Origin of the sequence: Micromonospora sp. NPDC050495, assembly GCF_040655175.1 — a bacterium.
Taxonomy (GTDB): Bacteria; Actinomycetota; Actinomycetes; order Mycobacteriales; family Micromonosporaceae; genus Micromonospora.
In genome coordinates this window covers 1-57,671 of the sequence record NZ_JBFAJK010000038.1, presented here as the reverse complement: position 1 = coordinate 57,671, position 57,671 = coordinate 1, and the positions used below count along the sequence as shown (strand labels likewise).

At 72.7% G+C, this 57,671-nt stretch carries 45 protein-coding genes (1 of these 45 running past the window's edge); 14 read left to right on the top strand and 31 right to left on the bottom strand.

Features of this window, described 5'->3' with window-relative positions:
- The 8 genes from AB0I11_RS26995 to ftsY form a co-directional block, all read right to left on the bottom strand.
- Positions 1 to 454: the 5' end (the start) of a sensor histidine kinase gene (locus AB0I11_RS26995; protein ID WP_357326310.1), read on the bottom strand. Its footprint begins 674 nt before the window's first position; 454 of the gene's 1,128 nt are visible here — the first part of the coding sequence; it begins with the start codon at positions 452 to 454; its stop codon lies off the left edge, out of view.
- Between the two features lie 20 nt (positions 455 to 474).
- Positions 475 to 1,296: an ABC transporter permease subunit gene (locus tag AB0I11_RS26990; RefSeq protein ID WP_357326307.1), complete on the bottom strand. Its 822-nt coding sequence runs from the start codon at positions 1,294 to 1,296 to the stop codon at positions 475 to 477.
- Entirely contained in the window at positions 1,286 to 2,188 is a 903-nt protein-coding gene (locus AB0I11_RS26985) for an ABC transporter ATP-binding protein (protein WP_357326304.1), read from the bottom strand. The genes AB0I11_RS26990 and AB0I11_RS26985 overlap by 11 nt, the downstream gene beginning before the upstream one ends.
- A 146-nt stretch (positions 2,189 to 2,334) precedes the next feature.
- A complete protein-coding gene (locus AB0I11_RS26980) occupies positions 2,335 to 4,650 on the bottom strand; it encodes a [protein-PII] uridylyltransferase (protein WP_357326301.1) in 2,316 nt (771 codons plus the stop codon).
- A 17-nt stretch (positions 4,651 to 4,667) separates the two neighbouring features.
- Positions 4,668 to 5,006: a P-II family nitrogen regulator gene (locus AB0I11_RS26975; RefSeq protein WP_013284578.1), complete on the bottom strand. Its 339-nt coding sequence runs from the start codon at positions 5,004 to 5,006 to the stop codon at positions 4,668 to 4,670.
- A 25-nt stretch (positions 5,007 to 5,031) separates the two neighbouring features.
- On the bottom strand, positions 5,032 to 6,393 hold the full coding sequence (locus tag AB0I11_RS26970; protein WP_357326298.1) for an ammonium transporter: 1,362 nt from the start codon (positions 6,391 to 6,393) through the stop codon (positions 5,032 to 5,034).
- Between the two features lie 233 nt (positions 6,394 to 6,626).
- Positions 6,627 to 7,490 carry an aminoglycoside phosphotransferase family protein gene (locus AB0I11_RS26965; RefSeq protein ID WP_302767745.1) on the bottom strand — a complete coding sequence of 288 codons (864 nt, stop codon included), beginning with the start codon at positions 7,488 to 7,490 and terminating at the stop codon, positions 6,627 to 6,629.
- Positions 7,491 to 7,497: 7 nt separating this feature from the next.
- Complete coding sequence (gene ftsY, locus AB0I11_RS26960) at positions 7,498 to 8,688, bottom strand: signal recognition particle-docking protein FtsY (RefSeq protein ID WP_357326295.1); 1,191 nt, start codon at positions 8,686 to 8,688, stop codon at positions 7,498 to 7,500.
- Positions 8,689 to 8,835: 147 nt separating this feature from the next.
- On the opposite strand from ftsY, the gene AB0I11_RS26955 reads away from it, so the two are divergent.
- The 5 genes from AB0I11_RS26955 to AB0I11_RS26935 all read left to right on the top strand — a co-directional run bounded on the left by AB0I11_RS26955 (position 8,836) and on the right by AB0I11_RS26935 (position 13,842).
- Positions 8,836 to 10,545 (top strand): alkaline phosphatase D family protein, encoded by a 1,710-nt coding sequence (locus tag AB0I11_RS26955; RefSeq protein WP_357326292.1) that lies wholly within the window; start codon positions 8,836 to 8,838, stop codon positions 10,543 to 10,545.
- 14 nt (positions 10,546 to 10,559) lie between these two features.
- The gene (locus AB0I11_RS26950) at positions 10,560 to 10,997 is read left to right on the top strand and encodes a MarR family transcriptional regulator (protein ID WP_357326290.1); all 438 of its coding nucleotides are present in this window, start codon (positions 10,560 to 10,562) and stop codon (positions 10,995 to 10,997) included.
- Between the two features lie 115 nt (positions 10,998 to 11,112).
- Positions 11,113 to 12,717 (top strand): MDR family MFS transporter, encoded by a 1,605-nt coding sequence (locus tag AB0I11_RS26945; RefSeq protein ID WP_357326288.1) that lies wholly within the window; start codon positions 11,113 to 11,115, stop codon positions 12,715 to 12,717.
- Between the two features lie 4 nt (positions 12,718 to 12,721).
- A complete protein-coding gene (locus AB0I11_RS26940) occupies positions 12,722 to 13,210 on the top strand; it encodes a universal stress protein (RefSeq protein ID WP_046569562.1) in 489 nt (162 codons plus the stop codon).
- Between the two features lie 101 nt (positions 13,211 to 13,311).
- A complete protein-coding gene (locus tag AB0I11_RS26935; RefSeq protein ID WP_357326286.1) occupies positions 13,312 to 13,842 on the top strand; it encodes a DinB family protein in 531 nt (176 codons plus the stop codon).
- 85 nt (positions 13,843 to 13,927) lie between these two features.
- On the opposite strand, the gene AB0I11_RS26930 is transcribed toward AB0I11_RS26935, so the two are convergent.
- From AB0I11_RS26930 to AB0I11_RS26920, 3 genes are all read right to left on the bottom strand, one after another.
- Positions 13,928 to 14,551, bottom strand: a complete 624-nt coding sequence (locus AB0I11_RS26930; RefSeq protein WP_357326284.1) for an HAD-IA family hydrolase — start codon at positions 14,549 to 14,551, stop codon at positions 13,928 to 13,930.
- Positions 14,548 to 18,147, bottom strand: a complete 3,600-nt coding sequence (gene smc / locus AB0I11_RS26925) for a chromosome segregation protein SMC (protein ID WP_357326282.1) — start codon at positions 18,145 to 18,147, stop codon at positions 14,548 to 14,550. The genes AB0I11_RS26930 and smc overlap by 4 nt, the downstream gene beginning before the upstream one ends.
- 316 nt (positions 18,148 to 18,463) lie before the next feature.
- The gene (locus tag AB0I11_RS26920; protein ID WP_007456482.1) at positions 18,464 to 18,658 is read right to left on the bottom strand and encodes a hypothetical protein; all 195 of its coding nucleotides are present in this window, start codon (positions 18,656 to 18,658) and stop codon (positions 18,464 to 18,466) included.
- 372 nt (positions 18,659 to 19,030) lie between these two features.
- On the opposite strand from AB0I11_RS26920, the gene AB0I11_RS26915 reads away from it, so the two are divergent.
- The gene (locus AB0I11_RS26915; protein ID WP_357326280.1) at positions 19,031 to 20,323 is read left to right on the top strand and encodes a CAP domain-containing protein; all 1,293 of its coding nucleotides are present in this window, start codon (positions 19,031 to 19,033) and stop codon (positions 20,321 to 20,323) included.
- Between the two features lie 118 nt (positions 20,324 to 20,441).
- Positions 20,442 to 21,329 (top strand): endo alpha-1,4 polygalactosaminidase, encoded by an 888-nt coding sequence (locus AB0I11_RS26910; protein ID WP_357326278.1) that lies wholly within the window; start codon positions 20,442 to 20,444, stop codon positions 21,327 to 21,329.
- A gap of 80 nt (positions 21,330 to 21,409) precedes the next feature.
- Here the strand turns inward: AB0I11_RS26910 and AB0I11_RS26905 are convergent, their stop codons facing one another.
- The 10 genes from AB0I11_RS26905 to rsmD form a co-directional block, all read right to left on the bottom strand.
- Positions 21,410 to 22,918: an MFS transporter gene (locus AB0I11_RS26905; protein WP_357326275.1), complete on the bottom strand. Its 1,509-nt coding sequence runs from the start codon at positions 22,916 to 22,918 to the stop codon at positions 21,410 to 21,412.
- 262 nt (positions 22,919 to 23,180) lie between these two features.
- Positions 23,181 to 25,403: an MMPL family transporter gene (locus AB0I11_RS26900; RefSeq protein ID WP_357326272.1), complete on the bottom strand. Its 2,223-nt coding sequence runs from the start codon at positions 25,401 to 25,403 to the stop codon at positions 23,181 to 23,183.
- Positions 25,404 to 25,640: 237 nt separating this feature from the next.
- The gene (gene mutM, locus AB0I11_RS26895) at positions 25,641 to 26,498 is read right to left on the bottom strand and encodes a bifunctional DNA-formamidopyrimidine glycosylase/DNA-(apurinic or apyrimidinic site) lyase (RefSeq protein WP_357326269.1); all 858 of its coding nucleotides are present in this window, start codon (positions 26,496 to 26,498) and stop codon (positions 25,641 to 25,643) included.
- Entirely contained in the window at positions 26,491 to 27,273 is a 783-nt protein-coding gene (rnc, locus tag AB0I11_RS26890; protein WP_357326266.1) for a ribonuclease III, read from the bottom strand. The genes mutM and rnc overlap by 8 nt, the downstream gene beginning before the upstream one ends.
- On the bottom strand, positions 27,270 to 28,250 hold the full coding sequence (locus AB0I11_RS26885; protein WP_357326263.1) for a phosphate acyltransferase PlsX: 981 nt from the start codon (positions 28,248 to 28,250) through the stop codon (positions 27,270 to 27,272). Before AB0I11_RS26885 ends, rnc begins: the two co-directional genes overlap by 4 nt.
- A gap of 105 nt (positions 28,251 to 28,355) precedes the next feature.
- Positions 28,356 to 28,529, bottom strand: a complete 174-nt coding sequence (gene rpmF, locus AB0I11_RS26880; protein WP_046569543.1) for a 50S ribosomal protein L32 — start codon at positions 28,527 to 28,529, stop codon at positions 28,356 to 28,358.
- A 5-nt stretch (positions 28,530 to 28,534) separates the two neighbouring features.
- Entirely contained in the window at positions 28,535 to 29,098 is a 564-nt protein-coding gene (locus AB0I11_RS26875) for a YceD family protein (RefSeq protein WP_357326260.1), read from the bottom strand.
- A 163-nt stretch (positions 29,099 to 29,261) separates the two neighbouring features.
- Positions 29,262 to 29,759 carry a hypothetical protein gene (locus AB0I11_RS26870; RefSeq protein ID WP_091312510.1) on the bottom strand — a complete coding sequence of 166 codons (498 nt, stop codon included), beginning with the start codon at positions 29,757 to 29,759 and terminating at the stop codon, positions 29,262 to 29,264.
- A gap of 157 nt (positions 29,760 to 29,916) precedes the next feature.
- Positions 29,917 to 30,393 (bottom strand): pantetheine-phosphate adenylyltransferase, encoded by a 477-nt coding sequence (gene coaD, locus AB0I11_RS26865; protein ID WP_357326256.1) that lies wholly within the window; start codon positions 30,391 to 30,393, stop codon positions 29,917 to 29,919.
- Positions 30,390 to 30,953 carry a 16S rRNA (guanine(966)-N(2))-methyltransferase RsmD gene (rsmD, locus tag AB0I11_RS26860; RefSeq protein WP_357326253.1) on the bottom strand — a complete coding sequence of 188 codons (564 nt, stop codon included), beginning with the start codon at positions 30,951 to 30,953 and terminating at the stop codon, positions 30,390 to 30,392. The genes coaD and rsmD overlap by 4 nt, the downstream gene beginning before the upstream one ends.
- Positions 30,954 to 31,207: 254 nt before the next feature.
- On the opposite strand from rsmD, the gene AB0I11_RS26855 reads away from it, so the two are divergent.
- Positions 31,208 to 32,143, top strand: a complete 936-nt coding sequence (locus AB0I11_RS26855) for a cell wall anchor protein (protein WP_357326251.1) — start codon at positions 31,208 to 31,210, stop codon at positions 32,141 to 32,143.
- 70 nt (positions 32,144 to 32,213) lie between these two features.
- On the opposite strand, the gene AB0I11_RS26850 is transcribed toward AB0I11_RS26855, so the two are convergent.
- On the bottom strand, positions 32,214 to 33,146 hold the full coding sequence (locus AB0I11_RS26850; RefSeq protein WP_357326248.1) for a serine hydrolase domain-containing protein: 933 nt from the start codon (positions 33,144 to 33,146) through the stop codon (positions 32,214 to 32,216).
- Positions 33,147 to 33,321: 175 nt separating this feature from the next.
- On the opposite strand from AB0I11_RS26850, the gene AB0I11_RS26845 reads away from it, so the two are divergent.
- Positions 33,322 to 33,540, top strand: a complete 219-nt coding sequence (locus tag AB0I11_RS26845) for a hypothetical protein (RefSeq protein WP_357326245.1) — start codon at positions 33,322 to 33,324, stop codon at positions 33,538 to 33,540.
- Positions 33,541 to 33,544: 4 nt separating this feature from the next.
- On the opposite strand, the gene AB0I11_RS26840 is transcribed toward AB0I11_RS26845, so the two are convergent.
- The 4 genes from AB0I11_RS26840 to AB0I11_RS26825 form a co-directional block, all read right to left on the bottom strand.
- Positions 33,545 to 33,907 carry a hypothetical protein gene (locus tag AB0I11_RS26840; protein ID WP_357326242.1) on the bottom strand — a complete coding sequence of 121 codons (363 nt, stop codon included), beginning with the start codon at positions 33,905 to 33,907 and terminating at the stop codon, positions 33,545 to 33,547.
- A gap of 111 nt (positions 33,908 to 34,018) precedes the next feature.
- On the bottom strand, positions 34,019 to 34,396 hold the full coding sequence (locus AB0I11_RS26835) for a hypothetical protein (protein WP_357326239.1): 378 nt from the start codon (positions 34,394 to 34,396) through the stop codon (positions 34,019 to 34,021).
- 9 nt (positions 34,397 to 34,405) lie between these two features.
- Positions 34,406 to 41,350: a polymorphic toxin-type HINT domain-containing protein gene (locus AB0I11_RS26830; RefSeq protein ID WP_357326236.1), complete on the bottom strand. Its 6,945-nt coding sequence runs from the start codon at positions 41,348 to 41,350 to the stop codon at positions 34,406 to 34,408.
- A gap of 43 nt (positions 41,351 to 41,393) precedes the next feature.
- Positions 41,394 to 46,094, bottom strand: a complete 4,701-nt coding sequence (locus AB0I11_RS26825) for a carboxypeptidase regulatory-like domain-containing protein (protein WP_357326233.1) — start codon at positions 46,092 to 46,094, stop codon at positions 41,394 to 41,396.
- 180 nt (positions 46,095 to 46,274) lie between these two features.
- On the opposite strand from AB0I11_RS26825, the gene AB0I11_RS26820 reads away from it, so the two are divergent.
- Positions 46,275 to 47,057: an AfsR/SARP family transcriptional regulator gene (locus AB0I11_RS26820; protein ID WP_357326230.1), complete on the top strand. Its 783-nt coding sequence runs from the start codon at positions 46,275 to 46,277 to the stop codon at positions 47,055 to 47,057.
- 15 nt (positions 47,058 to 47,072) lie between these two features.
- On the opposite strand, the gene recG is transcribed toward AB0I11_RS26820, so the two are convergent.
- Together recG and AB0I11_RS26810 are read right to left on the bottom strand one after the other, a co-directional pair.
- Positions 47,073 to 49,325, bottom strand: coding sequence for an ATP-dependent DNA helicase RecG (gene recG, locus AB0I11_RS26815; protein WP_357326227.1), 2,253 nt, complete (start codon positions 49,323 to 49,325; stop codon positions 47,073 to 47,075).
- Entirely contained in the window at positions 49,322 to 50,944 is a 1,623-nt protein-coding gene (locus AB0I11_RS26810; RefSeq protein ID WP_357326224.1) for a DAK2 domain-containing protein, read from the bottom strand. Before AB0I11_RS26810 ends, recG begins: the two co-directional genes overlap by 4 nt.
- Positions 50,945 to 51,424: 480 nt before the next feature.
- Between AB0I11_RS26810 and rpmB the strand changes: the two genes are divergently transcribed.
- Positions 51,425 to 51,616 (top strand): 50S ribosomal protein L28, encoded by a 192-nt coding sequence (gene rpmB, locus AB0I11_RS26805; RefSeq protein WP_091671657.1) that lies wholly within the window; start codon positions 51,425 to 51,427, stop codon positions 51,614 to 51,616.
- Between the two features lie 772 nt (positions 51,617 to 52,388).
- On the opposite strand, the gene AB0I11_RS26800 is transcribed toward rpmB, so the two are convergent.
- A complete protein-coding gene (locus AB0I11_RS26800) occupies positions 52,389 to 52,856 on the bottom strand; it encodes a GNAT family N-acetyltransferase (protein WP_357326221.1) in 468 nt (155 codons plus the stop codon).
- A gap of 63 nt (positions 52,857 to 52,919) precedes the next feature.
- A complete protein-coding gene (locus AB0I11_RS26795; RefSeq protein ID WP_357326218.1) occupies positions 52,920 to 53,867 on the bottom strand; it encodes a thiamine-phosphate kinase in 948 nt (315 codons plus the stop codon).
- 162 nt (positions 53,868 to 54,029) lie between these two features.
- Between AB0I11_RS26795 and AB0I11_RS26790 the strand changes: the two genes are divergently transcribed.
- Positions 54,030 to 54,263, top strand: coding sequence for an Lrp/AsnC ligand binding domain-containing protein (locus tag AB0I11_RS26790; protein ID WP_013284547.1), 234 nt, complete (start codon positions 54,030 to 54,032; stop codon positions 54,261 to 54,263).
- Positions 54,264 to 54,959: a DUF3515 family protein gene (locus AB0I11_RS26785; protein ID WP_357326216.1), complete on the top strand. Its 696-nt coding sequence runs from the start codon at positions 54,264 to 54,266 to the stop codon at positions 54,957 to 54,959. It begins immediately after the preceding gene.
- A gap of 25 nt (positions 54,960 to 54,984) precedes the next feature.
- On the opposite strand, the gene AB0I11_RS26780 is transcribed toward AB0I11_RS26785, so the two are convergent.
- Complete coding sequence (locus AB0I11_RS26780; RefSeq protein WP_357326213.1) at positions 54,985 to 56,085, bottom strand: D-alanine--D-alanine ligase family protein; 1,101 nt, start codon at positions 56,083 to 56,085, stop codon at positions 54,985 to 54,987.
- A gap of 288 nt (positions 56,086 to 56,373) precedes the next feature.
- Here AB0I11_RS26780 and AB0I11_RS26775 point away from each other — a divergent pair, with 288 nt between their 5' ends.
- Entirely contained in the window at positions 56,374 to 57,609 is a 1,236-nt protein-coding gene (locus tag AB0I11_RS26775; RefSeq protein ID WP_357326210.1) for an ATP-binding protein, read from the top strand.
- The last annotated feature ends 62 nt before the right edge of the window (positions 57,610 to 57,671 follow it).

Sequence of the window (57,671 nt, the reverse complement as noted above, 5' to 3'; positions counted from 1 at the left end):
GCCGCACCGTCGTCCCCACCGCGAACGGCACCGCCACCCACGCCACGGCGGGCATCAGGCCGAGCAGGCCCGGCGGCCGGACACCGACGAAGACGTGCACCAGCAGCACGGCCAGGGCGACGCCGCAGGCCACCGCCGCCGCCCGGGCCGGCCGGTACGCCACGACGGTGTAGACCGCCACGACGAACGAGAGCAGGATCGGGCCGTACGGGTAGCCGAAGATCAGGTACGCCGTGGTCGCCGCGGTGACCGCGGCCAGCGTGACCAGCGGCCAGCGCCGGCGTACGCCCAGCGCCAGCGCGGCCACCACGACCAGCGGATAGGTCGCCCGGCCGGTGTCCACTCCCTCGTTGGCGCCGGCCGGCCCGGTGCCGACCAGCCCGATCGCGAGCAGGGCCAGGGTGAGGGCGGCGTCGAAGGCGACCCCGCGCCACCCGAACCGGTCCCGGTCCACGCCGTCCCTCCTCCCTGGCCTCAGCCGATGTCCCGGCGGCGCAACAGCGCCCCGCCGACCGCCGCGAACGCGATCAGGTACGCCGCGACCACGAGCGCCGCCTGCCCGCCGCCGACGGTCGCCGCGACGCCGGGGGTGTCCCCGGGCGCGCCGAGCGCCGCGGCCAGCGCCCCGGCGTTCGGGCCGGGCAGCCCTTTCTGCGCCTGCGCCACCCAGTCGAGCAGCGGCGCGGCGATCGCGGAGAGCAGATTCTGCACCGCGAGCAGCCACACCAGTCCCAGCCCGACCGGCAGCGCGACCGCGCGCAGCGCGACGGCGAGCACGGCACCGAGCATGGCCCACATGGTCGCGATGAGCCAGCCCGCGCCGAGTCCGGTGAGCAGTTCACCGACCGTGGGCCAGTGCAGCGGTTGCGCCTCGGCGGAGGCGATGGCGAGGCTGGCCCCGGCCCCGACCGCGAACACGGCGAGCACCACGGCGAGCGCCGCGGCGGAGAGCGCGAGCAGCTTGCCGGCGTACACCTCCAGCCGGGTGGGGCCTTGGGACAGCACGGTCTTCCAGGTGCCCCAGCCGTACTCGCCGCCGACGGTGAGCACGCCGAGGATCAGCAGGATCGCGCCGAGGAAGACGGGCAGCCCGCCGAGCGAGTTCCCGACCAGGTGGTCGGGGAGCAGCGCGGGCAGGCTCCGGTCCGTGTTCGGGCCGTCGGTGCCACCGGCGATGCTGGCGTACGGGAACAGGTAGGTGAAGATCAACGAGAGCGCCAGCGTGATGGCCAGCAGCAGCCAGTTGGCCGGCCGGCGGACCAGCTTGACCAGCTCGGCGCGGAAGCTACCCGACATCGGCCGTTCCCTTCTCGATGAGGTCGAAGAAGACCTGCTCCAGATCGCGTTCCCGGGGACGCAGCTCGCGTACCGCCAGCCCGGCGCCGACCAGCTCGGTGTTGAGCCAGGCCGCCCGGTCCGGCTCGACCGACAGCTCCAGCCCGCCGTCCACCACCCGGACCCGGTCGGCCCCGACCAGCGAGCGGAGCCGGGCGGCCGCCTCGTCCAGCGGGTCGGCGAGCACCCGCAGCCCCGCCGCGCCGCGCAGCTCGGCGACGGTGCCCTCGGCGATCAGCCGGCCCTGGGAGATCACCCCGACCCGGTCGCAGACCTGCTCGACCTCGCCGAGCAGGTGGCTGGAGACGAGCACGGTGCATCCGCTCGCCCCGAGCCGGCGGAGCAGCCGGCGCATGTCCGCCATGCCGGCCGGGTCGAGGCCGTTGGTCGGCTCGTCGAGGATCAGCAGGCGCGGATCCTTGAGCAGCGCCGCGGCGACGCCGAGGCGCTGCTTCATGCCCAACGAGTAGCCGGCGTACCGGTCGCCGGCGCGGTCGGTGAGGTCGACCAGGTCGAGCACGAGCGCCACCCGGTCGGCGCCGACCCCGGCGTACCGGGCCAGCACGCCGAGGTTGTCCCGCCCGGAGAGGTACGGGTAGAAGGCCGGCCCCTCGATCAGCGCCCCGACGCCGGTGAGCCGACCGGCGCCGGGCGACCGGCCGAGCAGCCGGACCGTGCCGGCGCTGGGCCGGACCAGTCCGAGCAGCATCCGCAGGGTGGTGGTCTTACCGGCGCCGTTGGGGCCGAGGAAGCCGTACACCTCGCCGGCCCGGACGGTGAGGTCGAGGTCCCGCACGGCGGTCAGGCCGCCGTACCGTTTCGTGAGCCCTTCGGTCTGCACTGGCAGGTTCATGCCCCGAGCCTGCCGCCGCGCGGCCGCCGGCACGTCGCCCCGGCGACGACTCCGCCGCTACGTCACCGGGCGTAGGCCGGCCCGGGGTCGGGCCGCGCCAAGCAGGCGTCGCCGGCCGACCGGAGGCGTCGGCAGGGGCGTCCTCCTCAGACCACGGCCAGCACGGCCGCCTCGATGCGGGCGCGGTCGGCGTCGGCCGGCCAGCCGCCGACCAGGTAGAAGGCGTCCACCACGTCGCCGCCGAGGGTGGAGATCCGGGCCGCCCGGACCTGCGCGCCGGCCTCGTCGAGGGCGCAGGTGACCCGGTAGAGCAGCCCGGCCGCGTCGGCGGCGCGCAGCTCCAGCAGGACGGCGTCGGTGGCCGCCTCGCGGTGCCAGACCACCCGGGGTGCGGCGCCCTGCCCCCGCCCGGCCAGGGCCCGGCCGCGCAGCCGCTGGATGACCGAGACGTCCCCGCTGACCGCCCGGCGCAGGTCGGCGCTGAGCGCGATCGGGTTGGGCGCCAGGCCGTAGCGGGGCTGCACCCGGCACTGCACCAGGGCCCGGCCGCCGACCGTGGCGGCGTCCGCGGAGATCACCTCCAGCCGGTGCAGGGCCAGGCAGCCGGCCACCGTCGCGAGCAGGCCGCGCCGGTCCGCCGCGGCCACCGACACCCGGTCCTCCCCCAGGTGTACGACCGGCAGCGGCCCGGCGACCAGGGCCGGGTCGGGGTCCGGCGGCGCGGGCACCTCCCCGGTGTCCAGGGCGGTACGCACCCGGGCCACCAGTTCGGCGACGAGCCGGCCCTTCCAGTCCGACCAGGCGGCCGGCCCGGTGGCGGCGGCGTCGGCCCGGGTCAGCGCGTGCAGCAGGTCCAGCGTGCTGGAGTCGCCGACCCGCTCGGCGACCCCGGCGACGGTCTTCGGGTCGGACAGGTCCCGCCGGGTGGCCACGTCCGGCAGCAGCAGGTGCAGCCGGACCAGCTTCGCGATCAGCGCCGCCTCGCCGGCCGGGAGCCCGATCCGGGTGGCCACCGCCTCGGCCAGCGGCGCGCCGACGGTGCTGTGGTCGGCGGGGGCCCCGTCGGCCTCCCCGGCCGGCACGCCCTTGCCGATGTCGTGCAGGAACGCGCCGAGCAGCAGCAGGTCCGGCCGGTCCACCTCGCGGGTGTGCCGGCTCGCCTCGTACGCGGTCTGCACCAGGTGCCGGTCCAGGGTGAACCGGTGCACCGGGTTGTGCTGGGGCAGGCTGCGCAGCCGGGTCCACTCGGGCAGCCAGCCGTCGATCAGCCCATACCGGTCGCAGGTCTCCCAGGCGGGCACCAGGCCGGCGCCGGCACCGAGCAGGGTGATCAGCGCGGCGCGGGCGGCCGGCGGCCAGGGCGCGGGCAGCGGCGGGCAGTACGCGGCCAGCCACTCGCAGGTGGCCCGGGCGATGGGCAGCCGGGTGCTGGCCGCCGCGGCGGCGACCCGCAGCGACAGGCTGGGGTCCGGGCGCGCGCCGATGGCGGTGCGGGCGAGCACCAGCTCACCGTCGTGTTCGACGACGTCCCGGGCGACCGGTCGGCGTACCGCCCGGCCCGGGGCGCCGCGGTGGCGGCCGGAGCGGAGCCGGTCGGCGGCCCGCCAGGCGTCGTCGAGCGCGTGGCTGACGGTCCGGGCGTCGCCGGCGACGCGGCGCAGCAGCGCGTCGCCGTCGCCGAGGTCGCCGCTGGCGGCGGAGGCGCGCAGGCCGAGCAGCGCGGCCACCCCGTCGCGTTCCTGGGCGACCAGCCGGTCGACCCGGCGGCCGGCCTGCTGGTGCAGCGCGTCGCGGGTGTCCAGCAGCCGCCGGTGGGCGGCGTGCACGGCGGGGCGCAGCGCGTCGGTGACGCCGGCGGTGGCGATGGCCCGCAGGATCCCGACGTCGCGCAGCCCGCCGGCGGCCTCCTTGAGGTCGCCCTCCAGGAGGAAGGCCAGTTCGCCGTGGCTCTCCCAGCGGACCGCGGTGATCTCCCGCAGCCGTGGCAGTTGCCGTACGGCGGTGCGCCGCCAGTGGTCGGCGGCGGTGTGGATGAGCTGGTCGGCCAGGGCCGGGTCGCCGGCCAGGTGGCGGGCGTCGAGGAGGCCGAGGGCCACCTTGACGTCGTCCTGGGCGACCGACAGCGCCTCGGCGACGGTCCGCACCGAGTGGTCCAGCCGCAGCCCGGCGTCCCAGATCGGATACCAGAGCGAGGCGGCCAGCTCGTCGGTGCCGGGCACCCCGGCGTGCAGCAGCACCAGGTCGAGGTCGCCGTAGGGGGCGCACTGCCGGCGCCCGAGCCCGCCGACGGCGACCAGGGCGATCCCGGGCCGGTCCGGGAAGAACGCGCGCAGCCAGGCGTCCAGGGCGTCGGCCCGCCGGGCCCGGGCGCCGGCGCCGATCCCCCCGGGAACGCCGGCGACCTCGTTGACCACGGGGTCGCCGGCCCCGGTGGGGTCGGTGGCCGTGGTCAACGAGGTCACGTCGGCTGGTCCGGCTCTCAGAGGGCGTCGAGGCCGCGCTCGCCGGTACGCACCCGGACGACCTCCTCGACCCCGGTCACCCAGACCTTGCCGTCGCCGATCTTGCCGGTCCGGGCGGCGCCCACGATGGCGTCGACGATCTTGTCGACGTCCATCTCGTCGGTGAGCACCTCGACCCGGATCTTGGGCAGGAACTCGACCGTGTACTCGGCACCCCGGTAGACCTCGGTGTGCCCCTTCTGTCGGCCGTAGCCCTGGACCTCGCTGACGGTCAGGCCGGCCACGCCGAGGGCGTGCAGGGCCTCCTTCACCGCGTCCAGCTGGTACGGCTTGATGACCGCGGTCACCAGCTTCATGTCCAACCCCTCCATCCCAGGAACGTTAACCGGCGACCTTCTCGCTGACCGGCTCGGCGGGCTCGTCCGCCTCGGTGCTGGCCGGCGCGGCCGGCTTGGTGCCGCCCAGCCCGGCCATCGCGAACGCGCCGCCGGCGCTGCTGCCCGTGGTGGGCGACAGGTCGTACGCGCTCTCCGCGTGCTCGGCCACGTCGATGCCCTCGATCTCCGCCTCGGGGGCGATCCGGAACCCGATCGTCTTGTCGATCACGAAGCCGAGCGCGTACGCGATCACGAAGGAGTAGACCGTCACGATCAGCGCGCCCAACGCCTGCTTGCCGAGGAGCGTGGCGTCGCCGCCGACCAGCAGGCCGTCGCTGGCCACCAGCGAGCTGACCGAGGCGGTGCCGAACAGGCCGATCCAGAGGCAGCCGATCCAGCCGCCGACGAAGTGCACGCCGACCACGTCCAGCGAGTCGTCGTAGCCGAGCCGGTACTTCAGGCCGACCGCCAGGGCGCAGACCGCGCCGGCGACGAGACCCAGCAGCACCGCCGCGGCGGGGGTGATGAACGCGCACGCCGGGGTGATCGCGACCAGCCCGGCCACGGCGCCGGAGGAGGCGCCCACCAGCGTCGGCCGGCCGTCGCGCAGCCACTCCACCACGATCCAGCCGAGCAGCGCGGCGGCGGTGGCGACCTGGGTGTTGACGAAGGCCAGCGCGGTGACCCCGTCGGCGGTCAGCTCGGAGCCGGCGTTGAAGCCGAACCAGCCGAACCAGAGCAGCCCGGCGCCGAGCGCGACCAGCGGGACGTTGTGCGGCTTGGCGCTCTCCCGGGGCCAGCCGACCCGCTTGCCGAGCACCAGCACCAGGGCCAGCGCGGCCGCACCGGCGTTGATGTGCACCGCGGTGCCACCGGCGAAGTCCAGCGCGCCGATGTCGCCGCCGATCAGGCCGCCGCCCCAGACCATGTGCGCGACCGGGAAGTAGACCAGGGTGGCCCAGCCGAACGCGAACAGCAGCCAGCCGGCGAACTTCGTCCGGTCGGAGAGGGCGCCGCTGATCAGGGCCACGGTGATGACCGCGAACATCATCTGGAAGGCGATGAAGACGTAGAGCGGGATACCGGTCTCGCCCCACAGGTCGCTCTCGCCGACGAACGTCTTGGTGCCGAGGTACTGGCCCAGGTCACCGATGAACTTGCCGCCCTCGCCGAAGGCGACGGTGAAGCCGTAGAAAAGCCACAGGATGCTGACGAGCCCGATGGACGAGAAGCTCATCATCATCATGTTCAGGGCGCCCTTGGACCGGTTCAGTCCGCCGTAGAACAGCGCGAGGCCGGGCGTCATGAGCAGTACGAGCGCAGTCGAAACAAGCAGCCAGGCAGTGTTCCCGGTATCGATCTCCACGCTGCCTCCTCTCGGTGTCGGAATTCCTCCCTCCGACTGAGTCCTGGCAGCATCGCCCGTCAGCCGGTTGCGCGGAAGCTTTGTCGGCGGCTGTTTCCTGCACCGACACCGCTCGATTTCCGACGCGTGACGGGTTGTTTCCGGCGTGTGAAGAACGTCGATCATGCCCGGCGCCGACGGACGCGGTGGCCGCCTCCGCCCCGGAGGCGGCCACCGGCGTGACCCGGGGGCGCTCAGCGCAGCGCGTACTCCAGGGCGTTGCGCTCGTAGTCGAGCAGTCGCAGGTCGCGCATCGGCCGGCGCAGGTGGCCCTTGTGCACGATCCGGACGAAGGCCGGCTCACCGGCCGCGGCCATCCGCCGGATCCCCTCGACGTGGTCGACGATGCGCTTGCGGATGGTCCGGATCAGCCGGTGCCGGTCGCGCGGGATCAGCCCGTACGCGTCGGCGAAGAGCCGCAGCCGGCGCGGCCGGTCCGGGTGCTTCCAGCCGAGCGTGATGGAGTCCCGGTCGGAGAAGATCGGCACCCAGGTCCAGGCCGCGTACGCCACGTCGTAGATCCGGGCGCCGGGCGAGGCCAGGTCGAAGTCGATCAGGCCGAGCGTGCCGTCCGGCCGCCAGATCACGTTGTGCGGGGCGGCGTCGTGGTGGCAGATCACCTCGGTGTCCGGCGGGGGCGGGCCGAACGAGCGCCACACCGCGCCGGGCGGCGGGGTGAAGCCGTACTGGGCGTCGTGGAACATCCGCAGCATGGTCGCCACGGTGACCAGGGCCTCGTCGGTGACCCAGTGCGGGGCCAACGGGTACTCCCCGCACTCCCCCTCCAGGTACGACAGGACCTCCCGGTTCCGCTCGTCCATGCCGAGCGCGCGGGGGGCGCCGGTGAAGCCCACGTACTCCAGGTGGCGCAGCAGGGCGTGCACGGAGGGCGTCCAGGGGCCGGCGTTGCGCCGGACCGTGTCGCCCACCCGGACCACGGTGCTCACGTTCCCGCCGTGCAGCGGGATCTCCTGCGAAGTCACGTACGGTCTCCCGAGGCGCGGCGACGGGTGGCTGGGGTCGCGCCACCCCGCGTAGGCGCGATCGTCAGTCGTCACGTCGAGGCTACGCGTCCCGGGCGAGCGGCTCGGTGCCGAGCAGCGCGTCGACGAACTGCGCGGGGTCGAACGGGGCCAGGTCGTCCGGGCCCTCGCCGAGGCCGACCAGCTTGACCGGGATGCCGAGCTTGCGCTGCACGGCGATCACGATGCCGCCCTTGGCGGTCCCGTCGAGCTTGGTCAGCACCACGCCGGTCACGTTGACCACCTCGGTGAAGACCCGGGCCTGTTCCAGGCCGTTCTGGCCGGTGGTGGCGTCGAGCACGAGCAGGGTCTCGTCGATCGGGCCGTGCTTCTCCACCACCCGCTTGACCTTGCCGAGCTCGTCCATCAGGCCGATCTTGTTCTGCAGCCGACCGGCGGTGTCGACGAGCACGGTGTCGACCCCGGTGTCGATGCCCCGCTTGACCGCGTCGAAGGCGACGCTGGCCGGGTCGGCGGCCTCCGGGCCGCGGACGGTCTCCGCGCCGACCCGGCCGCCCCAGGTCTCCAGCTGGTCGGCGGCGGCGGCCCGGAAGGTGTCGGCGGCGCCGAGCAGCACGGTCCGGCCGTCGGCGATGAGCACCCGGGCGATCTTGCCGCAGGTGGTGGTCTTGCCGGCGCCGTTGACCCCGACGACCAGCACGACCGCCGGCACGCCCTCCTTCGGGGCGGTCCGCAGCGACCGGTCCAGGGTGGGGTCGAGGGCGTTGACCAGCTCGGCGGCGAGCAGGGCGCGCAGCTCGCCGCCGGACCGGGTGCCGAGCACCCGGGTCCGCTCGCGGAGCCGGTCGACGATCTCCCGGGTCGAGTCGATGCCGACGTCCGCGGTGATCAGGCTGTCCTCGATCTCCTCCCAGGTGTCCTCGTCCAGGTGGTCGCGGCTGAGCAGGCCGAGCAGGCCCTTGCCGAAGACGCTCTGCGAGCGGGACAGCCGGGAGCGCAGCCGGACCAGCCGGCCGGCGGTGGGCTCGGGGACCTCGATGGTGGGCGGCGGCGCCTCGACCACCGGCGGCGGCTCGACCAGCACTCCGGTGGCGAGGTCCGACTCCGGGGCCGTCACCGGCGGACCGGCCAGGTCCTCCTCGGCCCGGGTGTCGACCTCCGTCCTCGGCAGCGGCGGCTCCGGGCGCCGGCGCAGCCGGGGCACCACGAGGCTGAGGCCACCGACGATCAGCGCCACGAGCAGGGCGAGGGCGACGAGGAGGTATTCCGTCATGCCCGAAATCCTGTCAGATGCCGGCGACGGCGTCCCAATCACCGCCGCCGTACGCGAGGGAGCTGCGGGTACGCTCGCCGCTGGAAGGCGTACCGCAACCGCCGGCCGGGTAGGGAAAGGTTCAAACGATCTTGTCGGAGGTGCGTCGTGCCCAGCTCCCGCCTGCTCATCGGCCCGCTCCTGCGCCGGGTCGTCGGCACGCGGGCGACCGTCTGGGTGGAGACCAGCGGGCCCGCCGTGGTGACGGTCCGCACAGCCGACGGGGCCCGGGGCAGCGCACCGACCTTCACGGCGTACGACCACCACTACGCGCTCGTGGTGGTGGAGGGGCTGACCCCGGAGAGCACCACCAGCTATGAGGTGCTGATCGACGACGAGCTCGCCTGGCCGGTGCCGGAGAGCGGCTTCCCGGCCAGCGTGATCCGGACCCGCGCGGCGGACGACCGGGAGCAGCCGGTCCGGCTGCTGTTCGGTTCGTGCCGGGAGACCACCCAGCACTCGACCGCCCGCCGGCTGCCGCCGGACGCGCTCGACGCGTACGCCCGGCGGATGATGGCCGACCCGGACCCGGCCAGCTGGCCCGACCTGCTGGTGCTCCTCGGCGACCAGGTCTACGCCGACGTCACCTCGCCGACCGTGCGCAAGCTGCTCCGCCGGCGCCGGCGCCGGCCGAAGGACGCCCCGGCGACCCAGGTGGTCAGCTTCGACGAGTACACGAAGCTCTACCTGGAGTCCTGGCGCGACCCGGAGATCCGCTGGCTGCTCTCCACCGTGCCCAGCGTGATGATCTTCGACGACCACGAGGTGATCGACGACTGGAACACCTCGGCCTCGTGGCGGGCGGACATGCGCCGGCAGCCGTGGTGGGCGGAGCGGATCCGCAGCGGCCTCGCCTCCTACTGGGTCTACCAGCACCTGGGCAACCTGTCCCCGGACGAGGTCGCCGCCGACCCGGTCTACGCCAAGGTGACCGCCGCCGAGGACGCCACGGGCGTGCTGCACGAGTTCGGCGAGCGGGTCGACACCGAGGCCGACGTCGCGCACGACACCGAGCGCTGGCGGGCCGTGCAGTACCAGTGGAGCTACGCCGTCGACCTGGGCCGGACCCGGCTGGTGATGCTGGACAACCGGTCCAGCCGGGTGCTGGAGACGGGCAACCGGGCGATGCTGCCGGCGGGCGAGTGGTCCTGGTTCCTGGACCGGGCGCACGGCGTCTACGACCACCTCGTGGTCGGCGCCTCGCTGCCCTGGCTGCTGCCGCCCGGCATCCACCACGTGGAGGCGTGGAACGAGAAGCTGGCCGACTCCGGCCGCCCCTGGGTGGCGCGGGTCGCCGAGCGGCTGCGCCGGGGGTGGGACCTGGAGCACTGGGCGTCGTTCCGGCGTTCCTTCGACGCCCTCGGCGAACTCTTCGCCCGGCTGGGCAGCGGCCGGGCCGCCCGGCCGGGGGCGCGGGTGGGCGCCGGGCCGGCGTACCCGGCGCCGGCGTCGATCAGCGTGCTCTCCGGCGACGTGCACCACTCGTACGTGGCCCGGGCCCGCTTCGCCGACCGGGGCGTACGCACCCCGGTGCACCAGCTCACCTGCTCGCCGATCCACAACCAGGTGCCGGCCGCGATGCGTCCGCTGATGCGGCTGGGCTGGAACCCGGGTCCGGCCGCCGCCACCCGGGCCCTGGCCCGCTCGGCCGGGGTACGCAAGCCGAGCGTGCGCTGGAAGAAGCTGGCCGGCCCGTACTTCGGCAACGCGGTGGCCACGCTGACCCACCGGGGCCGGACGGCCGACGTGCTGATCGAGGGCACCACCAGCGAAGGGGACCTGCGCACGGTGGCGCGGCAGCGACTCGCGGAGGGCTGAGTACGCTCTGCGGCGTGGAGGAGCACCGGCCCGAGACGCTGCGCGCGGTGGAGCACGAGCTGACCGCGCTGTTGCGCCGTGGGCGGGCGCTGTCCTGGGAGATCGCCCGGGAGGTCCACCCGAACCTGGAGCCGAACGCGTACGGCCTGCTGCTCTGGCTGCGCCGGTCGGGTTCGATCCGGCTGACCGACCTGGCCGTCCGGCTCGGCATCGGCAAGGGCACGCTGAGCCGGCAGATCAACGGCCTGGAGTCGCTGGGTCTGGTGCGCCGCGACCCGGACCCGACCGACCGGCGGGCGGCCCAGCTCAGCCTCACCGAGGAGGGCACCCGGCGGTTCGACGCGGCCCGGTCGGCCCGACTCGGACAGATCCGCCGTTCGCTGGAATCCTGGCCGGAACGGGACGTCGAGGACTTCGCCCGGCTGATGCACCGGTTCAACGAGACCTTCTGAGCAGCTCAGCGCCGGAATAAGACGTTCGCCACGCGCGGTTGTTGCTTGAGGCAACCAAGCCATACGGTTGCCCGAGTCAACCTTTCGCCGTCTTTCTCTCCGGAGGCAATCCACGATGACGCAGGCGACAGCGCCCACCCGGGCGACCGCCGTCGGCATGTCCCACCGGCAGATCCTGGAGGCCCTCTCCGGCCTGCTGCTGGGCATGTTCGTCGCGATCCTCTCCTCCACGGTCGTCTCCAACGCGCTGCCGCGGATCATCACCGACCTGCACGGCGGCCAGTCGGCGTACACCTGGGTGGTCACCTCGACGCTGCTGGCGACCACCGCCACCACCCCGATCTGGGGCAAGCTCGCGGACCTGACCAGCAAGAAGATCCTGGTCCAGCTCGCTCTGGTGGTCTTCGTGCTGGGCTCGGTGCTGGCCGGACAGGCCCATTCCACCGGCGAGCTGATCGCCTGCCGCGTGGTGCAGGGCGTCGGCGCGGGCGGCCTCACCGCGCTGGCCCAGGTGATCATGGCGACGATGATCGCCCCGCGCGAGCGCGGCCGGTACAGCGGCTACCTCGGCGCCGTGATGGCCGTGGGCACCATCGGCGGCCCGCTGATCGGTGGCGTCATCGTCGACACCGACTGGCTCGGCTGGCGCTGGTGCTTCTACGTGGGCGTGCCGTTCGCCGTCCTCGCCCTGATCGTGCTCCAGAAGACCCTGCACCTGCCCGTGGTCAAGCGGGCCGTGAAGATCGACTGGTGGGGCGCCACCCTGATCACCGCGGCCGTCTCGATGCTGCTGATCTGGGTCACCCTGGCCGGCGACCGGTACGCCTGGCTGTCCTGGCAGAGCGGCGTCCTGGTGGTCGGCGCGGTGCTGCTCGGCGCGCTCGCCCTCCGGGTGGAGAGCCGGGCCAGCGAGCCGATGATCCCGCCGCGCCTGTTCCGCAACCGCACCATCACCCTCGCCGTGGTCGCCAGCATCGCGGTCGGCGTGGGCATGTTCGGCGCCTCGGTCTTCCTGGGCCAGTACTTCCAGATCAGCCGCGGCGAGAGCCCCACCATGTCCGGCCTGATGACCCTGCCGATGATCGGCGGCCTGCTGGTCGCCTCGACCGTGGTCGGCCGGATCATCAGCAACACCGGCCGCTGGAAGCGCTACCTGGTCGCCGGTTCGGCCCTGCTCACCGTCGGCTTCGCGCTGATGGGCACGATGCGCGCGGACACGCCGTACTGGCGGCTCGCCGTGTTCATGGCGCTGATCGGCCTCGGCCTGGGCATGACCATGCAGAACCTGGTCCTCGCCGTGCAGAACACCGTCGGCCCGCACGAGCTCGGCGCGGCCAGCTCGGTGGTGGCGTTCTTCCGCAGCCTCGGCGGCGCGATCGGCGTCAGCGCGCTCGGCGCGATCCTCGGCCACAAGGTCAAGGACTACCTGGCGGACGGGCTGGCCGGTCTCGGCATCCCGGCGTCCAGCTCGGGCAGCGGCGGTACCCTGCCGAACGTGCACACCCTGCCCGCCCCGATCCGCGCGGTCGTCGAGGCCGCGTACGGGCACGGCGCCGGGGACATCTTCCTGGCCGCCGCCCCGTTCGGGCTGATCGCCCTGATCGCGGTGCTGTTCATCAAGGAGGTGCCGCTGCGCCGGCACAACGGCGACCCGGTCGCCACCGAGGTCGAGCGGGCGTCCACCGACGCCCCGGTGCTCCCCACGGGCGCGCGGGGCTGACCCGATGAACGCACCCGAGCGCGAGAGGTACGGCCCGGAGGCCCGGCTGCTGCCGTTCGAGCGCGGCACGGACGGGCCCCGGGTGGTGCTGGTCGGCGTCGACGGCAGCCGCACCTCGCTGCGCGCCGCCGCGTACGCGGCCGGGCTGGCCCGCCGGCAGGGCGCCGCCCTGGTGGTCGTCTTCGTCAGCTCGCCCCCGCCGTACACCGCGATCATCTCCGGGGTGGTGGCCGGGGCGGTCCAGCAGACCCAGGACGAACTGGCCGCCGAGCTGCGCGAGGAGTGCCGGCGCGGCGCCGAGGAGCTGGGCCTGCCGGTGACCTTCCTGTGCCGGCGCGGCGACGCCTACGCGGAGCTGGCCCGGGCCGCCGACGAGCACCGGGCCGACCTCGTGGTGGTCGGCTCGTCCGAGCAGGCCGGCCACCGGCTGGTCGGCTCGGTGGCCACCCGGCTGGTCCGCACCGGCCGCTGGCCCGTCGTCGTGGTGCCCTGAGCGCGTCGTGCTGCCCTGAGCGCGTCGTGCTGCGCTGAGCGCACGGAGGGCCCCCGGTTAACGCCTCGCGTGACACCGGGGGCTCCTCCTAACATCCCGGGATGACCTGGAGAGCACCCGAGATCGACCGCCGTCACGAGCCGTTCGTCGCCGACGAGCGCACCATGCTGCAAGGCTGGCTCGACAACCACCGCGACACCCTGCTGCTCAAGTGCGCCGGCCTGACCGCCGAGCAACTGCGGACCGCCAGCGTGCCCCCGTCCGGGCTGACCCTGCTCGGCCTGGTCCGGCACATGGCCGACGTCGAGCGGTGGTGGTTCCGGATCCGGTCCGCCGGCGAGGACATCCCCGGCCTGTACGACGACGACGAGGACCCCGACGCCGATCTGAACGCGGTCGCGGACGCCGACCCCGAGGAGACCTTCGCCACCTACCGGGCCGAGGTCGCCGCGGCCGACCGGGCGGCCGCCGGCCTGCCGCTCGAGCACACCTTCCGGCGGCCCCGCCGCGACGGGAGCACCAACGAGATCAGCCTCCGCTGGGTCTACGTCCACATGATCGAGGAGTACGCCCGGCACAACGGCCACGCCGACCTGATCCGCGAGCGGATCGACGGCGTCACCGGCTCCTGAGGGCCCCTGATCCACCCCGGTTGCGGCAGATCATGGTCATCCTCGGACGGGACACCCCGTTCTGCCGCAACCGGCGAGCCCGGCCTCAGGCCGACACCAGCGCCGCCCGCAGATAGCGCAGGTCGCCCGGGCCGCCCCAGCGGTGCGCGGAGAGCCCGGCCACCCGGGCGCCCGCCACGGCGCGGTCCTGGTCGTCGACGAAGAGCACCCGCGCCGGTGGGGTCTCCAGCGCCACGCAGGCCGCCTGGAAGTACTCCTTCGCCGGCTTGTGCACCCCGATGGTCGAGGAGTTGACCACCACGTCCAGCTCGTCGGTGAGGCCCAGCGCGGCCAGGTCGGCGTCGAGCATGTCGGTGGCGTTGGTGCCCAGCCCGACCCGTACGCCGTCCGCCCGCACCTCGCGGATGAACGCCAGCACCTCCGGGTCGACCTCGCCGCGGTAGCGCTGCCACCGCTGGACCGCCGCCCGGGCCCGCTCGGGGTCGCCGAGCGTCGGGGTCAGCGCGTCGGCCACGCTCGCCATCCACTGGTCGTGGCTGACCTTGCCGGTGAGCACCGGCTGGAGCAGCCCCCAGGACATGGCGATCTCACCGAGGATCCCCTCGGTCAGGCCGTACTCCCGCTCGACCCCGGCCGCCACCGTCGGGTCCCAGCGCCGCAGCACGCCATCGAAGTCGATTAGGAGCGCCGTCGCGCGTTCCCGACTCACTCGTCGTTCTCCTGCCCGTCGTTCCCGGCCCGGTTGAGCCGCTGGCTGATCACCTGGGTCACGCCGCTGCGCATGGTCACCCCGTAGAGCGCGTCGGCGATCTCCATGGTCCGCTTCTGGTGCGTGATCACGATGAGCTGGCTCTTCTCCCGTAGCTGTGCCAGCAGCGTGATCAGGCGCCCCAGGTTGACGTCGTCGAGGGCCGCCTCCACCTCGTCCATGATGTAGAACGGGCTGGGCCGGGCGCGGAAGATCGCCACCAACATGGCCACCGCGGTCAGCGACCGCTCGCCGCCGGAGAGCAGCGACAGCCGCTTGATCTTCTTGCCCGGCGGCCGGGCCTCGACCTCGACTCCGGTGGTGAGCAGGTCCTCCGGGTCGGTGAGCACCAGCCGCCCCTCGCCGCCCGGGAAGAGCACCGTGAAGACCTGCTCGAACTCGCGGGCGGTGTCGGCGAACGCGCTGGCGAAGACCTCCAGGATCCGGTCGTCCACGTCCTTGACCACGGTGAGCAGGTCCCGGCGGGTGGCCTTGAGGTCCTCCAGCTGCTCGGAGAGGAACTTGAAGCGCTCCTCCAGCGCGGCGAACTCCTCCAGCGCCAGCGGGTTGACCTTGCCCAGCAGGGCCAGCTCCCGCTCCGCCTTGGCGGCCCGCTTCTCCTGCACCGGCCGCTCGTAGCGGACCGGCTCGGGCACCGGCGCGCCCTCCTTCTCCGCCAGCGCCAGCTCGGCCTGGGTGGGCGGGACGAGCTGGTCCGGGCCGTACTCGGCGACCAGCGTCTCCACGTCCAGGCCGAAGTCCTCGGCGGCCTTGGCCTCCAACTGCTCGATGCGCAGCCGCTGCTCGGCGCGGGCCACCTCGTCCCGGTGCACCTGGCTGGTCAGCCGCTCCAGTTCGGCGCCGAGCCGCTTGGCCGCGCCGCGTACCTCGGAGAGCTCGGCCTCGCGGGCGGCGCGCTCGCGGGCCACGGCGTCCCGGTGCTCCTCAGCCCGGGCCAGGGAGACGGTGAGCCGGGCCAGCGCCTCGCGGGCGCCGCCGACCACCGCCCGGGCGATCTCCGCGCCCCGGGTGCGGGCGGCGCGCCGGGCGGCCGCGCGCTCCCGCGCGGCCCGCTCGGCGTTCGCCTGCCGGGCCAGCGAGTCGGCCCGGCCGGCGATCGAGGAGACCCGCTCCTCGGCGGTACGCACCGCGAGCCGGACCTCCATCTCGTTCTGCCGGGCCTGCGGCACCATGGCGGCGAGCTGGTCGCGTTCCTCGGTGGACGGCTCGGCGTCGAGCGGGGTGGCCTCGGCCAGTCGCAGCCGCTCCTCCAGTTCGGCGAGGGCCTGCAGGTCGCGTTCCCGGGCTGCCTCGGCGCGGGCCCGGGACTCGCCGAGCCGGTCGGTCTCCGCCTTGGCCGACCGGGCGGCCGCGCCCAGCTCGGCGAGCCGGCGGGCGGCGGCGTTGCGGTGGCTCTCCGCCTCCCGTTTGGCGGCGGCGGCGTGCTGCACGGCCTCCTTCGCGACCGCCACCTCGGCGCGCGCCTCGATGAGCTGCTCGCGCAGCTCCGTGCTGCTCCGCTCGGCGGCGGCCCGGTTCGCCCGGGCCTCCTCGACGGCCGCCTGCACCTCGATGAAGCTGGGTGCCTTGGCCGACCCGCCGGCCGCCGCGTACGCGCCGACCACGTCGCCGTCCGGGGTCACCGCGCGCAGCTCCGGGTTGCCGGCGACCAGCTCGGCCGCGGCGGCCAGGTCGGGCACCAGCACCACGTCGCGCAGCGCCCGGTGCACCGCCGGGCGGATCTCCGCGGCGCACTCCACCAGGTCCGGCGCCCACTGTGCGCCGTCGGGCAGCTTCGGGCGCAGCGCGTCGGCCGGACCCGCCATACCGGGCCCGGCAGGGCTGCCGACGAGCAGCCCGGCCCGGCCGGCGTCAGAGATCTTGAGCAGCCGCATCGCCTCGACGGCCTCGTCGACCCCGGTGACCGCGACCGCGTCGGCGAGCCCGCCGAGCGCCGCGGCCAGCGCCGGCTCGTGGCCGGGCGCGACGGTGAGCAGCCCGGCGAGGCTGCCCAGCAGGCCGGGGACCTGGTCGGCCTTCGCCAGCAGGGCCCCGGCGCCGTCCTTGCGGCGCAGGCCGAGCGCGAGTGCCTCCTCGCGGGCCTTCCAGGTGGCCGCGTCCTTCTCGGCGGCCCGCTCGGCGTCAGAGAGGCTGCGGACGGCGGCCTGCGCCTGCTCGTGTACGGCGACGGCCTCGGCGTGCCGGGCGTCCAGGTCGGCGTTGTCCCGGTCCGCCTCGGTGGACTGCTCGGCGACCGCGTCCAGGTCGGCCTGCGCCCGCTCGGCCCGGCCCAGCGCGTCGGTGTGCGCGGCGGCGAGCCGCTCGATCTCCTCACCGGCGCTGGTGGTCCGGGCCCGGGCCGAGTTGACCTGCCCGGTCAGCCGGGCCAGCCCTTCCCGCCGGTCGGCGATGGCCTTGGCGGCGGCGACCAGTTCCCGCTCGGCCGCGGCGAGCTGCCGTTCCAGCTCCTGGCGGTGCTCGACCGCCTCGGCCAGCCGGATCTGGTCCTCGGTGAGCGCCGCGCGCAGCTCCTCCTCCTGCTCGCGGACCCGCTGGGACTCGGCCTCGAGCTGCTCCGGGTCGCGGCCGGGGCGCTCGTCGTCCCCGCTGGCGCTGAGGTGGCGCAGCCGTTCCCGGGCGAGCTGCTCGATCGAGCGGAACCGCTCCTGCACCGCGGAGAGCTTGTACCAGGTGTCCTGCGCGGCGGCGAGCAGCGGCGCGTCCTCGGCGAGGGCGGCCTCCAGCTCGCCGAGGCGGCCCTGCACCTCGCCGTGTTCCGCCTCGATCTGCTCGCGCCGCTCGCGCAGCGCCGTCTCGTCGGCGATCTCCTTGTCCAGGGTGGTACGCAGCGTGTGCAGGTCGTCGGCGAGCAGCCGCAGCCGGGCGTCGCGCAGGTTGGCCTGGATGGCGGCGGCGCGGCGGGCCACCTCGGCCTGCCGGCCCAGCGGCTTGAGCTGCCGGCGCAGCTCCGCGGTGAGGTCGGTGAGCCGGTTGAGGTTGGTCTGCATCGCGTCGAGCTTCCGCAGCGCCTTCTCCTTGCGCTTGCGGTGCTTGAGGACGCCGGCCGCCTCCTCGATGAACGCCCGCCGGTCCTCCGGCTTGGCGTGCAGCATGCCGTCGAGGCGGCCCTGCCCGACGATGATGTGCATCTCCCGGCCGATGCCGGAGTCCGAGAGCAGCTCCTGGATGTCCAGCAGCCGGCAGGAGTCACCGTTGATCTCGTACTCGCTCTCGCCGGAGCGGAACATCCGGCGGGTGATGGAGACCTCGGTGTACTCGATCGGCAGCGCGCCGTCGGTGTTGTCGATGGTGAGGGTGACCTCGGCCCGGCCCAGCGGCGCCCGCCCGGCGGTGCCGGCGAAGATGACGTCCTCCATCTTGCCGCCGCGCAGCGCCTTGGCGCCCTGCTCGCCGAGCACCCAGGCGATCGCGTCGACGACGTTGGACTTGCCGGAGCCGTTCGGGCCCACCACGCAGGTGATCCCGGGCTCCAGCTTCAACGTCGTGGCGGAGGCGAAGGACTTGAAGCCCCTCACCGTCAGGCTCTTGAGATGCACCTTCTCGATCCTCGTCCGGTGGCCGCCGAACCGTCGCCGGCTGCGCGGACCTGGTGAACCCGCAGACTAACCCGTGGTCGGGGACACCTCGTTACGCGACCCACCCCGCGCCGGGAGTGTCCGGATTCCCGCCGGCCGGTGGGGTGGCCGCCGGAAACTGCATGATCATAATTACCGGGGCGCAATTCCAGGGCATCCGTGGGATCGCGGAGGACAGCTCACAAAACAAAAAGCCGGGCACAAAGCTGCGCGCCGGCACTGGGTGTCGGCGCGCGTTTTCGCAGTGGTGCTATTCAGTTTTTCCGACGTTCGGAGATCAGGTCAGCGCCGGCTCGGCCAGTCGGAGGAGGTCATCCGCCTCCGCTGCCGCCGCCGCGAGCCGATCGTTGTCGGCACGCAGACGCGTGATCTCGAACTCCAGTGCCTGAACCCTGGCACGCAGTCGGGTGACCTCGTCGAGCAGGCGCCGGTCGGGCGCTGCACCTACGTGGCCGTAGAGGGCCTTCGCCATGCTGACTCCTTGATATGCGCTGCCGGAATGGCCGGCCAACGCGCGCCCATGGTGTTCGCGGCTGCCATCCCGGCGAAATCCGGGCATGGCTGGGCGCGACTGGCGACACCTATATATTGGGCCGCACCCCCCTCTCTCGTCAAGTTCCCGAACGCCGTAGATCATCTCCACGTCGGCCGGTCCACTCCCGGGGGGCTGCCAGAAGGCGCGGACACGCTCTGTCCGGACGACTTAACTGTACGCCCGGAAATGTGTGAACGCCTCACCCTCGCGGTCCGCATCCCCTTAACTCTCTCTTAGCCAGGTTGCCGCAGCTCATGGCGCGCCCGTAGCGTCAGCCGGGCCCGCAACCGACCCGTGGAGGGGACCGGCGTGTACCGCAGGACCGACCCGACCGAACCGGATGGCGTCGCCCGACGCCCCGAGCCGCCGACCCAGGACGGGCCGGCGTGGCTCACGGACCGGCCCGAGCCGCGGTCGTCCTACCTCTTCGGCGACGAGCCGGAGCAGCCCGGCCCGTACCCGTCCGACGCGCCGACCGGCGGCTGGGCCGCCGGCGGGTGGCACGCGCGGGCCGACCGGCATCCGGCCGAACCGCCCGCCGAGCCGGAGTGGACCGGGTACGCCCCGACCCCCGACCGGACCGGCTACACCTCCCCGGTCACCCGCGGCGGCTTCGACCCGGCCACCGAGCCCACCGCCCACCACCCGACCGCCGAGCCCGGCCACCACCGCACCGCCGAGCCCGCCGGCTACCACCGCACCGCAGAGCCCGCCGGCTACCACCCGACCGTCGAGCCCGCCGGCTACCGCCCGGACGGTTCGCGGACGGGCGACCACCTCGCGGCGCCGTTCGAGCCGGCCTGGCGCGCCGACCAGGAGCCGGCCGCCGGCTGGCGTCCGGTGACGGACGCGCCGCCGGAGGAGAGCGGCCGGCACCGGCAGCGCCGCGGCCTGCCCCGCCCCCTGCTGATCGGTGGGGCCGCCGCCGCGGCCACCCTCGTGGTGAGCCTCGGCGTGAGCGCCCTGCTGCTGCCCGGCGGCGGCGACCGGACCGCCCCGACCGCCCAGGACGTGCCGGCCACCGCGCCGGCCGAGCCGGAGGCCACCGACGCCGCGCCCACCGACGCGGCCTCCCCCACCGCCGCGCCGACCAGCGCGCAGCCGAGTCCGACCCGGGCCGCCACCCCGAAGGCCAGCCGGACCACGGCCGCGTCCCGGCAGCTGGCGCGTACGCCCGCGCCGCGCACCACCGCCCCGCGGGCCGCGGTGGCGCCCGGGATCAGCGCCGAACTGCGGGAGGTCGTCGACCTGGTCAACCAGGAGCGGGCCAAGGCCGGCTGCAAGGCGCTGAGCATCGACGACAAGCTGATGCTGGCCGCCCAGCGGCACAGCCAGGACCAGGCCGACCACCAGACGATGACGCACGACGGCAGCGACGGCAGCACGCTGGGCGTCCGGCTCAACCGGGTCGGCTACGCCTTCAGCCAGGCGGCCGAGAACGTGGCGTGGAACCAGCAGAGTCCCGCCGAGGTGATGACCGCCTGGATGAACAGCTCCGGCCACCGGAAGAACATCCTGAACTGCGCGTACACCGAGATCGGCGTGGGCGTGGCGCGGAGCAACGGGCCGTACTGGACGCAGGACTTCGGCACCCCGCGCTGAGCCGCGCGTCGTGACCGGGTCCGCGCTCGTTGACCGGGTGAGGTACGCCAGGGTCGGCTGACCGTTCCGCCGGGCCCGGCACCACCGGGTCGGCCGGCGTACCGGCAGGGGCGGCGGGGTGCCGCCCGCGACCCGGGAGCTGTCGATGCGGATCCGGCCGGCCTGGCCCACGGCGCACGCCCACGCCCTCCCCCGCGGGCTGCGCCGTGGGCTGACGGTGGCGCTCACCCTGCTGCTGCTCGGCCCGCTGCCCGCCTGCCGCCAGCCGGTGGTGCCGCCCGGCGCGCCCACCCCGTGGCCGGCCGCGCTGGCCCGGACCTGGCAGTGGCAGTGGCAGCTCAGCGGCCCGCTGGACGTCACCGTCGAGGCGGACGTCTTCCTGCTCGACCCGGTCCGTACCACCTCCACCGAGACGGCCGCGCTGCGCGCCCGGGACCGCCGGTTGGTCTGCCAGGTACGGGTCGGCTCGGCCGCGGCCACCGACCCGGACGCCAGCCGCCTCCCGGCCGAGGTGCGCGGCGCCCCGGTGCCGGGCCGGCCGGGCAGCCGCTGGCTGGACGTACGCCGCTGGGACACGGTGAGCCCGGTGCTGGCCGACCGGTTCCGGCTGTGCCGGGGCAAGGGCTTCGGCGCGGTCGCCTTCGACGACGCCGACGGGTACCTGCACCGGAGCGGCTTTCCGCTCGCCTTCGACGACCAGTTGCTGTTCAACCGGCGGCTGGCCCGGCTGGCCCGCTCGCTCGACCTCTCCCCCGGGCTGGTCGACGACGTGCCGCAGGTCGCCGCGCTCGCCCCCGACTTCGACTTCGCCGTCAACCAGGAGTGCGTACGGCGGCGGGAGTGCGCGAAGTTGCTGCCCTTCGCCGACACCCGGAAACCGGTCTTCCACGTCGAGTACACCGGCGACCCGGCGACGTTCTGCGTCACCACGGTCGGCTACGGCTTCGCCTCCATCCGCAAGGACCGCACCCTCGACGCCTGGCGGGACCCCTGCCCGCTCCCCTGAGCCGGCTCGGGTCGCGTACCCCGGGAAAGGGTGACGCCGCCCCGGCCCGGGCGGGTGGGGGCGGCGTCGGGGTGGTGCGGTCAGCCGGCGGCGCCGGTGGTCGGGGCCGGGGTGCCGGCCCCGCCGCCGCGCTGCGCCGGGACGCCGGCGTGTTCGGCGCTGAGCGGGGTGGCCAGGTCCTCCAGCGACTTCCCCTCGGCCCGGACGCCGAGCACCAGCTCGACCAGACCGCCGATGATCATCACCGAGGCGCCGATGGCGAACGCGAGCACCGTGTCGCCGACCTGGCCGCTGCCGACCAGCTTGGCGAAGAGCAGCGGGCCGGTGATGCCACCGGCGGCGGTGCCGATCGCGTAGAAGAACGCGATGGCCATGGCCCGGGTCTCCATCGGGAAGATCTCGCTCACCGTCAGGTACGCGGCGCTCGCGCCGGCCGAGGCGAAGAAGAGCACCGCGCACCAGCAGGCGGTCATGGTCACCGCGTTGAGCACGCCGGCGTGGAACAGCCAGGCGGTGCCGAGCAGCAGCACGCCCGAGCCGAGGTACGAGCCGGCGATCATCGGCACCCGGCCGACCGAGTCGAAGAGCCGGCCCAGCAGCAGCGGGCCGAGCAGGTTACCGACCGCGATCACCGCGAAGTAGTAGCCGGTGTTGCCGGTCGGCACGTCGAAGTAGGTCTGCAGGATCTGGGCGAAGCCGAAGGTGATCGCGTTGTAGAGGAACGCCTGTCCGATGAAGAGCGAGAAGCCGAGCGCGGCACGCTTGGGGTAGCGGGCGAAGAGGGTTCGGGCGATCTCCACGAAGTTGGTGCTCCGGCGCTGGCGGACCTCGATCCAGGTGTCCGCCTCGGTGAGCTCCGCGCCGGTCTCCCGCTTCACCTCGGCCTCCACCGAGTCGACGAGATGGTTCGCCTCGTCGGCGCGCCCGTGGATGAACAACCACCGGGGACTCTCCGGCACGTGCCGCCGGACCAGCAGGATCACCACGCCCAGCACCGCGCCCAGCCCGAAGGCCACCCGCCAGCCCAGGTTGGTCGGCAGGCCGTTGAGCAGCGGTACGGTCAGCAGCGCGCCGAGCGCCGCGCCGAGCCAGAAGGTGCCGTTGATGATGATGTCGATCCGGCCGCGGTGCCGCGCCGGGATCAGCTCGTCGATGGCCGAGTTGATCGCCGCGTACTCGCCGCCGATGCCCATGCCGGTCAGGAACCGGAACAGGAAGAACCACCAGGTGTCGAAGGAGAGCGCGGTGAGCGCGGTGGCGACCAGGTAGAGCCCGAGGGTCAGCAGGAACAGCTTCTTGCGCCCGAACCGGTCGGTCAGCCAGCCGAAGAAGAGCGCACCGGTGCAGGCGCCGGCCACGTAGAGCGCGGCGGCCAGGCCGGTGACCTGGCTCTGGGTGATGTCCAGGCCGCTGCCCGGCTCGGCCAGCTTGCCGGAGAGGTTGCCGACGATGGTCACCTCGAGGCCGTCGAGGATCCACACCGTGCCGAGGCCGATCACGATCATCCAGTGCCAACGGGACCACGGCAGCCGGTCCAGGCGGGCCGGGACGTTGGTCCGTACGGTGCCGGTGCGCACGTCGGTGCTCATGACGCGCTCCCGGGAGCTGCGAAGGCCGGGGCGCGACGAGTGGCCGCCGGCGTGAGCTGTTCGTCCATGGCGGCCCAGATGCCCCGCTGCCGCGCCGGTTAATCCTGCCCGTGACGCCCCGGTCACCGGGCCGGCGGGGCGGCTTGATCGACACCGGTTGCGGAAAACCGTGGCCTCCGGTTCTGCGGACACCACGACCTGCCGCAGACCGGGCCAACGCCCGGTGGGCCGGGCCGCGTTCGCGGCCCGGCCCACCGGCGGCTCAGTGCGCGCCGACCAGTTCCGGCGCCGGAGTCGGCGGGTCGGCCGGCGGGGTGACCGCAGCCCGCCGGCGCAGGAAGCGCGGTGCCCACCAGTTGGCGTCGCCCAGCAGGGTCATCAGCGAGGGCAGCACCACGGCCCGGATGATCGTGGCGTCCAGCAGGATCGCCGCCGCCAGGCCGATGCCGAGCTGCTTGAAGTCGATCATGCTGAGCGTCGCGAAGATCGAGAAGACCCCGACCATCACGACCGCCGCGCTGGTCACCACCCCGGCCGAGGAGGTGATCCCGTACGCGACCGCCTCCCGGGTGGGCATGCCCCGGTCGACCGCCTCACGGATCCGGCTGACCACGAAGACGTGGTAGTCCATCGACAACCCGAACAGCACCACGAACAGGAACAGCGGCAGCCAGGTGACGATCGCGTCCATCGAGGTGAACCCGAGCAGGCCCTCCGCCCAGTCGCCCTGGAAGACCAGCACCAGCAGCCCGTACGCGGCGCCGGCGGAGAGCAGGTTCAGCAGGATCGAGGTGACCGCGACCACCACCGACCGGAACGTCCAGGCCATCACGAGGAACGTCAGCGCCAGCACGAACGCCGCCACGATGGGCAGCTTCGCCCAGATGTGGTCCGCGTAGTCCTCGCTGGCCGCGACGCCGCCGCCGACCGCGTACTCGACGCCCGGGATGCCGCGCAGCGCGGCCGGCACCAGGTCCTGGCGCAGTTCGTGCAACGACCGGGACGCCTGCTCGCTGCGGCTGCCGTACGGGGTGGCCACGTCCAGCACCGACACCCGGCGGTCGGCCGACACCTTGATCTTCGGGCCGTCCCCCTCGGCCGGCGCGAAGAGCGGGTCGGTGGCGGTCCGGCCGGCCAGGCCGGTCAGCGCGGCGTGCACCCGGTCGGCCTGGTCGGCGGGCGCCCGCACGGCCACCGTGTGGCTGGTGCCGTTGCTCGGGTACGCGGCGGTGAGCCGGTCGTACGCCTGCATGGCGGCGGTGGTGCGCGGCACGTCCTCCGCGCCGGGGAACTTGAGCTTCATGCCGAGCGCCGGCGCGGCCAGCGCGAGCAGCAGGGCGACCGAGACCAGCAGGGTGGCCACCGGCGCGCGCAGCGCGGGCCGGAGCACGGCCGGCCAGAAGCGGGGCCCGGCCGGCTGGCCGTGCCGCCCGGTACGCGGGGCGGTGAGCCGCCACAGCAGCGGCACCCGGGGCCGGTCCACCCAGCGGCCCAGCTTGGCCAGCAGCGCCGGCAGCACGGTCAGCGAACCGATCACCGCGACCGCCACCACCAGAATCGACCCGACCGCCAGCGACGAGAAGATGGCGTCCTGGGCGAGCAGCAGGCCGCCCATCGAGATGATCACGGCGGTGCCGGAGACCACCACCGCGTGCCCGGAGGTCTCCGCGGCGATCTCCACCGCGTCCAGGCCGGACCGGCCCTTGGCCCGTTCCTCCCGCTCCCGGCGGACGTAGAACAGCGAGTAGTCCACCCCGACCGCCATGCCGATCAGCAGGATCACGCTGGCCGTGGTGTCGGTGGCGGGCACCAGGTGCGAGGCGAGCGTGGAGAGCCCCATCGCCGCGGCCACCGAGGAGAGCGCCAGCAGGACCGGCACACCGGCCGCGATCAGCGCGCCGAACGCGATGATCAGGATGGCCAGGGTGACCGGCAGGCTGAGCAGCTCGGCCCGCTTGAAGTCCTTGCCGAGGGTGTCGTCGAGCGCCTTGTCGATCGACGGGCCGCCGACCTCCTCGACGCGCAGCGCCGGGTGCGCCTCCTGCACCTCGGCGGTGGCGTCGCGCAGCGGCTGCACCCGGTCGGACGCGGTCTCCGGGTCGCCGGCCATGGTGATCGGCACCAGCAGCGCGCTGCCGTCGTGGGACGGCAGCGGCGCGCCGACCGAGGCGACCCCCGCGACCTGCCGCAGCCGCGCGGTCGCGTCGTCGGCGGCCGCCTTCGCCGCGGCCGGGTCGAGCGCCCCCGAGCGGGGCGTGATGAGGACGTTCTCCACGGCCGGCTCGTGGAAGCCCCCGCTGTCCACGATCAGCTCGGCCCGGCCGAACTCGCCGATGGCCTGGTCAGAGTCGGTCGCCTCGCTCAGCCCCGCGGCGTTGCCGCCGACGAAGCACACCGCCACGAAGACCACCCACAGTGCGATGGCCCGCCACGGGTGCTCCGCGCTCCACCGTGCCAACCGCACGGTCATCGGTCGCCTGCCCATATCCGGGTTCCCCCTCCAGACGTCGGCCCAGTGCCGACGTCTGCTGACGCTAGGCAGCGGGCGGCGCCCGGACATCGGGGAACGGCCCCGGCTCGTCCCCCATCCGGCGCAACCCCGCCCGGTCGGCCGGAACCGACCCGGCCACCCGGACAGAACAGGACTTTCAGGGTACGACCGGGGAACCCGCCGGGCGGCGCCGGGCGCGGCACACCGGCGCAACCCCGAGCCGGCTCGGGGTCATCCCCGGAGGGCACCCCGGGGTCGGGGCTGGCAGCGCGGGCAACTGTAGGACGACCGGTTCATGAACGCCTCGCGGCGGATCGGCGTCCCGCACCGGGGGCACGGCTCCCCCTCCCGGCCGTACGCGTTGAGCGACCGGTCGAAGTAGCCGCTCTCGCCGTTGACGTTGACGTACAGCTCGTCGAAGCTGGTGCCGCCCTGCTTGACCGCCTCGTCGAGCACGTCCCGGATGTGCCCGAGCAGCCGGACGGCCGCCGGGCCGGTGAGCGCGTCGGTCGGCCGGGCGCCGTGCAGCCGGGCCCGCCAGAGCGCCTCGTCGGCGTAGATGTTGCCGACGCCGGAGATCAACGTCTGGTCGAGCAGCGCCCGCTTCACCTCGGTCCGCCGCTTGCGCAGCGCCGCCACGAAACCGGCGTCGGAGAACTCCGGGTCCCTGGGGTCGCGGGCGATGTGCGCGATCTCGGCCGGCAGTTCCGCCCCGCCCTCGGAGACGGACAGCCCACCGAACGTGCGCTGGTCGACGAAGCGGAGCTCCGGGCCGTCGTCGGCGAACCGGAACCGGACCCGCAGGTGCAGCTCGTCGGCCGCGCCGACCGGCCGGAGCAGCAGCTGGCCGGACATGCCCAGGTGCCCGATGATGGCGTCACCGCTGTCCAGCGGCAGCCACAGGTACTTGCCCCGGCGCCGGACGTCGGTGACCGTCCGGCCGGTCAGCACGTCGGCGAAGTGCTGACCGCCCGGCTCGTGCCGGCGGACCGCCCGGGGGTGGCGCACCTCGACGGCGGTGATCCGCCGGCCGACGACCCACTGGACCAGCCCCTGCCGGATGGTCTCGACCTCGGGCAGCTCAGGCACGGCCGGCGCCCGTCTCGGCGGGGTCGCCCGCCGCCGCGACCGGGTCGGCGGCGGCCGCCGCCTCGGCCTGCTCGGTCAGCGTCCGCCAGGCCGACTCGGCGGCCCGCTGCTCGGCCTCCTTCTTGCTGCGCCCGTCGGCGCCGCCGTACCGGTTGCCGGCCACCACCACCCAGGCCGTGAAGGTCTTCAGGTGATCCGGGCCGGTGCCCTCGATCCGGTACTCCGGCACGCCCAGCCCGAGCGCCGCGGTCAGCTCCTGGAGGCTGGTCTTCCAGTCCAGCGCGGCGCCCCGCCCGGCGGACTCGGCCATCAACGGGTCGAAGAGCCGGTGGATCACCAGCGCCGCGGTGTCCAGCCCGTACTGGAGGTAGATCGCGCCCAGCAGCGCCTCCAGGGTGTCCGCCAGGATGCTGGCCTTGTCCCGGCCGCCGGTGGCCTCCTCGCCCTTGCCCAGCAACAGGTACGCGCCCAGCCCGTCCGGGCCGAGGCCGCGGGCCACGTCGGCGAGCGCCCGCATGTTGACCACGCTGGCGCGCAGCTTGGCGAGCTGCCCCTCGGGCAGGTCCGGGTGGTTGTGGAAGAGCGCCGTGGTGATCACCACGCCGAGGACCGAGTCGCCCAGGAACTCCAACCGCTCGTTGGTGGGCAGGCCGCCGTTCTCGTACGCGTAGGAGCGGTGGGTCAGCGCCCGCTCCAGCAGCTCCGGGTCGAGCGACACGCCGAAGGCCGCCTCCAGGTGGCCGACGGGTGCGCGTCGCCGCTTGTCGTTGGTCATGGTGCTACCTCGGTGTCGTTGCGGTCAGGTGCGGGATCGTGCGGAATCGCGTCGAGCAGGCCGGCGACCGTGCCGGCGGCGCCGCGCCGCCACAGGTGGGCGGCGAGGGCGATGCCGGAGGCGACGTCGTCGGGCCGGGCCGCCCCGTGGCAGACGACCACGGTGCCGGCGACCCCGAGCAGGGCGGCCGCGCGCGGGGCGCCACCGCTCGCCGGGGGCCCGCCGGCCATCGCGTACGCGCCCTCGATGGCCTTGAGCAGCACGTTGCCGGTGAAGCCGTCGGTGACCACGACGTCGGCGCGGGTGCCGACGGAGATGTCGTAGCCCTCGACCAGGCCGACGTAGCGGGCGCCGCAGGGCAGCGCGACGGCGGCGAGCGCGTGATCGGCGGAGCGGCGCAGCCGGTCCCCCTTGCCCGCCTCGGTGCCCACGGAGAGCAGCCCGATCCGGGGGGCGGCCACGGCGTGCGCCACGGCGGCGTACGCGGCGCCGAGCACGGCGTGCCGGGCGAGGGTGGCGGGGCCGGGTTCCAGGGTGCCGCCCACGTCCAGCAGCACCACCGGGCCGGCGACGGCGGGCAGGGTGGCGACCAGGGCCGGCCGGCGTACCCCGCTCCAGCGGCCGAGGCCGAGCGCGGCGGCGGTGACGGTGGCGCCGGTCGAGCCGGCGGAGACGAGCGCGTCGGCGACGCCGTCGCGGACGGCGGTGACCGCCGCGCGGACGGTACTCTCCGCGCGCGCGGCGGTGGGATGGTCGGCCATGCCGACCACGGTCCGCACCGGGCGGACGGTGACCCGGGCACGCTGCTCCGGGTCGAGCGCACCGATCAGCCCGTCGGCGACCTCGGTCGGTCCGACGAGCAGCAGATGCAGGTCAGGGTCGGTGCGCACTGCTCGCAGAGCGCCGTCAACCACGACGGCGGGAGCCTCGTCCCCGCCGAGGAGGTCAACGGCGATCCGCGCGGTGCCCGGCTCCACCGGTACGCCGGCCGAGGGCCGACCGGCGGTGGAGGGAGCCGGGACACCGGGCGAGAGCCATGGTGCGCGCGCCACCCGACCAGTGGTCGGGGACGTCACTCCTCGTCAGACCTCGAGGACCTGACGGCCGTTGTAGGTGCCGCAGACCGAGCAGGCGGCGTGCGGGAGCTTCGCCGACTTGCACTGCGGGCAGGCCACGGTCGCGACCGCCGTGGCCTTCCAGTTCGCCCGGCGGGCGCGGGTGTTGCTGCGCGACATCTTGCGCTTGGGGACGGCCACGGTTCTTACTCCTCTGTACGGGTCAGTTGCGACAGGCCCGCCCAACGCGGGTCGATCTGCTGGTGACTGTGGTCGGCCGGCAGATCGTCCCAGTGCACCCCGCACTCGGGGCACAAGCCTGGGCAGTCCTCCCGGCAGAGCGGGTTGGTCGGCAGTGCGAGCACCACCGCGTCCCGCAGCGCCGGCTCCAGGTCGATCAGATCGCCCTGCATCCGGCCCACCTCGTCCTCGTCGGTCGTGTCGTCCGTGGTGCTGTTCTCGTACGCGTACAGCTCCTGAATCGTCACGGCCACCGAGTCGTCGATCTCGCGCAGACAGCGACCGCACTCGCCCTTGACGGGACCGGTCACGGTCCCGGAGACGAGCACGCCCTCGGACACCGACTCCAACCTCAGGTCGAGGTCGAGGTCCGCACCCTCCGGCACGGTGATCAACTCCACGCCGAGGTCCGCCGGTGCCGGCACGACCCGCTTGACCGTACGCAACGCGCCAGGCCGACGCGGCAGGTCCCTCGTGTCGAGGACCAGCGGCGACCTGGGGTCGAGTGAGCTTGGCGAGTGTTTGGGCATAGTCAGACTCCGGCCGGTGAGAGGCCGACAAAGAAGGTTACCTGGACGACCGGCGGACCGTCGAACCGGGGCGTCGTCCCTGGCTCGCGGCTGCCGGCTGTCGGCCACCGGCCCGCGTGCCGTTGGCAAGGTTAGCGCGGCCCGCCGGCGGCCCGGGCGGGGCTCAGAAGGGCAGCGGGCGGTCCGCCTCGTCGCCGGCGAAGGTGCCGATCTCGCGCAGCGCGTGCATCTTGTCCCGGCCCCGCTCTATCGAGGCGAGCGCCCGGGTGAGGAACTGCTCGAAGTTGGCCAGCGCGGTGTCGACGTAGTCGTCCACCTCCTCGCGGAGGCGCTGCGCCTCGGCGCGGGCCTCGGCGATGATCCGGGCGCCCTCGTGCTCGGCGGAGACCGTGATCTCGTTCACCGAGACCAGCCGGGCGTGTTCCGCCTCGCCCTCGCTGATGATCCGGTCGGCCTCACGCTTGCCGGCCTCCATGATCTTGTCGCGCTCCTCGAGCAGCGCGGCGGCCCGACGCAGGTCGGCGGGAAGCTCCACGCGCAGCTCGTCGAGGGCGGCGATCATCTCGCCGCGGTCGACCATGCAGTTGTTGCGCGACATCGGCACGGAGCGGGCCTGTTCCACCATGGCGATGAGTTCGTCGATGCGATCGAGCGGGTCCACCGGTACCTCACTCCTGTCATTCGTCGGCCGACCTACATCATGCGGCCTGCGCCCGGTTTCGGCGCTGCACACATCATGTCGCGCCCGCTCCACCGCGCCCGGCTGCACCCCCGACCGGCGCGTCGCCCCCACACCCGGCCCTCCGGCCCGGGACGGGTCAGCGGCGCAGGCGGGCGACCAGTTCCTCGCGGACCACGTCGGGGACGTGCGCGGAGATGTCGCCGCCCCACTTGGCCACGTCCTTGACCAGGCTGGAGGAGAGGAAGGAGTAGAGCGGGTTGGTGGGCATGAAGAGCGTCTCCACGCCGGCCAGGCCGATGTTCATCTGGGCCATCTGCAGCTCGTAGTCGAAGTCGCTGACCGCCCGCAGGCCCTTGATCAGGACGCTCGCCTGCTGGGCCCGGCAGAAGTCCACCAGCAGGCCGCGGAACGACTCGACCCGGACGTTGTCGTACGAGCCGGTCACCTCGCGGAGCATGTCGATCCGCTCCTCGACGGTGAACAGCCCCTGCTTGGACTGGTTGACCAGCACGCCGACGATCACCTCGTCGAACAGCCGGCTGGCCCGACCGATGATGTCGAGGTGTCCGTTGGTGACCGGGTCGAAGGAGCCCGGGCAGACCGCACGTCTCATGATCGGCGACCGTACCAAAGGGTGGTCTCGCCGTAACGGCGACTGCGCTCCGGCGTGACGCCCTGCACCCACTCGACCGGCCCGGTCCGGCTGGACCGCTCCACCACCACCAGCGCGTCGGCCGCCAGCCAGCCCTCGCCGACCAGCGCGGCCAGCAGCCCGCTGATCTCCTCGTCGGGTACGGCGTAGGGCGGGTCGGCGAAGACCACGTCGTACGGGTCGCCGTCCGGGCCGGCGGCGAGCACCGTGGCCACCTTGCCGGTGACCAGGCGGGCGGCCGGCGCGGCCCGCAGCACGGCGATGTTCTCCCGGATCACCCGGGCCGCCCGGGCGTCGGACTCGACCAGCAGCACGTGCACGGCGCCCCGGGACAGCGCCTCCAGCCCGACCGCCCCGGAGCCGGCGTAGAGATCGGCGAAGCGGGCCCCGTCGAGGTCCAGCTCGGCCTGCACGGCGCTGAACAGCGCCTCGCGCACCCGGTCCGAGGTGGGTCGGGTGCCGGCGCCGGGGGGCGCGGCGATCCGCCGCCCGCCGTACGTGCCGGCCACGATCCGGGTCACCGGGTGCTCCTGCGCATGCCCAGACGCTAACCCACGACAAGACCGGCGAACGCGACACGGTAGGTACCGCGGGACGCATCGATCGGTGACCGACGGTGCATCAATGATCTCAGATTCATAACAGACCCTCGCCGGACCGCCCATCGACGTAACGCATTACGTACAAACCTCGCTAGGGTCTGCCCGGTGTCGGCCGGGGCGCGAGTCTCCGATCCGCCTGCCGCACCCTCCGATCCCCCTCATCAGGAGTAGACGTGAACCGTCTGAACCTCCGGCGCGCCGCGGCCCTCGCCGCCGGCGCGCTGATCGGCCTCGCCGGCGTAGCCACCATCGCCAGCCCGGCCATGGCCCACCATCCCGAGCCCTCCGGCAGCTACTGCGCTGCCGCGGACGGCAAGGTCACCGTCAACTGGTCGGTGATCAGCAGCGAGACCGACATCTCCGGCCACATCACCAAGCTCGAGTCCACGGTGCCCGGTGCCATCACCGGCGACCTGGCCGTCGGCGCGGAGTTGAAGAAGGCGAGCGAGGGCCCCCTGACCGGCACCCAGACCTACACCTTCGACGGTCCCGTCCCCGAGCTGAAGCTCACGGTCGCGGCGCACTGGGAGCGCGGTGACAAGACCTACGACGGGGAGCGCACGGTCGTCGCCACGCCCAGCCGGGAGTGCGGCCCGGCCAATCCGCCGTCGCCGACGCCCACTGTGCCGTCGCCGAGCGCCACTCCGGAGCCGACCAAGTCGCCCGAGGTCACCCCGTCGCCGTCCATGCCCGGCCCGTCCGGGCCCCCGTCGACCCCGGCCGAGCCGGAGGAGCCCGTCTTCCAGCTCGAGCAGACCTGCGACAAGATGACCTTCATCGTGGAGAACCCGGCAAAGGGCATCCCCTTCACCGCGACGATGACCACCGAGAAGGGCGTCACCAAGAAGCTCGTCTCCCAGCCGGGCAAGACCACCTCGGTGAGCTTCGACGCGTACAAGGGCCTGAAGGTCACCGTCAAGTACGACGTGGCCGAGGAGTCCGAGACCATCCCGTACACCCAGCCGAAGGACTGCTCGGGCCAGGGTGGCGGCCTGCCGGTCACCGGTCCGGCCGCCGGTGCGATCGCCGGTAGTGCGGCCGTGCTGCTCGCCGCCGGTGCGGTGCTCTTCGTGATCGCCCGCCGTCGTCGGGTCCGCTTCACCGCCTGATCTACTCCGGATCGCCCCGAGGGCGCGTCGACCACCAGGTCGGCGCGCCCTCGGCGCGTCCACGGCCGGCTCAGCCGGCGGCGAGCGTCGTGTCGACCAGCCGGGCGTCGACCTCGGCCTGGTTGCTGAGCACCACCAGGCGCCGGTCCTGCGCGGGCAGCCAGGCCGCGAACGCCTTGTAGCCGCCGTTGTCCCCGGAGTGGTGCACCGCGGCCCGCCCCGCCAGCGGCCCGAGGAACCAGCCGTAGCCGTATGACTCGCCGTCGCGGATGGTCGGCGTGTGCGGGGTGGTCATCAGCGTGACCGAGGCCGGCGCGAGGAGGCGTCCCCGGCGCGGCACGTCCAACCAGGTCAGCAGGTCCGCACCGGTGCACCAGACGTCGCCCGTGCCCATGCTGACCGTGTCCAGGTCCCAGGTCGGCACGGGACGCCCGCCCTCGTGACCCACCGCCACGTCGTCACGGCCCGCCGCGGCACCGGCGAAGCTGCCCGTCATGCCCAGCGGTGCGAAGACCTCCTCGGTGAGGAAGGTCGCGTACGGCCGTTCAGCGGCCCGCTCGACCGCGCGGGCCAGCAGCACGTAGCCGGGGCTGCTGTAACGCCACCGCTGGCCGACCGGGAAGAGCGGCGGCAGTCCGGCGAAGACGGCCAGCAGTTCGTCCGGGTCGGCCGGCCCGGCCAGGTCGATCATCGGGTAGTCCTCCCAGTGGCCCAGGCCGGAGGTGTGGGAGAGCAGGTGATGCAGGGTGATCCCGGACCAGGCCGACGGCGGGCGCGTCAGCCAGCGACTGATCGGATCGTCCAGGCCCAGCGCGCCCCGTTCGGCGAGGAGCAGCACCGCGGCCGCGGTCATCTGCTTGCTGATCGAGGCGATCTGGAACCGGGTGGCCCGCGTGCAGGGCGTACCGGCGGTCTCGTCGGCGGCGCCGACGACCCGGTCGATCACGAGTTCGTCGTCCTGCGCCAGCAGGAGCACGCCGCGGTCGAGGGTTGGGGTGGACATCGGACGAGCCTAGGCGTCCCCGGCCGTCCGGTGGGGGCTGACCGTCCTGTTCCGGGCGCTTCCTACGCATTCCCGAACTCAGTGCCGGAGACCCGGAGCACGGCGCCCGGAGGGAGCCGGCGCCGGGACCGGCCAGTGTCACCCGGGCCGTCTCCCCGTCAGCCAGGGCACGGAGTTGTACATCCCGCCTGACGATCTGCACGACGTCCAACTCCCCGACACCGCGGCCACCGCGCAGCTGCTGCCCCGCACGTACCGGCCCGTGCACCGCTCGCGCGGTGCAGACAGCGGAGTCGCCGGTCGCGTGCCGGACCTCGAGAATGCTCAGTTCCCGCCGGGCGTCCGCGATCTCGACCACGTGAAGAGCCGGTTCCGCCTCGCCGAAGACCCGTAGTACCTCATCGTGGGAGAGCTGGGGAGGCGTGAAACGAGCCGCGCATGCGCGCCAGAAACGCCGCGGGGACCGCGAGATCATGCCGGTCCACCAACTCGGCGGCGATCCGCGGCCAGGCCCACCCGCCATCCGTCAGGATGCTGCCGCCACCCCAGACGCCGGACGCGCAGCCCTGCGCCGGATCGCGAAGATCGCCGGGCACCACGACCAGCGGCGCGCCCGCACGCAGGTACGCCACGACGGACTCCTTGTCCGGCGAACGGCGGCATTCGAGGTCGCGGAACCTCGTCGCCTGCCCAACGCGGAATCCGAGTTCGTCGTAGAACGCGAAGTAGCGCACTTCAGCAACCACCGGCCCTTCCTCCACGTCAATTCCTGGCGCTGTCCACACCCGACTGGCCACGCAGCCGAGCGGGTGCGGGGAAAGACGGTTCGGGATCGCGGCACAGGCAGGCACGCGCCGGCCTGGCCGGTCACCTCAATCCGGCCAACTGTGCACTCCCACCCGCGCCGCCGCCTCTCGGACAACCTCCAACACGGCCCGAGTTCCCTCCAGCGCATCGCGGATTGCGGAGCCAATGGCACTACCCACCTGGGCATCGATCCCGTGATCGCCGTCCACGACCCGCAGGTATCGCCTGCAGGCCGACTCGTACAGCTCGATGTATTCCCGGTAGGAGTCGGCGTACCGAACCCAGGAAGCCCGGTCAATCCGCGCTTTTGTTCGCCCCAACAGGTGGTCCAACTCGGCCTGCACCGCGACCATCTCACCGACCATCGCGGCAAGCGAACCGCGCGTGCGGCCCTGCAAGAGCATCTCGGCCGAAAGTGCGTAAGGGCGTGGTGATTTCTTCATGACACCCTCTCAAGGACGGTATAGCTCTGGCGGAATAACGCTTTTCAAGAGATCGGTCCCAGCTTTCCCAGGCCCGAATTCAGTCAGTCCGCCAGCTCGTAGAACGTCCGCACAGTACGTGATGCAACTGTTTGAAATCGGCGAGTAGTCGCGTAGATGCATCGTTCCCGCCGCGTTCACCTGCCTATCGATGAAGCCCAGGGCACCCTGTGGATTCGGCAGTTCGAAATCATGCGTGAAAGAGTTCGGACCGGGGCTGCCACCTATTCTCGGAACGTTGAGGTTGGAGGATCCACCGAATGGGTCAGGCATATCCATCGGTACAGCGTGCGTCATCACGGATTCGTCGCCCGACCTAACCTCAAGGTACGCGTGCCCCTTGTCCGGGTCCCAGTGGAACGTTGCGTTGGGACAGTTGTGAACTAGGACAGGGCTGGCCCCTGCCAGCACATAGTACGTGTGGATGTCGGCGACCGTGAGATCACGCATCCATTGCAGGCCGGTCCAGGTCCTGATGCTGGTGACGATCTGGTTGGCACGCCCGCTGTCGTCCCGGAGGTGATCGCCCGGCATGAGGTCTGCGGCCTCGACCCACTGCTGCCGGTCTGCGGCCCAGAATGGGTGGTGCCAGGTGGTGTGCAGGACGGTGGTGGCGCCCGTCTTCGCGTTCTTGATGGTGACGTCGGCCAAGTCGCGGTCGGCGTTGCGGTGCAGGACGGTGACCACCTTGGCGACCCGCCTACCGGTGTGCGGATCGGTCGCTAGCACTCTGTCGCCGACGCGCACGTCCTTGATCGCCTTGGTGCTGCCGTCGGCCATCAGGACCCGCGTCTTCGGACTAAAGCTGTGGCATCCCGAGGCCGCCCTCTCGGCGGCACCTGCAGATGCGTTGCTGGCGGAGCTGCGGAAGGCATTGCGGGTGAGGCCGCTGACGATGGCGCCGGCTTCCTTCTTGGCCGCCGCACCGCCGGCCGCCGCCGCAGCCCGTGCGCCCGCTCCGGACAGCATCGATGTCACGCCGGCCTTGATGGCTTGGCCGGCGACCGAGCCCAGACCGCCCATGACGCCGCCGACGACCGCGCCCACCGCCCCCTGTACCAGCATCCCGCCGAGGCTGAAATTGCCCTTGTGCTCGACTTTCGTCTCGATGGCGTAGGTGACCATGTTGCCGGCGGCTCCGGCGAGCGCGCCGCAGGCGACCGCGCCGACGCCGGTCCAGCCGATCGCCGCACCGCAGCCGACACCGACAACCACGCCGACGGCCGCCCCGGCGATCGCCGCCTTGTGGTCGTCCACCCAGTTGGTGGTTGCGGTGAAGCCCTTGTGCAGCTTGCAGCGCCAGTTGCACTTCTTCGGCTTGGGTGCCGGCGCGGGCGGCTTGTTCGGCTGCGTCTGCGTCGGACTGGTAGCTGCCGGTGGGGTGCTGCTGCAGAAGCCGCACCCGTCCGCGATGATCATTTGACCGGACGGGTCGGAGTGCACCACCGGGCTGTTGTCCGCGTAGGCGTAGCCCTCCATCGACTGCGGGTCGCTGCTGTCCAGCAGCGGGTCAACGGAGATGAACCGGCCCAACGCCGGGTCGTACTCGCGGGCGCCCACGTGGGTCAGCCCGGTCGGGTCGATTGTGCCGCCGACGAAGCCCTTGGTGTTCACCCAGTTGCCCGTCGAGCCGCGTGGAGTGCCGAACGGCGTCTGCCGGCGGATGGTGGCGACCTGGCTCTTCTCGTTGAGGCTCACGTCCTGGGTGCCCTGGTGGTCACTGGCCAGCCAGGTCAGCCCCGTGCCGGTGCGCTGCGCGACCGTGCCGCCGCCGAACGGGTAGTAGCGCGTACACGTCGCGGTCGCGGTGCTGTTGGTGTAGCGCACCTCCTGGTTCGGCAGGTAGAGCGTCCGCCCGGTGGTGTCCCGGCTGACCAGGCGGTTGCCGTCGGCGTCGTAGAGGTAGCTGACGGTGCCCGCGGTGTCGGTGACGCTCTGCAGGTGACCCTCCGCGTCCCAGAGCAGGGTCTGGGTGCCGTTCGGGCCGGGCCGGGTCTTGGTATTGCCGGCCTTGTCGTACGTGTAGGCCGCGGTGCGCGTACCGGTGTTGTCGGTCGTGGTGGTGCCGCGCAGCGCGTGCGGCTGCCCGCCGCTGGGGTCTGTGGGGGTGCTGTCGGTGAACTGGTAGTCGGTGGTGACCTGCCCGGCGGGCGTGACATGGTCGACGAGTTGCTGGCGGGCACCGCCGAGGGTGTACGAGTAGGTCTGCCAGTAGGGTGCGGGGCCGCCGAGCGTGCTCGTGGACGGCGCGGTGGCGCAGTCGTCGGCCACCGGCGTCCAGGCGTCCTTGAGTCGCTGGTAGCGGTCGTAGGTGAAGCACTGGATGTCGGTGTAGCCACCACCGGTCGGCGTGTCAGCGATCTTCGTGACATTGCCGGCGTCGTCGTAGCTGTAGTGCATGTCGGTGACGGTGTTCGGTGCCAGGCCGTCGCGGTGCACGCTGATCTCGTTGAGCCGGCCGGTGGTCTGGTCGGTCTCGAAGTTCAGGTACGCCCGTGACCCCATGCTGGTGAACAGGCCGGTGTAGAGCGTGTACTGGGTGGCGTGCGCGAGCGCGTCGTACCTGCTGTCCGACACGATGCTCGACTCGGCCTGGGTACCGTAGAGGTCGGTCAGGCTGAGCGGCTGGTCGAAGTCCGTGTAGTGGTAGAGCACGCTCTCGGCCTGCAGGTCGCCGGTCGCCGGGTAGCTGAGCCCGCTCGGGCTGCCATCGGGGTTGTAGCCGGAGCCGTACACGTACGTGCCGCCGAGCCCGGTCTCCGCGCTGGGGATCGTCACGCTGCTGACCAGGGGTTGGTAGCGCTTGTCGTACTGCTTGACGGCCTTGACGTAGCGGCGGTTGGAGTCGATCCGGCTGGACTGGTAGAGCTGGCCCTTCACCGGAGTGACGCCGTCGGCGAAGGTCGCCTGGTCGTAGTCCCACTGCGCCAGCTGGCCGCTGGAGGTGGGGCTGGTGCCCTTGTAGAGGGCAGTCTTCCGGTCGAGGGCGTCGTAGGTGTAGAAGAGCGACGCCGTATTGGCGTCGGTGCTGCCGATCAGCCGCCCGGCGGTGTCGAACCGCCTGGTGGATCTGCCGCCGTCCGGGTCGGTGCTGCTGGTCTGCCGGCCGCGCAGGTCGTAGCCGTACGACCAGGTGCTGCCGTCGGGAATGGTGATCGAGTCGAGCAGGCCGCGCCGGTTGTACGTGTAGTCGGTGTGGTCGTAGTCGGTGCCGGTGGCCGAGCGGGTCGGGTACCGACGCAGCTGGACCGTCCGGTCCCGCGCGTCGGTCCAGGTGGACGACGCCGTCGCGCCGTCCGGTGGCACGACGTCCGTGTGGTCGCCGCCGTAGATCGTGGTGGTGCGCCAGCGTTCCACGCCCTTCGGTTGGAACACCGAGGTGAGCGGCCGGCCGGCGCCGTCGTAACGGGTGGCGGTCTGGTTCGGCACGTCCTGCTGGATCAGTGGCTGCACGAGTTCCGTGCCGGGCGCGCCGGTCCGGTCGTAGTAGGCGCCGTAGTCCAGCACCTTGCGGCCGGCTGCGTCGTAGAAGCTGTCGGTCAGGATCCGGCCGCCGGACGGCGAGGCGGTCTGGGTCTGCCGTGGCCGCAGTAGGCCGTCATAGAGGCTGTACGACTTGGTGACGCCGCCCTTGGGGTTCAGGTGGCTGGTCGTCACCGCGTTCACGCCGTCGGTGCGGATGAGGTAGTCGTACGCGACGTCGGGGGTGTCAGCGCCGGGGTCCCGCCCCGGCTGCCACCCCTTGGTGAGCCGGCCCAGCCCGTCGTAGCGCAGGGTGGTGGTGAGCTGGTTGACGTCGCTGGTCGTGGTGGCCAGGCCCCAGGCCGGCTCGACCGTGGTGGTCGTGGTCCAGCCCATCGGGTTGGTGTCCACCGTCTGGGTCACCGGGCCGGTGCGGGCCGGCGTATAGCTGGTCCCCGAGTGGCGGTCAAGCGCGTCCCACGAGTCGACGGCGCGACCGAGGTCGTCGTAGCCGGTCCGGCTCACCTGCGCGTACGTGGGGCTGCCGTTGTTGTACGCGGTCATCTGTTCGGTCTGGGTCACGTCACCCTTGCTCGGCGCTGCCCCGTAGCCGTGCCCGTCGTAGAGCGTGCGCCCATCGCCGATGACGTCCGCCTCGGTGACCGTCCCGGCCGCCTTGGCGCAGTCCAGCGCGTACGTCTGCACCCGGTGGGGCAGTGCCATCAGCCAGGCCGGGGTGTTGCGGGGCTCGAAGGTGGTGACGGTGCACTGCTCGTCGCCGGTGACCGCCTCGTCGCCCCGGTCGTCCTCCTTGACCACCATGCCGTACTGGTCGAAGGTGCTCTTGCTGTAGGTCCTGCGCAGCCCGGGGGCGTGGTCGAGGGCGACTCGCGTGTGGGTGCCCTCGGTGTTGACGAAGCGGGCATTGACCGTGACTCCGGCGATGGTGCGGGTCGCGGTGGGTGCCGACTGCCACGGGTCGTTGATCTCGCCGGAGACCTCCGCACCGCCGGGCCCGAGGAAGGTGCGCGACTCACGGGTCATCCCCGCGTACGCGTCGTCGTCGGGCACCGAGCCGCCCTCGGAGTCGGAGATCGACACCGACCGGCTGCCGGTGGGCAGGTGGTCGCCGTTCATGCCGCGGAAGAAGGTCGTCTCGGTGTACGTCTGCCCACCCGGGTCGCCGGTGGTGACGCCGACCTTGCCGTATCCCCGCCACTGCGACCAGGTCTTGGCCTCGTCCGGGATCAGGCCGTCGTCGTCGGTGTAGTGCCAGGCCGGGCTGCCGAGATAGGTGTAGTGGTGCAGCACCCGGGTGGACCCGCCGGTGCGATCCGTCTCGGTCACCTCGTTGACGACGTACCGGTTGAAGTAGTCGGTCTTCTCACTGAAGCCCGGCGGCGTCCAGCGGACCGGGTAGCACCGCTTGGTGTTGCTCTCCGATGAAGCCGGCATGCTCTGCCCAGCGACGCAGTCGGTGTCCAGGTAGTCGACGTGCACGATCGCGCCGGTCTCGCTGTTGATGTCGGTCAGGCGCATCCAGTTCATCGGGGGCGAGTGGTCGACCGTGTCGACCCGGTTGGGCATCGCCTTGCCGGTGAAGGTCACATCCGGCAGCGACGTGGCGGTGCCGACAAGGCCGGTGTGGCTGATTCGGGCCAGCCACAGGCCGGCCCGGGTGCCGTCCTGGGGATCCGGATACGAGTGCGTGAGGGTCCATTGCTCGACGTTGCGGGACTTCCCGCTCGGCGCGTCGTACGTGCTGGTGGTGACTGTGGTGAGGCGGCGGGTGGTGTAGAACGACGGCATCCGGACGTCACACGACGTGCTGCTCGTGCACGCCAGATCCCACGGGGTGTCCGGCCAGTGGCTGGCGTCGTGGGTGGCACAGCCGCTCAGACAGCGGTCGCCGTAGGCGAAGTCGACCCGCGCAGCGGCGTGCCCGGTGAAGACGGTGTCCTTGCCGGTAGCCAGGTCGGGCTCGACCCGGGTGCCGTAGCTGACGTGGTCGAGGGTGCCGCTGCGCAGGTACGACTCGACCTTGCCGGTGCCGAGCGACTGGTAGTTGTTCGACTCGGTTGTGTACCAGTACGACATGGTGTTGCCGTGCGGGTCCACCACGTAGTCGAGGTTCCATCGCCACGCCTCCATGCAGGACGACGCGCTGAACGCCGTCTGGTGGCAGGGCTCCCCGGTGTGGTTGCCGAAGACCGGCACGGTCCAGGTGGAGGCGGTGGTGGCACCGGAGGTCCAGCCTGGAAGCTTGTTGCGGCCGAACCAGTACTGGGTGCCGTTGACCGTGGTGACGACCCACCACTCGCCGTTACGCGCGCCGTTGTCGGCGCCGGTCCGGCGCTCGATCCGGGAGCCGTCGTCGTGCCGCAGGTGCCACAGGTTGGGATCGGTGGCGTCCTTGATCAGGTCACCACCGGCGCCGTTGAGGCTCAGCGACGCGTTGTCGGTGGCCCAGCACTGGTCGTCGGCGTCCTTGTCGGCGGTCCCGGAGTTGTTGCCGTTCTTGGTGTCGTCTCGGCAGGTCTTGTAGCGGCGCTCGATGAAGCCGCTGGTGGCCAGCTCGAAGCCCTCACCGACCTCGGTGGGCTGGTTGTTCGACGAGACCATCCGGCCGTCGACCGACTGCGACGAGTAGCCGAGTTCCACCGTCGGGATCGGGCCGCCCAGCGCCGGCGGCACCCGCATCGGGTAGGACCAGTTGAAGTTGCCGGACGAGGTACCGGCCGACCAGGTGCCGGAAGAGGACAACTTCGTGGCTCCGTAGCTGCCGGACGACCCGGAGGGCGACGCGGTCAGCGCCATCAACTGCGCGCCGCCGACCGCCACATCGGCCGTGGCCCGCTTGGCGAGGGGGTCGTTGCGGGTGGGCAGCGCCGTGCCCCGGCACTCGGTCCGCGCCGGGGTGGTCAGCGCGCACTCCGGCAGCCGGACCAGTCGAAGCCGGGTCGACCAGTCCGCGCCGTAAGCGGTGGCAAACCGGCCGTAATCGACCGCGACGCCGACCGGGGCCGCGACCGCCGACCCGTCTGCGCGCCGGACTTGAAACAGCAGGCCGGGCAAGCCCGCCCGCGCCGACGCCGCGTGGTCGAGCACGTCGACGTGCAGCCGCGACGGCGGTGGTACCGACCGCGCCGCAGCGGCCGAGGCCGGCTGCCGGAAGGAGACCGGCGAGCCGCTCGGCGCAGACAGAGCGATGTCGACGCTGCCGGCGGACGGCCACACCGGCGCCGGGAGACTCCCCGCCTGCGGCAGATGGTTGACCCGCGACGGAAGCGCCGCCACCTTCCGCACCGGAATGCTCGGCTGCTGTGCCGCCTTCGGCGGCGTGAACGGCTCCGGCTTCGCGGCGAAGACCGGCTGCTCCGACATGGTCACGACCAGGCAGGCCGCGACCAGCATCGCCAGTACCGCCCGAGGGCTGGACGAGCGGAACCTCACCGTTGACCTCCATGGATCAGGGTGCGCAGGCAGGGAGAACATGTCAGGAGCCGGTGGCCGGCGGGTGGATCACGACGGCCTTTCCCGTCGGGAAGCCCTCGCCCTTCTCGTGGTAGGCGATCCCGTCGTGGTCGTACGGGTTCACCCAGACCGCCTCGCCATAGGGAACAGCCGTCGGGTCCGGCGGATCTTTGAAAATCATCTTTACCGATCCGTCTTCGCTGAAGATCATTTCCCAGGTGAGACGCAGGTCTGGTCGCTCATCGAATGCGTAGTTGCGCGCCTCGACAATGAACTGCCGATTCGGGGCGCTCCCTACCACAGCGGTCCACGTGCCGGACTGTTCGTCCTCCGAGGGGTTGGCACCCGGCCAGAACTCGACCTCGCCCCCGGCGGAACCATCCGTCGGATAGTCGTTGTACATGTATCCCGCACCGACCGACGCGGTCGTCCACTGACCGCCGTAGAACGGGAAGGCGAATGGCAAGGCCACCTCGTCGGACCCGTCGGGCAACAGCGTTTCGCCCGGGACCCACTCTGCCTGTTCCCAGGTACAGGAGTAGCCGTAGTCGTCGTTGTAAGTGCTCAGTGAGAGGTCGACAGTGATGTCGCCGTCGACATCCACGTTCGGCTCGTCGGCAGCGTCGCATCCCTGGTTCGCCTCGATGCCGTAGGTACCCCATTCGAGATCGCTGAACGAGTAGTGACCGAAGCCGTCCGACGTCGCTGGTTCCTGGCCGATCCGGAGTTCAGCGTCCTTCACGGGCTTTCCGTTGCGCAGCACGGTGCCGGAGAGCGAGCCGTAGTCGATCGGCCATGGATCATCGGGGTAGACGAACGTAATCGCCGTGGCGGGTGTAAGCACCGGGTCATGGAAGGAGTACTGCAGCCCGTAACCTCCACCGGGGCTGGTGATCCCGACGGCGGCGTTGCCGCCTCTCGTCCTGTCGTCTGTTGCTCCCGTGTAGTTGAAGGTCACGTCCCCGCTCGGGGAGAGCAACACTTCGAAGCTGACGCGTGCACCGGTCAAGGGGTAGAAGGCGATGTTGCGCCATTCCACGATGAACCGTTGGGCCGATCCAGAGCCTGTGGTCCCAATCCAAACGCTGGACTGGGAGTCGCGGTACAGGTCGTCCCAGAAGGGGAATAGCGCACCATGGGGCGCCTTCGACCGATCGGGCAGACTCACCGCCTGGTACGGGATCGAATAGCCCGGATCCTTGAACGTTAGGGCCCCGTCGCTCGACACCCACGCGGTGTCGAATGTCCCGCCGTAGTAAGGCAGCGAGAACGGCAGTGGGACGGCTGCGACTCTCTCCAAGGTCAGCTTCGTCGTGCCCGCCACGAAGGACGTGTTCGGCGTCGTCTTGCAGGTGTAGCCGTAGATGTCGGATTCCGGTGCCAGCATCAGGTCGATCGTCACGACGCGGTCGATGTCGACCTCGGTGGTAGCAATCTCGCCAGCACAACCGTTGCCGCCGGTCGTGGCGGTGACCTCGTAGGCGCCGGCGGCGATGCCGGTGAAGCTGTAGGTCCCTGTTGCGCCGGTTGTTCTGGTCAGGTTGCCGGGGGACAGTTGCACGGTGATGCCGGCCAACGCCGTGCCGGTGACCGCGTCCGTGACCCGGCCGGCGAGCGCAGGCGCTTCCTTGAACGTCAGTAGGGTCGACGCAATCGGGGACTTTCGGCCGGCGGCATCGATGCCCTGCACCATCAGCATCGGCGTGCCGACCGTCGTCGAAGTCAGGTCCGCCGGAGTCTGCCCGCCTGGGGTTGACAGGATTACGGTGTTGACCGAGCCGGATACTCCAACCTGGTACTGGATCTTGGTCACTGCCGGATCACCACCGGCACTCAACGTCGCTGAGATGGTCTGACCCACGTAGGCGGTGGCGCTGTTCGACACCGTCACGATCGGTGGGTTGGGCAGCTGAAGGAGAGTGAACTCCGACTCGGTGTTCAGCACAAGCCGGGCGTAGACGCGCAGGTCGTCGATGGCACCGGGGAAGAAGCTGGAGGCGGCGCCAGCCGTGCGGGCTCGCCCGACCGTTATCGGGCCGGTAGCGTCGAAGGTCGTGGCTGTTGCGGTGGCGGTCTGGAGCGCGCCGTCGACATAAAGTTTGAGCGCGTGGCTGGTGCCCTCGTAGGTGGCGAGCAGGCGGGTCCAGACCCCGGTGGCAGCGGTCGAGTTGGATAGCACGGCTGCGGTCGTCGGGGCGTCCACGTCCGTCGCGGCGACTGCGAACCTCCACTTCTTGTCGGTGACGCTGTAGCTGAGCAAGAACGGTGAGGTGCGGGTGCCGTCTTGGGCGACGATCGCTCGCTGCCCGGTGCCGGCTGTGCTGTCCAGCCGGACCGTGGCGGCCACGCTGAAGCTGCGGTTGGAGTGCACGGTTATCGGCCCGCCGGTCTGTGGGTCCCGGGTGGCGACGGGTCCGCTGGTGGCCGCGTATGCCGCAGTGCCGTTGAGGACAAGGGCCTTGCCGTAGCTGCCCCGTCCGGCGGCCCAACTGCCGCCGCTGACGGTCAACGTGTTGCCGTGCTCGGAGACGTCAGTTCCCGCTTGGTCGTCGAACATCCACCGTGCGTCCGGGCCGGTTCCAGCGCGGACGGTGAAGGTGTAGGTGTAGGGCGACGCCGAGAAGTTGCCGGCCTTGTCGCGCGACCACACGCGAAGGTTGTACGTCTGGTCGACGACGGGAGTGATGGAGCGGCTGGCGGCGTGATCAGTGGCATTGGCCGTCACCTGTGTTGCACTCGCCGCGCTGATGCCCGGGTCGAGAGTGAAGGCGTAGCCGTCGAAGTCTCCAGGGATCGTCGCCGGAGGCTTGAAGACGAAGTCCCCCGCTGTACCGACACCGCCGTGTGCCTGGCCGTCGTTCGGATAGGTCGTCGAGATGACCGCGCTCGGCGCGGCTGGCGCGGTCACGTCGACCTGAAACTCGCAGGTCGCCGAGTACTGCCCGCTGTCAATGCCGTCGTTGGCGACGGCCTGCACGACGTAGATGCCGCCATCGGTCAACCGTCCCGTCGGGATGGTGGCGGTGGCGTACTGGCCGGAGACGATCGAGCCCTGCGCGACCGAGTCCGTGCTGTTGCGGGTGCCACCGCTGAGCTTCCACCAGTAGAAGGTGCCCTTGAGCAGCCGCACGGTCCCGTCCGGGTCGGTGAGCCGCGCCTTCAGCGTGGGGGTCAGCGTCCGGACGTACGGGCGGGAGGCGCCCGTAACGCAGGGACCGGCCGCGACGCTCAACTGGTCCGGCGCGTTGGGGTACGAGTTGTAGATGACGGTCAACAGCGCCGTACCGGCGTCGAACTTCTTCCACTGATTCTTGTCGGATTCGCTGACCGCACGCAGCCCGAAGGTCAGGGTGCCGTTCGTGCCCCCGGACGCCTTCTGCACCGCGCTGGTGACGCCCCACTCGGTGCGCCTGCGCACCCGGTCGTGCGCGTGGCTGTTCGCCGTGGCGACCACCGCGCCCCAACTGCCGGAGTTGTTCGACCAGGCGGTGCCGGAACTGATTCCGCCGGTGACCCGCACCTGGGTGCCGTAGTCGGTGTTGGTGTACGAGTAGACGGTGTCCATCGACAGCTTGGCGTCCTGCACGTGCTTGTGCAGCAGTGTGCCGATGCCGAAGGCGAACAACGACCGGTAGATCATGGCCTGCGGCTCGGTCGTGTAGCCCACCTTGGCGCACTGGATGGAGCCGTACGGGTCGGGGCAGTCCTGCTTGTCGTAGCTCCAGTACGACTGGCTCGGGAACGTACTGTTGATCATCGTCCAGGCCGACTTGCCGAACGCCGGGTCGATGTAGACCGGGAATCGGGTCGCCTTGTCCCGCAGCATGGCGAGGTCCGGGCGAACCAGGAGGTCGTGGCCGGTGAGCTCGATCGGCATCGCGGCTCGCACGGTACCGGGCCGAGCCAGCCGCGAGCCCAGGTTGGGGCCGGCCGCCCGCTCGGTCGGCGTAGACGAGTCCCACATCGCCGGAGTGCCGGAACCGAACAACGGCGTGCCCGCGTCGTCGACCGCGGTCAGATCCCCCGCGCGGCCCTGGCGTAGCCGCAAGCCCTTGGCTGTGGTCCGGAACCGCACCGCGGCCAGCGCGGGGTTGGCGGCAGACTGGGCGTCCTTGACCACCAACAGCTCGGAGTAGCCCTCGACCTCGGCCGTCAGCACCAGGTCCACACCGGGAAGGACATCCGGGTAGGTGGCACGGGCACCGGCAAGCTTCGGCGCCGGCAGGGTGGTCGGCCAGCGCAGAGTCAGCTCGGCAGGGCCCCTGCCGATGGTCACGACAGGGCCGCTGCCTCCGCCGGAGAACGAGATCCGCAGCGAGGTCGCAGCCGGCACGACCCGTCCGTCCACCGTCCGGTGCAAGGAGGGATCAGGCTTGACCCAGCGCCCGGCCGTCTTCCTTACCCGCTGCACAGCCGCCGCGGCCCTGGTGGTGAAGGAGCCGTTCGGGTTGGCGAACACCTGCAGCTTTTCGCCGCGCGCGGCGGCTACCTCAACCTGGCCGTGACAGGCGGCCGCCGCTCGCGCGGCCGCGGTCTCGTCCGTGGCCGTGTCGGGGCATTTCGCAGCTGGCGATGCCGCCGCGGCGACGGCGGGCCCCCGCATCACCACGACGGCTGCGCCCGTTAGCAGCACGGCGAGGAGGACGGCAAGGCACGATCGTCTGGCGGCTGCGCCAAGCCCGTCCACCCTAACGCGCGACACATGGTGTTCACTGCGGTCCACGGCTACCCCCGTATTCAAGTGCCGACTGCCAGATCATGCTCATCGACGTCTGCGCATTCATTGCACGTTCTTACGCATATCTCGCGCACATCGAGATCACTCGATTAACTTGCTGGCTGATACTTGTGAACCGAGGGCGGGACACCTACCGTCATGACCGGGTCACACGGGGGAGTTGGGTTGGAGATCAGATTTGCCCTGCTTGGCACCTTGCAGGCGACTGTCGACGGCGTGGAGCTGAGCCTGGACGTCGCCATGCTCAGGGCGGTGCTGGCCACACTGCTTCTCGCCGGCGGTCAACGCGTCAGCGCCAGCCGGCTGGCTCAGGCGCTTTGGGCCGCCCCGCCCCGGTCGGCGATGTCGAATCTCCGCACTTACCTCGCCCGGGTGCGTGCCATCCTGCGTACTGGCAGCCCGGTGATGGCAACACGACTGGTCACCGTGCCCGAGGGTGGTTACCTCCTCGCGCTCACTCCCGACGAGCTGGACGCGCGCGTCTTCACGGACCTCTTCCGACGCGGCCAGGTGCACCTTTCGGCCGGCGAACACGGCGCCGCGGCGACGCTTCTCCACGACGCGCTCGCGCTCTGGCGTGGTCCCGCGGGTCAGAACATCACCGTCACCGGCACGCTCGCCCAGCAACTCGCCGACCTCGACGAACAGCGTGTCATCGCCACCGAGGACTTCGTTGACGCCCGCCTCGCACTCGGCGCCACAAGTGGTTTGCTGCCCGAGATCCGGGCCCTCCTGCTCGACCAGCCGCTGCGCGACCGCCCCTGGGAACAGCTGATGCGGGCTCTGTATCTCGCTGGTGACCCCGCCGGAGCCCTCGGCGCCTACCAAGAGGCTCGCCGACACTTCCGCGAGGCGCTGGGTATCGAGCCGTCCCGGCGCCTGGAGCAGCTCCAGGGCGCGATCCTGCGACGCGAAGAACTCGCCGTCGCGCATCCTGCGCTGCCCTAGGCCGGCCTGAGCGAGTCAGCCCTTCTCCAGGTATTCGGCGCGTTCCTCGTCGACGAGCGCGGCCACCGAGGCGGCCAGCGCCGGGTGCCGCTCCAACTCCGGATCCTCCTCGACCAGGGCGATCGCCTCGGCGCGGGCGTCCCGGATCAGCTCGGTGTCCCGGAGCAGCGAGAGCAACCGCAGATGGGAACGGCGCCCCGACTGGCTGGCGCCCAGCACGTCACCCTCCCGGCGCTGCTCCAGATCCAGCTCGGCCAGCTTGAAACCGTCCGTGGTGGACGCCACCGCGTCGAGGCGTTCCCGGGCGGACGAGCCCTCCATCGCCTCGGTGACCAGCAGGCAGAGGCCGGCGGCGGAGCCCCGGCCCACCCGGCCGCGCAGCTGGTGCAGCTGGGAGACGCCGAACCGGTCGGCGTCCAACACGATCATCATGGTGGCGTTGGGCACGTTGACGCCCACCTCGACGACCGTGGTGGCCACCAGCACGTCCAGGTCCCCAGCGGCGAAGGCGCGCATCACCGCGTCCTTCTCGTCGGCCGGCAGCCGCCCGTGCAGCACCCCGATCCGCAGCCCGTGCAGCGGCCCCTCGGCGAGCAGCGGTGCCACCTCGGTCACCGCCAGCGGCGGGCGCCGCCCGTTGTCGTCCTCGCGCGGGGGCTCCTCGTCGGAGACCGGCCCTGGTCCGGAGTCCGGCGCCTCCGCGCTGGCCGCTCCGGCCCCGGACCCCGGATCCCCGATCCGCGGGCAGACCACGTACGCCTGGTGGCCCTTGCCGACCTCCTCGCGCAGCCGGCGCCAGGCCCGGTCCAGGAAGGCCGGCTTGTCCGCCGCCGGCACCACGTGCGAGGCGATCGGCGAACGCCCCTGCGGCAGCTGGGACAGCGTGGAGGTCTCCAGGTCGCCGTAGACGGTCATGGCGACCGTGCGCGGGATCGGCGTCGCGGTCATCACCAGCACGTGCGGCGGCTGGTCGGCCTTGGCGCGCAGCGCGTCGCGCTGCTCGACGCCGAAGCGGTGCTGCTCGTCGACCACCACCAGGCCCAGGTCCTGGAAGTCGACGCCCTCGTAGAGCAGGGCGTGGGTGCCGAGCACGATGCCGGCCCGCCCCTCGGCCACCTCGGCGAGCGCCCGCCGCCGGGCCGCCGCGCCGAGCGAGCCGGTGACCAGCTCCACCCGGGTGGCGTCGTCGGCGGCGCCCAGCTCGCCGGCCTGCGCCAGCGGGCCCAGCAGCTCGACGATGCCCCGGTGGTGCTGGGCGGCGAGCACCTCGGTCGGGGCGAGCAGGGCCGCCTGCCCGCCGGCGTCGACCACCTGGAGCATGGCCCGCAGCGCCACCAGGGTCTTGCCGGAGCCGACCTCGCCCTGCAGCAGCCGGTGCATCGGGTGCGCGGTGGCCAGGTCCGCGGCGATCTCCCGGCCGACGACCTGCTGCCCCGAGGTCAGCTCGTACGGCAGCCGGGCGTCGAACGCGTCCAGCAGGCCACCGGGCCGCGCCGGCCGGGCCTTCGCCGGCCAGGCCGCCGCCCGGTGCTTGCGCTGCACCAGGGTGAGCTGCACGGCGAACGCCTCGTCCCACTTGAGCCGCCGCCGGGCCCGGTAGAGCGCCTCCTTGCTGGACGGCCGGTGGATCTCGCGCAGCGCGGTGCCGATGTCGGCCAGGTTGCGGGTGGCCCGGACGGTCGCCGGCAGCGGATCCTCCGGCGGGGTGAAGGTGTCCAGCACCACCCGCACACAGCGGGCGATCACCCAGGTCGGCACGGCCGCCGCGGCCGGGTAGACCGGGATCAGCGCCCCGGCGAACTCCTCGACCTCCTCGTTGGCGGCCGCCTCGCCGTCGCCGCCCTCACCCAGCAGCACGTACTCCGGGCCGTTGAGCTGCCGCTTGCCCCGGAACTCGGTGACCTTGCCGGCGAAGAGCCCCCACCGGCCGGGGCGCAGCTCCCGCTCCCGCCAGGCCTGGTTGCCGAAGAAGGTGAGGGTGAGCACCCCGCCCGAGCCGTCGCCGACGGTCACCTCCAGCAGGTTGCCCCGGCGCTGACGCATCGGCCGCACCGCGGTGCGCTGCACCTGCGCCAGCACGGTCACCTGCTCGCCCACGTCCAGCGAGCGGATGTCGGTGTGCTCGCCGCGCTCGTCGTACCGGCGGGGGAAGTGGTAGATCAGGTCGCCGGCGGTGTGCAGGTCGAGGTGGCTGGCCAGGGCCTTGGCGGTACGCTCCCCGACCAGCTTCTTCAGCGGCGTGTCCACCGTGCTCGGTTCGCTCGTCATTCGACCCCCAGCAGGAGCGGGTAGTGCGGCTGGCCGCCCTCGTACGCCTGCACCTCGACGAACGGCCAGGAGCGCTCGACGTGCTCGCGCACCCGGTCGGCCAGCCCCGCTGGGGCGTCCGCCCCACAGAGCAGGGTGACCAGCTCACCGCCGCCGCCGAGCATCCGGTCGACCACCGCGGTGCAGGTGTCCAGCAGATCCTGCCCGATCAGGTGCACCTCCCCCTCGACCAGGGCCAGCACGTCGCCGGGCCGGCACGGGCCGGCCACGGTGAGGGCCTCCTTGCTGGCGTGGCAGACCTCGGCGTACCGGCAGGCACCGGCCGCCTCGGCCATGGCGATGACGTCGTCCTCGAAGCGCCGCTGCGGATCGCGGACGGCCAGCGCGGCCAGGGCCTGCACGGGCGAGCGGGTCGGCACCACGCTCACCTTCACCCCGAGCCCGTGCGCCTCCCGGGCGGCCGCGCTCGCCACCGACTGGGTGTTCGGGTCGTTGGGCAGCACCACCACCCGGGCCGCCCCGGTGGCCCGTACCGCGTCGAGCAACTCGCCGGTGGACGGGTTGGCCGGCACCACGACGGCCCCCTCCCCGGCGAAGAGCTCGGCGATGCCGGCACCGGTGGCCACCACCACGGCCGCCCGGCCGTCGGGCCGCCACGCCGCCTGGGCGGCGGCCGGGGCCGGCTGGTCGGCGAAACGGGTCACGGTGATCCGGTGCGGCCGGCCGGCCACCACCCCCGCCTCGATCGCCGCGCCGACGTCGTTGACGTGCACGTGCACGTTCCAGGTGCCGCCGCCCGGGCCGCCGTCCCCGACGATCACCAGGGAGTCGCCGAGCGCGTCCAGCTCGGCGCGGAGCCGGCCCACCGCCGCGTCCGTGGCGTCGAGCAGATACTGCACCTCGTAGGCGTACTCCGGGGAGCCGGTCTCGCGCACGGCGGCGGCCGGCGGGCGGACCGCCGGCGACGGCACGGCCGGCGGCCGGGGACTCTCCCCGGTCACCACCTCGACCAGCGCGTCCAGCAGCAGGCAGAGACCCCGCCCGCCGGCGTCCACCACGCCGGCACGGGCCAGCGCCGGCAACTGCTCAGGGGTACGCGCCAGCGCGGTCGCCGCCGCCTCCGCTGCGGCCCGGCACACCGCGCGCAGGTCGTCGCTGTCCGCCTGTTCGGCGGCGCGCGCCGCGGCGGCCACCACGCTGAGCAGGGTGCCCTCGACCGGTTGGGCGACCGCGGCGTACGCGGCGGTGGCCGCGCCGGACAGCGCGGCGGCGAGTTGGCGGCCGCGGACCGCGGGCGCGGCGGCCAGCGTGTCGGCCAGGCCGCGCAGGATCTGCGACAGGATCACCCCGGAGTTGCCACGGGCGCCGAGCAGCGCGCCCCGGGCCATCAGCCGCAGCGCGTGCCCGTGCGGGGTGTGCCCGTCCTCGGGGAGGGTGCCCAGGTCCATGGCGAGGGCCTGCTGGGCGGAGGTGAGGGTGAGCACCAGATTGGTGCCCGTGTCGCCGTCCGGGACCGGGTAGACGTTCAGGTCGTCGATCTCGCCCTGGTGGCGCTGGAGGGCGGCCAGCCCGCTCGCGCACCACCGGCGCACCGCGGCCGCGTCGAGGGTGTCCAGCACGTCGGGAAGCCTACTGGCGCGGACCGACACCCGCCGGGGTCGCCCGGCGTGTCCGGCCGCCGGGTCGGATCAGCGTCGCCGGCCCTCCGCCGGTACGCTTGCCGCCTTCCCGCCCGCCACCCCCCGCTCGACGGGCCCGGCGCCTCATGCACGACGGTCTCGCGGCCTCGCGCTTGGCGGGTCCGGCGCCACATGCACGACGAGTCTCGCGGCCTCGCGCTCGGCGGTCCGGCACCTCGTGCGCGACGGGTCTGGCGGCTCGTTCACAGCGTGTCCGGCGGGTCCCGCTCGGCGGGTCCGGCGACTCGTGCACGCGGGTCTGGCGGGTCCCGCTCGGCGCCGCTGGAGCCTGGGAGCCGGAACCGCCGGCCGCCGGCCGGGCCGGTTGGCCGGACCGGCCGGTCATCGGGTAACCTGACCAGGTTGCCCGGGCTGCGCCTGGCGGCGACCTCATGAACGTATCAATCCCAGGAGTATCCCGTGGCTAGCGTGTGCGACGTCTGTGGCAAGGGGCCGGGCTTCGGCCACAACGTGCCCTGGTCCAAGAAGAAGACCAACCGCCGCTGGAACCCGAACATCCAGTCGGTGCGCACCCCGGCTGGTGGCGGCAACACCAAGAAGTTGCAGGTCTGCACGTCGTGCATCAAGGCCGGCAAGGTCACCCGCGCCTGACGCGGTAGCACCACCCAAACTCGTCGGATGCCGGCGGACCCTCCAGGGCCCGCCGGCTTTCGTCGTGCCCGCCACGCGGCTCAGCCCATCGGATCGCGTCGTGCCACCCGCCGCACGCTTTGCGGCAAAACGGGCCCTGCCCAGACCCGGAAACCACAACCTGCCGCAACCCGCGTAGATCAACCGCCCCATCCGGCCCCCGGGCCGGCCGCTCCCGTCGGGCACACGCACCGATTGCGGCAAGTCGGGGCCTGCGCGGGCCGGGAGACCACAACCTGCCGCAACCCGTGTGAATCACCGCCCCATCCGGCCCGGCCGGCAACCCCTATGGATCACCGTCCCATCCGGCCCCCGGCCGGCCGCTCTCGTCGGGCACACGCACCGATTGCGGCAAGTCGGGGCCTGCGCGGGCCGGGAGACCACAACATGCCGCAACCCGCGTGGATCAACCGCCCCATCCGGCCCCCGGCCGGCAACCCCTGTGGATCACCGCCCCATCCGGCCCCCGGCCGGCCGCTCTCGTCGGGCACCCGCACCGATTGCGGCAAGTCGGGGCCTACGCGGGCCAGGAAACCACAACCCGCCGCAACCCGTGTGAATCAACCGCCCCATCCGGCCCCCGGGCCGGCCGCTCCCGGCGGGCACACGCACGGATCGCGGCAAGTCGGGGCCTGCGCGGGCCAGGAAACCACAACCTGCCGCAACCCGTGTGGATCATCGCCTGCCGAGCGGGACAGCGGATCACGCCCGCCGGGCGGGGCGAGGGGTGTGGTCAGAGGGGGCGGGCGAAGGAGAGGCAGCCGGGTTCGTCGCGGTAGAAGCCGAAGTTCGGGATCGGCTCGTAGCCGGCCGCGGTGTACAGGGCGATGGCCTCGGGCTGCCGGTCGCCGCACTCCAGGATGATCCGCTTGCGGCCCTGCTCCCGCGCCGACCGCTCGACCGCGGCCAGCACCGAGCGCGCCACACCCCGGCCGCGGGCCGCCGGCGCGGTGTACATCCGCTTCAGTTCGGCGGTCTCGCCGTCGTCGCCGTGGCTGCGCCAGCCGCCGCACCCCACCGGCTGCCCGTCGAGGTAGGCCACCAGGAAGGTGCCCGCCGGGGGCTCGAACTCCGCCGCGTCGACCGGCGTCTCGTCGCCGCTGCCGCCGTACCGCTGGCCCAGGTCGGCCAGGGCCGCCCGGATCAACGCCTGCGACTCGGCGGCGTCGAAGCGCCGAACCCGGATCTCGATCTCGCTCACGCCTGAAGGGTACGACCGGGTCCGGCCCGGTCCGGGGCCCGCCAGCCCCAGGTCGGACGCAGATCACTCCGCCCGGCGGAAGTGGTCCCAGCCGCCCGGTCCGGAGTGGGCCGCCCCGTCCACGGTCACCCCGGCGCCCTCGGCCACCCGCCCGATCGGCCGCCAGCCCGCCGGCAGGGTCGCCGTCGCCGGGAAGGTCGCCGCCAGGGCGTGGTCGTCGCCGCCGGCCAGGATCCAGGAGTACGGGTCGACGCCGAGCGCCTGGGCGGCGTCCCGCATCTGCCGGGGTACCTCGAACGCGTCCCGGGTCAGGTCGATCGCCACCCCGCTGGCGGTGGCGACGTGTCCCAGGTCGGCCAGCAGCCCGTCGGAGACGTCGATCATGGCGGTGGCGCCGGCGCGGGCGGCCTCCGGGCCGGCCGGGTAGGGCACCTCGGGGCGGCGGAACGCCTCGACGAGCAGCCGGGGCGTCCGGAACCCCCGGGACAGCACGGTGAAGCCGGCCGCCGCCCAGCCGGTCCGCCCGGCCAGCGCCACCAGGTCGCCCGGGCGGGCTCCGGAGCGGACCACCGGTGGCCGGCCGCCCAGGTCGCCCAGGGCGGTCACCGCGATGGTCAGGGTGGGGCTGGCGGACATGTCGCCGCCGACCACGCTCGCGCCGACCAGGGCCGCCTCGGCGGCGAGCCCGTCGGCCAGTTCCTCCGCCCAGGCGGGGTCCAGCTCGGCCGGCATGCAGAGCGCCACCAGCAGCGCGGTCGGGGTGGCACCCATGGCCGCGATGTCGGCCAGGTTGGCGGCGGCCGCCCGATGCCCGACGTCCCGGGCCCCGGACCAGTCCCGCCGGAAGTGCCGCCCCTCGACCAGCACGTCGGTGGAGGCCGCCACCCGCCCGTCCGGGGTGGCGACCACCGCGGCGTCGTCCCCGGGGCCGAGCAGGCAGCTCTCCCCGTACGTCAGCCGGGCGGTGACCCGGTCGATCAGTCCGAACTCTCCGACACCCGCGACTGTCATGCCGTCCTCTCGTCGCGCTCGCACGATCCGCAGTACCTCCACCACCACTCGGCGTGTGCTCGCTCACCGCGTCCGGACGGCGACCGATAGGGATCACGCCTGTTCCGTACGGTAGTTTCACCCTTCGGGCCGCCCCAGGCGGCGACGGACGGAGGTCGAGTCGTGGTACAGGCGTACATCCTCATCCAAACCGAGGTCGGCCGGGCGCGTGACGTGGCCGGACTGATCGCGGACCTTGCCGGCGTGGTGCGGGTCGACGCCGTCACCGGGCCGTACGACGTGGTCGTGCTCACCGAGGCGAACACCGTCGACGAGCTCGGCAAACTCATCGTCAGCAAGGTGCAGATGGTGCCCGGCATCACCCGCACCCTCACGTGTTCGGTGGTGCGCCTGTAAGTGGACGAGATCGGTAACTCCCCCACCCGCGACGGCTCCCCGGCACAGGAGGAGCCGCGCCGCGACGCGACGCAGGAGGCCCCGCGCCGCGACCGCGCCACCCGCCGTGCCGCCCTCTGGGCCACGCTGGTCGCCGTGCCGGTCACCCTGGCGGTGGCCGGGTTCACCTTCGCCAAGCTCGCCCCGGACGAGCCGGCCGCCCCGACGGCCTCGCCGAGCGCCGTCCGCTCGCAGTCGAGCACCCCGGTCCAACTGCCGGCCCCGGACCTGGCCGAACGGCCCGCGACGGTCTGCCGTGCCCTGGTGTCCCAGCTTCCGCCGACGGTCCGGGACCTGAACCAGCGGCCGGTCGCCGCCGGCGCCGAGCAGAACGTCGCGTACGGCGATCCGGCGCTGACCGTGGCCTGCGGCGGCACCCCGCCGCTCAAGCCCTGCCCGTCCCCCACCGCCGGTGGCGCCCTGCCCGCCGGTTGTTTCCCGAACACCGACGAGGTGTGGGGGGTCAACCGGGTCTGCTGGCACCCGATCGAGCAGGCCGACGGGACCGTGCTGACCACCGTCGACCGGGAGGTCCCGGTCCAGGTCCGGGTCCCGAAGGAGTACGGCCCGGCGCTGCAGTGGCTGGGGGCCATCTCCGACGTGATCGTGGCCACGGTGCCGTCCGCGAAGACCGCGCCCGCCGGCTGTACGGCCTGACGCCCGCCGCCGGCCGCGGCGACAGTCAGCGGCCGGCGCGGCGCAGGGCGGTACGGATCAGGCGGTTCACCAGCTTCGGGTACTCCAGCCCACTCGCCGCCCACATGCGCGGGAACATCGAGGTCGGGGTGAAGCCCGGCATGGTGTTGATCTCGTTGAGGTAGACGTCCAGCTCCGGGGTGACGAAGAAGTCGACCCGGGCCAGGCCGGAGCAGTCCAGCGCGGTGAAGGCCCGGGTGGCGTACTCCTGCACCTGGCGGGTGACCCGCTCCGGCAGGTTCGCCGGCACGTCGTACTCGCAGACCTCGTCGGCGAAGAGGTACTTGGCCTCGAAGTCGTACCAGTCGCGGTCGCCGATCATCCGCACCTCGGCCAGCACCGACGCCTCGGGCGCGCCGCCGGCCTCGCCCTCCAGCACGCCGCACTCGATCTCGCGGCCGACGACCGCGCCCTCGACGAGCACCTTGGTGTCGATCTCGCGGGCCGTGGCCACCGCCGCGTCGAGCTGGGACCAGTCGTCGACCTTGGTGATGCCGAAGGAGGAGCCGGCGCGGGAGGGCTTGACGAAGACCGGCAGGCCGAGGCGCTGCTTGTCGTCCTCGGTCATGGTCATCCCGCTGCGCAGCACCACGTACGGGCCGACCGGGATGCCCTCGGCGGCGCAGAGCTTCTTGGTGAACTCCTTGTCCATGGCGGCGGCCGAAGCGAAGACGTTCGCCCCCACGTACGGGATGTCGGCCATCTCCAGCATTCCCTGGATGGTGCCGTCCTCGCCGTAGGCGCCGTGCAGCACCGGGAAGACGACGTCGACGTCGGCCAGCGCCCGGGGGCCCTGCGCCGGGTCGAGCACCAGCAGCCCACCGACCGCCGGGTCGGCGCGCAGCACCAGTTCGGCGCCGGAGCCGGCGGTGATCTCCGGCAGCTTCCGGTCGGTGATCGCGAGCTGCGTCGGGTCGGCGCTGGCCAGCACCCACTGCCCCTGTCGGGTGATGCCGACCGGCACCACCTCGAACTCGTCCGGGTCGAGGGCACCCAGCACGCTGCCCGCGCTGACGCAGGAGATGCCGTGCTCGGGGCTGCGCCCGCCGAAGACGATCGCCACGCGGGTCTTGCCTGGGGTGGTCACTGAAGGTCACCTCATCGTTCGCGACTGCGGCTGGCCGTGCTCGCCGGTGGCGCTCACCGGGTTGACCCTACTGTGCGTGGCGAGCAAGGGCAGCCGATACCCGGCAGCGGGCGGGCGCGACGCGCAATCGGTCAACCGGCCGAATACGGTGAGTAACGACGCGGAGAGGGCCGTCCGGATCGACCGGTTGGGCGCGCCACCGCTTCGGCCCGCCCAGGGAAGCGGCGGTGGATCCCGGGGCCGGAGGGTGAGCGGGCCGCGCCGGGCGGGCACTACGCTGCTCGTCCTATGAGCGCCGATCCCCTCATCGACAGCCTGCTGGCCGCCCTCGACGCCCGCCCCGACGACCTGCCGCTGCGGCTGCACCTGGCCGGGCTGCTGCTCGACGCCGGCCGGGGCGCGGAGGCGATCGCGCAGGTCGGGCAGGCGCTCGCCCGGGACCCGGGCAACGCCCAGGCGCAGGCGATCATGCAGCGGGCGCTCGGCGTACCCGCCGCCGAGCCGGTGACTCCGCCGGCGCAGCGCGCGGTCCCGGCGGGCGACGACCCGCTGGCGGCGTACGAGCAGGAGCTGGCCGACGTGGTGCCGCCGCGCTTCGCCCGGGCCGGCGACGAGCGGGAGCCGGTCCAGGGTGACGACGACCGGGTGTACGACGTGGAGTCCCCGCCGGTCCGGCTGGCCGACGTGGGCGGCATGGCGGCGGTGAAGGAACGCCTGGAGCTGGCCTTCCTGGGCCCGCTGCGCAACCCGGAGCTGCGCCGGATGTACGGCAAGAGCCTGCGCGGCGGGTTGATGCTCTACGGCCCGCCCGGCTGCGGCAAGACCTTCCTGGCCCGGGCGGTGGCCGGCGAGATGGGGGCAAAGTTCGTCTCGCTGTCGATCGTGGACGTGCTGGACATGTGGATCGGCAACTCGGAGCGGAACCTGCACGAGCTCTTCGAGGCGGCCCGGCGCAGCGCGCCCTGCGTGCTCTTCCTGGACGAGATCGACGCGCTGGGGCACAAGCGCTCGCAGGTCTCGTCGAGTTCGATGCGGACCCTGGGCAACCAGTTGCTGGCCGAGCTGGACGGCATGGAGGGCGACAACGAGGGCGTCTTCGTGCTGGCCGCGACGAACACCCCGTGGGACGTCGACCCGGCGCTGCGCCGGCCGGGGCGGCTCGACCGGGTGGTGCTGGTGCTGCCGCCGGACGCCGAGGCCCGGGCCGCGATCCTGGAGTACCACCTGCGGGAGCGGCCGATCGCCAACATCGACCTGCGCCGGCTGGTCGCCGCGACGGAGGACTACTCCGGCGCCGATCTGGCCCACCTCTGCGAGACGGCGGCCGAGTTCGCGATGGCCGACTCGGTACGCGCCGGCGTGGTCCGGATGATCGAGCAGCGGGACCTGGAGCGGGCGCTGTCGGAGGTCCGCCCGTCGACCCGTCCGTGGCTGTCGACGGCCCGCAACGTGGCCATGTTCGCCAACGAGGGCGGCGTCTACGACGACCTGGTCGCCTACCTGAAGCGGCGCAAGCTGCTGTAGGGCCGGGCGGCCGGTGGCGGGACCTGCCACCGGCACCCGGCGGCGGATCCGGGCGGCCGGTG

Excerpts from the sequence above, each read along its gene's own strand:
- AB0I11_RS26990 (WP_357326307.1), bottom strand. The coding sequence starts at position 1,296 with ATGTCGGGTAGCTTCCGCGCCGAGCTGGTCAAGCTGGTCCGCCGGCCG.
- AB0I11_RS26985 (WP_357326304.1), bottom strand. The coding sequence starts at position 2,188 with ATGAACCTGCCAGTGCAGACCGAAGGGCTCACGAAACGGTACGGCGGC.
- AB0I11_RS26975 (WP_013284578.1), bottom strand. The coding sequence starts at position 5,006 with ATGAAGCTGGTGACCGCGGTCATCAAGCCGTACCAGCTGGACGCGGTG.
- ftsY (WP_357326295.1), bottom strand. The coding sequence starts at position 8,688 with ATGACGGAATACCTCCTCGTCGCCCTCGCCCTGCTCGTGGCGCTGATC.
- AB0I11_RS26945 (WP_357326288.1), top strand. The coding sequence starts at position 11,113 with ATGACGCAGGCGACAGCGCCCACCCGGGCGACCGCCGTCGGCATGTCC.
- AB0I11_RS26940 (WP_046569562.1), top strand. The coding sequence starts at position 12,722 with ATGAACGCACCCGAGCGCGAGAGGTACGGCCCGGAGGCCCGGCTGCTG.
- AB0I11_RS26935 (WP_357326286.1), top strand. The coding sequence starts at position 13,312 with ATGACCTGGAGAGCACCCGAGATCGACCGCCGTCACGAGCCGTTCGTC.
- AB0I11_RS26920 (WP_007456482.1), bottom strand. The coding sequence starts at position 18,658 with ATGGCGAAGGCCCTCTACGGCCACGTAGGTGCAGCGCCCGACCGGCGC.
- AB0I11_RS26905 (WP_357326275.1), bottom strand. The coding sequence starts at position 22,918 with ATGAGCACCGACGTGCGCACCGGCACCGTACGGACCAACGTCCCGGCC.
- AB0I11_RS26900 (WP_357326272.1), bottom strand. The coding sequence starts at position 25,403 with ATGGGCAGGCGACCGATGACCGTGCGGTTGGCACGGTGGAGCGCGGAG.
- rnc (WP_357326266.1), bottom strand. The coding sequence starts at position 27,273 with ATGACCAACGACAAGCGGCGACGCGCACCCGTCGGCCACCTGGAGGCG.
- AB0I11_RS26875 (WP_357326260.1), bottom strand. The coding sequence starts at position 29,098 with ATGCCCAAACACTCGCCAAGCTCACTCGACCCCAGGTCGCCGCTGGTC.
- coaD (WP_357326256.1), bottom strand. The coding sequence starts at position 30,393 with ATGAGACGTGCGGTCTGCCCGGGCTCCTTCGACCCGGTCACCAACGGA.
- AB0I11_RS26850 (WP_357326248.1), bottom strand. The coding sequence starts at position 33,146 with ATGTCCACCCCAACCCTCGACCGCGGCGTGCTCCTGCTGGCGCAGGAC.
- AB0I11_RS26835 (WP_357326239.1), bottom strand. The coding sequence starts at position 34,396 with ATGAAGAAATCACCACGCCCTTACGCACTTTCGGCCGAGATGCTCTTG.
- recG (WP_357326227.1), bottom strand. The coding sequence starts at position 49,325 with ATGACGAGCGAACCGAGCACGGTGGACACGCCGCTGAAGAAGCTGGTC.
- AB0I11_RS26795 (WP_357326218.1), bottom strand. The coding sequence starts at position 53,867 with ATGACAGTCGCGGGTGTCGGAGAGTTCGGACTGATCGACCGGGTCACC.
- AB0I11_RS26775 (WP_357326210.1), top strand. The coding sequence starts at position 56,374 with ATGAGCGCCGATCCCCTCATCGACAGCCTGCTGGCCGCCCTCGACGCC.